At 72.7% G+C, this 57384-nt stretch carries 46 protein-coding genes; 19 read left to right on the top strand and 27 right to left on the bottom strand.

What is annotated here, in order from left to right; all coding sequences use genetic code 11:
* Positions 1 to 143 precede the first annotated feature (143 nt).
* Positions 144 to 1622 carry a HEAT repeat domain-containing protein gene (locus ACS04_RS16860; RefSeq protein WP_053080804.1) on the top strand — a complete coding sequence of 493 codons (1479 nt, stop codon included), beginning with the start codon at positions 144 to 146 and terminating at the stop codon, positions 1620 to 1622.
* Positions 1619 to 2953: a HEAT repeat domain-containing protein gene (locus tag ACS04_RS16855; RefSeq protein WP_048477444.1), complete on the top strand. Its 1335-nt coding sequence runs from the start codon at positions 1619 to 1621 to the stop codon at positions 2951 to 2953. Before ACS04_RS16860 ends, ACS04_RS16855 begins: the two co-directional genes overlap by 4 nt.
* Here the strand turns inward: ACS04_RS16855 and ACS04_RS16850 are convergent.
* Together ACS04_RS16850 and ACS04_RS16845 are read right to left on the bottom strand one after the other, a co-directional pair.
* Positions 2931 to 3176, bottom strand: coding sequence for a DUF397 domain-containing protein (locus tag ACS04_RS16850; protein WP_048477443.1), 246 nt, complete (start codon positions 3174 to 3176; stop codon positions 2931 to 2933). The two genes, ACS04_RS16855 and ACS04_RS16850, sit on opposite strands and share 23 nt — an antisense overlap.
* Entirely contained in the window at positions 3173 to 3958 is a 786-nt protein-coding gene (locus tag ACS04_RS16845) for a helix-turn-helix domain-containing protein (RefSeq protein WP_078864867.1), read from the bottom strand. Before ACS04_RS16845 ends, ACS04_RS16850 begins: the two co-directional genes overlap by 4 nt.
* A gap of 151 nt (positions 3959 to 4109) precedes the next feature.
* Between ACS04_RS16845 and ACS04_RS16840 the strand changes: the two genes are divergently transcribed.
* Both ACS04_RS16840 and hemB read left to right on the top strand, forming a co-directional pair.
* Complete coding sequence (locus ACS04_RS16840) at positions 4110 to 4532, top strand: ATP-binding protein (RefSeq protein WP_342449459.1); 423 nt, start codon at positions 4110 to 4112, stop codon at positions 4530 to 4532.
* Positions 4533 to 4574: 42 nt separating this feature from the next.
* Positions 4575 to 5576, top strand: a complete 1002-nt coding sequence (gene hemB / locus ACS04_RS16835) for a porphobilinogen synthase (RefSeq protein ID WP_030869723.1) — start codon at positions 4575 to 4577, stop codon at positions 5574 to 5576.
* A gap of 38 nt (positions 5577 to 5614) precedes the next feature.
* On the opposite strand, the gene ACS04_RS16830 is transcribed toward hemB, so the two are convergent.
* The 8 genes from ACS04_RS16830 to ACS04_RS16795 are packed head-to-tail and all read right to left on the bottom strand — an operon-like array spanning position 5615 to position 13019.
* Positions 5615 to 5926, bottom strand: coding sequence for a hypothetical protein (locus tag ACS04_RS16830; RefSeq protein ID WP_053080803.1), 312 nt, complete (start codon positions 5924 to 5926; stop codon positions 5615 to 5617).
* A complete protein-coding gene (locus ACS04_RS16825; RefSeq protein ID WP_048477440.1) occupies positions 5923 to 6507 on the bottom strand; it encodes a serine O-acetyltransferase in 585 nt (194 codons plus the stop codon). Before ACS04_RS16825 ends, ACS04_RS16830 begins: the two co-directional genes overlap by 4 nt.
* Positions 6504 to 7523 (bottom strand): isopenicillin N synthase family dioxygenase, encoded by a 1020-nt coding sequence (locus tag ACS04_RS16820; RefSeq protein WP_053080802.1) that lies wholly within the window; start codon positions 7521 to 7523, stop codon positions 6504 to 6506. The genes ACS04_RS16825 and ACS04_RS16820 overlap by 4 nt, the downstream gene beginning before the upstream one ends.
* A gap of 38 nt (positions 7524 to 7561) precedes the next feature.
* On the bottom strand, positions 7562 to 8290 hold the full coding sequence (locus ACS04_RS16815) for a class I SAM-dependent methyltransferase (protein WP_048477439.1): 729 nt from the start codon (positions 8288 to 8290) through the stop codon (positions 7562 to 7564).
* Positions 8274 to 9425 (bottom strand): pyridoxal-phosphate dependent enzyme, encoded by a 1152-nt coding sequence (locus ACS04_RS35300; protein ID WP_053080801.1) that lies wholly within the window; start codon positions 9423 to 9425, stop codon positions 8274 to 8276. Before ACS04_RS35300 ends, ACS04_RS16815 begins: the two co-directional genes overlap by 17 nt.
* On the bottom strand, positions 9422 to 10399 hold the full coding sequence (locus ACS04_RS16805; protein ID WP_048477438.1) for a formylglycine-generating enzyme family protein: 978 nt from the start codon (positions 10397 to 10399) through the stop codon (positions 9422 to 9424). Before ACS04_RS16805 ends, ACS04_RS35300 begins: the two co-directional genes overlap by 4 nt.
* Complete coding sequence (locus tag ACS04_RS16800; RefSeq protein WP_078864865.1) at positions 10396 to 11157, bottom strand: GTP cyclohydrolase II; 762 nt, start codon at positions 11155 to 11157, stop codon at positions 10396 to 10398. Before ACS04_RS16800 ends, ACS04_RS16805 begins: the two co-directional genes overlap by 4 nt.
* Complete coding sequence (locus ACS04_RS16795) at positions 11154 to 13019, bottom strand: WD40 repeat domain-containing protein (protein ID WP_048477437.1); 1866 nt, start codon at positions 13017 to 13019, stop codon at positions 11154 to 11156. Before ACS04_RS16795 ends, ACS04_RS16800 begins: the two co-directional genes overlap by 4 nt.
* A 406-nt stretch (positions 13020 to 13425) precedes the next feature.
* Here ACS04_RS16795 and ACS04_RS38190 point away from each other — a divergent pair, with 406 nt between their 5' ends.
* The 4 genes from ACS04_RS38190 to ACS04_RS16775 all read left to right on the top strand — a co-directional run bounded on the left by ACS04_RS38190 (position 13426) and on the right by ACS04_RS16775 (position 20097).
* Entirely contained in the window at positions 13426 to 16869 is a 3444-nt protein-coding gene (locus ACS04_RS38190) for a hypothetical protein (RefSeq protein WP_245236421.1), read from the top strand.
* Positions 16866 to 17417, top strand: coding sequence for an NADPH-dependent FMN reductase (locus ACS04_RS16785; protein WP_053080800.1), 552 nt, complete (start codon positions 16866 to 16868; stop codon positions 17415 to 17417). The genes ACS04_RS38190 and ACS04_RS16785 overlap by 4 nt, the downstream gene beginning before the upstream one ends.
* A 69-nt stretch (positions 17418 to 17486) precedes the next feature.
* Positions 17487 to 18827: an ATP-grasp domain-containing protein gene (locus ACS04_RS16780; RefSeq protein ID WP_048477435.1), complete on the top strand. Its 1341-nt coding sequence runs from the start codon at positions 17487 to 17489 to the stop codon at positions 18825 to 18827.
* Positions 18828 to 18897: 70 nt separating this feature from the next.
* A complete protein-coding gene (locus ACS04_RS16775) occupies positions 18898 to 20097 on the top strand; it encodes an MFS transporter (protein WP_078864861.1) in 1200 nt (399 codons plus the stop codon).
* A 78-nt stretch (positions 20098 to 20175) separates the two neighbouring features.
* On the opposite strand, the gene ACS04_RS16770 is transcribed toward ACS04_RS16775, so the two are convergent.
* Positions 20176 to 21357: an IS701 family transposase gene (locus tag ACS04_RS16770; RefSeq protein ID WP_063839278.1), complete on the bottom strand. Its 1182-nt coding sequence runs from the start codon at positions 21355 to 21357 to the stop codon at positions 20176 to 20178.
* 634 nt (positions 21358 to 21991) lie between these two features.
* Between ACS04_RS16770 and ACS04_RS16765 the strand changes: the two genes are divergently transcribed.
* On the top strand, positions 21992 to 24811 hold the full coding sequence (locus ACS04_RS16765; protein WP_245236419.1) for a BTAD domain-containing putative transcriptional regulator: 2820 nt from the start codon (positions 21992 to 21994) through the stop codon (positions 24809 to 24811).
* Positions 24812 to 24908: 97 nt separating this feature from the next.
* Here ACS04_RS16765 and ACS04_RS16760 read toward each other — a convergent pair whose 3' ends face one another.
* The 8 genes from ACS04_RS16760 to ACS04_RS16725 form a co-directional block, all read right to left on the bottom strand.
* The gene (locus ACS04_RS16760) at positions 24909 to 25100 is read right to left on the bottom strand and encodes a hypothetical protein (RefSeq protein ID WP_048477432.1); all 192 of its coding nucleotides are present in this window, start codon (positions 25098 to 25100) and stop codon (positions 24909 to 24911) included.
* A 212-nt stretch (positions 25101 to 25312) separates the two neighbouring features.
* Positions 25313 to 26926, bottom strand: coding sequence for an FAD-dependent monooxygenase (locus tag ACS04_RS16755; protein WP_048477431.1), 1614 nt, complete (start codon positions 26924 to 26926; stop codon positions 25313 to 25315).
* A 16-nt stretch (positions 26927 to 26942) separates the two neighbouring features.
* Positions 26943 to 27767, bottom strand: a complete 825-nt coding sequence (locus ACS04_RS16750; protein WP_048477430.1) for an arylamine N-acetyltransferase family protein — start codon at positions 27765 to 27767, stop codon at positions 26943 to 26945.
* Positions 27768 to 27839: 72 nt separating this feature from the next.
* On the bottom strand, positions 27840 to 28862 hold the full coding sequence (locus tag ACS04_RS16745; protein WP_048477429.1) for a 3-oxoacyl-ACP synthase III family protein: 1023 nt from the start codon (positions 28860 to 28862) through the stop codon (positions 27840 to 27842).
* A 131-nt stretch (positions 28863 to 28993) separates the two neighbouring features.
* On the bottom strand, positions 28994 to 30937 hold the full coding sequence (locus ACS04_RS16740; protein WP_048477428.1) for an anthranilate synthase family protein: 1944 nt from the start codon (positions 30935 to 30937) through the stop codon (positions 28994 to 28996).
* Positions 30934 to 31557 carry an isochorismatase family protein gene (locus ACS04_RS16735; RefSeq protein ID WP_048477427.1) on the bottom strand — a complete coding sequence of 208 codons (624 nt, stop codon included), beginning with the start codon at positions 31555 to 31557 and terminating at the stop codon, positions 30934 to 30936. Before ACS04_RS16735 ends, ACS04_RS16740 begins: the two co-directional genes overlap by 4 nt.
* Before the next feature lie 69 nt (positions 31558 to 31626).
* Entirely contained in the window at positions 31627 to 32397 is a 771-nt protein-coding gene (locus ACS04_RS16730) for a 2,3-dihydro-2,3-dihydroxybenzoate dehydrogenase (protein WP_048477426.1), read from the bottom strand.
* A gap of 19 nt (positions 32398 to 32416) precedes the next feature.
* Positions 32417 to 33589, bottom strand: a complete 1173-nt coding sequence (locus tag ACS04_RS16725) for a 3-deoxy-7-phosphoheptulonate synthase (protein WP_048477425.1) — start codon at positions 33587 to 33589, stop codon at positions 32417 to 32419.
* Between the two features lie 225 nt (positions 33590 to 33814).
* Here ACS04_RS16725 and ACS04_RS16720 point away from each other — a divergent pair, with 225 nt between their 5' ends.
* The 9 genes from ACS04_RS16720 to ACS04_RS16680 all read left to right on the top strand — a co-directional run bounded on the left by ACS04_RS16720 (position 33815) and on the right by ACS04_RS16680 (position 47136).
* Positions 33815 to 34795, top strand: coding sequence for an NADPH:quinone reductase (locus tag ACS04_RS16720; protein ID WP_048477424.1), 981 nt, complete (start codon positions 33815 to 33817; stop codon positions 34793 to 34795).
* A gap of 162 nt (positions 34796 to 34957) precedes the next feature.
* Entirely contained in the window at positions 34958 to 35500 is a 543-nt protein-coding gene (locus ACS04_RS16715) for an SRPBCC family protein (protein WP_048477423.1), read from the top strand.
* A 97-nt stretch (positions 35501 to 35597) separates the two neighbouring features.
* Positions 35598 to 37214: a class I adenylate-forming enzyme family protein gene (locus tag ACS04_RS16710; RefSeq protein WP_048477422.1), complete on the top strand. Its 1617-nt coding sequence runs from the start codon at positions 35598 to 35600 to the stop codon at positions 37212 to 37214.
* Between the two features lie 41 nt (positions 37215 to 37255).
* Positions 37256 to 39244: an FAD/NAD(P)-binding protein gene (locus ACS04_RS16705; RefSeq protein WP_048477421.1), complete on the top strand. Its 1989-nt coding sequence runs from the start codon at positions 37256 to 37258 to the stop codon at positions 39242 to 39244.
* On the top strand, positions 39241 to 40671 hold the full coding sequence (locus tag ACS04_RS16700) for a nitrosuccinate lyase (protein ID WP_048477420.1): 1431 nt from the start codon (positions 39241 to 39243) through the stop codon (positions 40669 to 40671). Before ACS04_RS16705 ends, ACS04_RS16700 begins: the two co-directional genes overlap by 4 nt.
* A 23-nt stretch (positions 40672 to 40694) precedes the next feature.
* Positions 40695 to 42101 carry an MFS transporter gene (locus ACS04_RS16695; RefSeq protein ID WP_048477419.1) on the top strand — a complete coding sequence of 469 codons (1407 nt, stop codon included), beginning with the start codon at positions 40695 to 40697 and terminating at the stop codon, positions 42099 to 42101.
* The gene (locus ACS04_RS16690; RefSeq protein ID WP_078864857.1) at positions 42094 to 44442 is read left to right on the top strand and encodes a molybdopterin oxidoreductase family protein; all 2349 of its coding nucleotides are present in this window, start codon (positions 42094 to 42096) and stop codon (positions 44440 to 44442) included. The genes ACS04_RS16695 and ACS04_RS16690 overlap by 8 nt, the downstream gene beginning before the upstream one ends.
* Entirely contained in the window at positions 44439 to 45887 is a 1449-nt protein-coding gene (locus tag ACS04_RS16685) for an FAD-dependent oxidoreductase (RefSeq protein WP_048477418.1), read from the top strand. The genes ACS04_RS16690 and ACS04_RS16685 overlap by 4 nt, the downstream gene beginning before the upstream one ends.
* Positions 45888 to 45924: 37 nt before the next feature.
* Entirely contained in the window at positions 45925 to 47136 is a 1212-nt protein-coding gene (locus tag ACS04_RS16680; protein ID WP_048477417.1) for an NAD(P)/FAD-dependent oxidoreductase, read from the top strand.
* A 200-nt stretch (positions 47137 to 47336) separates the two neighbouring features.
* Here the strand turns inward: ACS04_RS16680 and ACS04_RS16675 are convergent, their stop codons facing one another.
* The 8 genes from ACS04_RS16675 to ACS04_RS16640 form a co-directional block, all read right to left on the bottom strand.
* The gene (locus tag ACS04_RS16675; RefSeq protein WP_048477416.1) at positions 47337 to 48797 is read right to left on the bottom strand and encodes an MFS transporter; all 1461 of its coding nucleotides are present in this window, start codon (positions 48795 to 48797) and stop codon (positions 47337 to 47339) included.
* 96 nt (positions 48798 to 48893) lie between these two features.
* Positions 48894 to 50474 (bottom strand): class I adenylate-forming enzyme family protein, encoded by a 1581-nt coding sequence (locus ACS04_RS16670; RefSeq protein WP_048477415.1) that lies wholly within the window; start codon positions 50472 to 50474, stop codon positions 48894 to 48896.
* 209 nt (positions 50475 to 50683) lie between these two features.
* On the bottom strand, positions 50684 to 51331 hold the full coding sequence (locus ACS04_RS16665; protein ID WP_048477414.1) for an NAD(P)H-dependent oxidoreductase: 648 nt from the start codon (positions 51329 to 51331) through the stop codon (positions 50684 to 50686).
* A 31-nt stretch (positions 51332 to 51362) separates the two neighbouring features.
* Positions 51363 to 51758, bottom strand: coding sequence for a YybH family protein (locus ACS04_RS16660; protein ID WP_048477413.1), 396 nt, complete (start codon positions 51756 to 51758; stop codon positions 51363 to 51365).
* 141 nt (positions 51759 to 51899) lie between these two features.
* Entirely contained in the window at positions 51900 to 52703 is an 804-nt protein-coding gene (locus ACS04_RS16655; RefSeq protein WP_048477412.1) for an arylamine N-acetyltransferase family protein, read from the bottom strand.
* Positions 52700 to 53314 (bottom strand): NAD(P)H-dependent oxidoreductase, encoded by a 615-nt coding sequence (locus ACS04_RS16650; protein WP_048477411.1) that lies wholly within the window; start codon positions 53312 to 53314, stop codon positions 52700 to 52702. Before ACS04_RS16650 ends, ACS04_RS16655 begins: the two co-directional genes overlap by 4 nt.
* Before the next feature lie 109 nt (positions 53315 to 53423).
* Complete coding sequence (locus ACS04_RS16645; RefSeq protein WP_078864853.1) at positions 53424 to 54707, bottom strand: MFS transporter; 1284 nt, start codon at positions 54705 to 54707, stop codon at positions 53424 to 53426.
* A gap of 67 nt (positions 54708 to 54774) precedes the next feature.
* Positions 54775 to 55356: an NADPH-dependent FMN reductase gene (locus tag ACS04_RS16640; protein WP_048477410.1), complete on the bottom strand. Its 582-nt coding sequence runs from the start codon at positions 55354 to 55356 to the stop codon at positions 54775 to 54777.
* 396 nt (positions 55357 to 55752) lie between these two features.
* Here ACS04_RS16640 and ACS04_RS16635 point away from each other — a divergent pair, with 396 nt between their 5' ends.
* On the top strand, positions 55753 to 57282 hold the full coding sequence (locus ACS04_RS16635) for an FAD-binding oxidoreductase (protein ID WP_048477409.1): 1530 nt from the start codon (positions 55753 to 55755) through the stop codon (positions 57280 to 57282).
* Positions 57283 to 57384 lie beyond the last annotated feature (102 nt).

Genomic DNA, 57384 nt, shown 5'->3' with positions numbered 1-57384 from the left:
GGCGGCCGGACGCGGTCCGGAGCAACGGTGGAGGGGCCTGGGTGCACACGCACCCGGGCCCCTCGCGCTTCGTAATCCCGTTGTGCGGCCCGCCCGTGTACGGAAAGGATCACGGCCGGACGGCAGGGGATGCGGGGGAGCGGGTGACGGACGGGGACGCGCGGCTGGTGGCGGCGGTCCGGGCGGGGGACCTCCCGGAGGTCCACGCCCTGCTGGGGGCGGGGAGCGACCCCGACGCGGTCGGCGAGGACGGGCTGCCGGTGCTGTGCGCGGCGGTGGCCGCGGGCGAAGGGGAGATCGCCGGGGCCCTGCTGGGGGCCGGAGCCGATCCCGGCGCGGCGGATGCGGACGGCGTGCCGATCCTGTGCGCGGCGGTGGCGGCGTTCGCGTACAAGACCGTCGCGGCTCTGGTGGAGGCGGGGGCCGATCCGGACCTGGGGCTGCCGGACGGTACGACCCCGCTGCTGCGGGCGGTCGAGGGCGGCTCCCCGGCGGTGGTGTCGGCGCTGCTGTGGTCCAGGGACCTCCGGGCGCCGGGAGCGCGCCTGGCGCCGCCGGTGCGCGAGCGGCTGCTCGCCGCGGCCCGGGACTGGTACGAGACGGGAGCGGAGGCGGAGTTGCGCCGCCGCACCGGAGCCACGGGCCCGGCGCGGACGGCCACGGTCGATGACGAGTGGTGCGAGGTCGAGCAGGTCACGCTGGGCGGGCGGACCGTCCGCGCCGGACACGGAGCCGTCCTGACCACCCTGGAGTCGGCGTTCGGCCTCCCGGCCCCGCCGGCGGAGCTGGTGGCGCGCGCCGTCCGGCACCCCGACTCCGCGCACGCGGACTGGGCCGCGTCCCTGTTCGACCTCCGCAACCGCCCCGGGGAGGAGGCGCGGGACACGGTCACGGCCCTGCGCCACCACCCGTCACCGCACCACCGCCGGTTCGCCGCGGACTGGCTGGGGCCCCGCCCGTCCTTCACGGACACCGACGCGTACCCGCACCACGAGGACGACCGCGACCTCCTCGCCGCCTGGGCGGAGACCGAGACGGACGCCGTGGTGCTCGCCCAGCTGCTCTGGGCCCTCACCGAACACGCGGAGGAACACCCCCGGCTGGAGGCGGTCGGCCTCCGGTACGCCGACCACCCCGACCCCCGGGTGCGCCGCAAGGTGCCGGACTGCCTCGGCCGGCACGACGGGCCCCTGACGGCTCGGGTGGCGGGCGTACTGGGCGTCCTGACACGGGACCCGGACGACGAGGTCCGCTTCGGCGCCGCGTGCGCCCTGCTCGCGGCGGGCCGGGAGGGGCGGGAGGGCGACGAGGATCGGGACGGGCCGCGGGCCGTCGTGCGCCGACTGGCCCGCGATCCGCACAGTCCGGTGCGCGGCGGAGCCGCGGAGGTCCTGGCCGAATCCGGCGATCGCACGGCGGACGCCACGGAGGTCCTGCTGGCCCTCCTGGACACCGGCGACCGCATCCTGCGCCTGATCGGCGCCTACGGTCTGGCCCGGCGGGACCACCCGTACACGCCGCAGGCGTACGCGCGGGTGGAGGAACTCGGCCCCATCCACCAGCCCGACCACCGGTCGTTCGCGCTGGACGACTGGCACCGCCGCAACGGGGGGAAGCGATGACGGAGCGGGACGCCGCACTGGTGGCGGCGGTACGCGCGGGGGACGGCGAGCGGGTACGCGACCTGCTCGGCGCGGGCGCCGATCCCGCGGCTGCGGGGGAGGAGGGGCTGCCGGTGCTGTGCGCGGCGGTGGACGCGTTCGCGTACGAGGTCGCCGAGGCCCTGGTGGCGGGCGGCGCCGACCCGGATCGGGCACTGCCGGACGGTACGACCCCGCTGCTGCGGGCGGTCGAGGGCGGCTCCCCGGCGGTGGTGTCGGCGCTCTTGGACGCGCGCCCCGCCCCGCTGCCCGAGGCGGAGCGGGACCGGCTGATCGTCACCGCCAGGTGGTGGTACGAGCGGGGCGCGGAGGGCGAGCTGCGGCGGCTGACGGGGGCCGACGGCCCGGCGGACGTCCGGTGGGTGCGGGACGCCGAGGGCCACCGGGTCGAGGAGGTCGCCCTCGGCGGGCGGACCGTCCGGGCGGGGCACGGGGCCGTCCTGACCCAGCTGGAGTGGCATTGCCGGATCCTGGCCCCCGTCGGGGAACTGGTGGCCCGCGCGGTGCGGCACGGGGACCCCGAACATGCCGACTGGTGGGCGTCCCTCTCGGTCCTCTGCCGGCGCCAGAGCGCGTGGACGTGGCAGGAGGTGGTCGCCTTCCACCGGGACCCGGCGCCCCTGTGCCGGGCGTTCGTCGCCGACTTCCTGAGCCCGGGCTGGATGGTGTCCCCGGTCACCGGTCACGCCCGCTGGTACGAGGGGAAGCAGGCCGAGCTCCTGGGCGGCTGGGCGGACACGGAACGGGACGGCCGGGTGCTGGCACAGCTGCTCTGGCTCCTGGAAGCCGACGACCACCCCGCGGCGCGGGTAGCCGGGCTGCGCCACACCGGCCATCCGGACCCCGGCGTGCGGCGCCGGGTGCCGCGGCTCTTCGCCCGCCCCCTGGATCCCGAGGCGCTGCGGGTGGTGCTGGACCTCGGCCGGGACCTCGACGGCGGGGTGCGGGCGGCTGCCGCCGAGGCGCTGGGCGGGGAGGAGCTGTCGGAGGAGGACCGGCCGGTGCTGCTGGCCCTGCTCCGCGACGGTGATCCGGAGGTTCGGAGCTGTGCAGCCTTCGCCACGGCCCGGGGCGCCGACCGCTCGCCTCGGATCACCGAGGCGCTGTGGGAACTCCTCGACTCCGAAGAGCAGGAGCTACGGCTCAGCGCCGCCTACGGCTTGGCCCTGCGGGACGACCCGAGGACGGTGGAGGCGTACGCCCGGGTGGGCCCGCTGGGCCCGGAACTGGCGGCGGACCCCCGGGCGGACGGCTTGTGGCGGTGGAGGTTCAGGAACGAACCCAGCCGGTGAGCCCCGCCCAGGCGGCGGGGGCGAGGGCGAGGGTCGGGCCGTCGGCGACCTTGGAGTCACGGACGTGGACGGTGTCGGCGCAGGGGCAGGTGGCCACCTCGACGCAGGCGCCGCCTTCGCTGCCGCTGTAGGAGGACTTGTGCCAGGCGTAGGCCACTTCCAGGCAGTTGCCGCCCTCGCTGCCGCTATAGCTGGACTTGAACCACGTGAGTTGGATGCTCATGGATCTCCTAGCAGCTCGTCCAACAGGTCCCTGGTTTCCTCGGGGTTGAGGGCCTGCGTCCGCAGCATCGCATACTTCTGAGTCAGGATGCTGACCTCATCGAGGTCGGAGAGGACCAGACTGCCGCGGTGTGTTTCGAGGTACGCGATGTGCTGGTGTTCGGCGGTTTCCAAAAGGACGAACGGGCCGTCGAGCGATGGATGCGCGGTGCGGCCCAGGGACAGGACCTGGATGGTGACACCGGGGAGGCGGGCACAGTCCGCCAAATGACGGAGCTGCTCGTTGTGCACCTCACGGCCCCCGAGCGGGCACCGTAGAACTGGCTCCCAGATGACAAAGCTCGCCAGCATGGGCTGGGTGCGATGCAATGCGGTTTGGCGGTCGATGCGGGCCGTGGTCTGGTCGGCGATTTCGTCTGCCGTGAACAGCGGTATCCGGCTCTGGAAGACCGCTTTGGCGTAGGCGGGAGTCTGGAGAAGACCGGGGACTACCTGGTTCTCGTACGAGGAGATGGCTTGGGCCTTCTGCTCCAGATTGATCAGCGGCTCGGCCCAGGGCGGGATGACATCGATCTGCGGCATCTTGTGCGCGGCAACGGCCAGGATGCCGGGGAGTCCGAGCTCCCGGTCCATGACGTCCGCGACATCGGGCATCAGGGGCCTTCGGCCCTGTTCGATGGAGGCGATGCTTTCCTCCTGGAGTCCGACCTGCTTGCCGAGCTCCCTCTGCGTCAGCCCCTTGGCGACGCGAGCGGTGGCGACCTGCTCGCCGACCATCTTCATCGCCGTGCCGTTGGGCCGTGTCCTCTTCCGTGGTGGCATGACCGTGAACTCCCCGTCCCCGCACGCGAACTACCCGTACCAACCCGTACTGAACGACAGGTACGGGTTATCGCACTGCAAGAGGCTAGTCACGCAACGCGACGATCGTCCCGTGAACGTGGAAATCCATCCGGCCATGCTGCGTGAGCGGTACTTCCCCCGCAGCCGCCAATCCATCGGCTCCACCAGGGAGTTCGCGGCGGTGACACTTGATGCGTGGGGTGTCACACGCCGCCGGGACGACCTGTTGCTCTGCGTGAGCGAGCTCGCCACCAATGCCCTGCTGCACGGTGTGCCGCCCGGCCGGTACTACCGGCTTCGGCTGCTGCTCTTCGACGACCTCGTCCGGGTCGAGGTGGCCGACAGCGGGGGTGGTCTGCCTCAGGTGAAGGAGCGGGATCCCGGGGCCGAGGGCGGGCGGGGGCTGCTGCTCGTGGCGGCCCTCGCCGGGCGGTGGGGGGTCGGGCCGCGCCGGCCTGGAAAGGTGGTGTGGTGCGAGCTGCCCCTGACGGGCCACCTGCACGGCACCCCCTAGGCTGGAGGCGACTGCTGTCCAGGCTCGAAGAGGCGACTGAGTATGAGCGCGTACGGATCCTTCCCCGGCTCGCGGCCCCGCCGGCTGCGCACCACCCCGGCGATGCGGCGGATGGTCGCGGAGAACCGGCTGCACCCCTCCGACCTGATCCTGCCCGCCTTCGTCCGTGAGGGGATCTCCGAGCCGCTGGCGATCTCGGCGATGCCGGGGGTCGTCCAGCACACCCGTGACACGCTGCGGAAGGCCGCCGTCGAAGCCGTCGAGGCGGGTGTCGCGGGGATCATGCTCTTCGGCGTCCCGGCCGACGAGAACAAGGACGCGCTCGGCACGGCGGGCACCGAGCCCGACGGGATCCTCCAGGTCGCCATCCGCGACGTGAAGGCGGAGGTCGGCGACGACCTGGTCATCATGTCCGACCTGTGCCTGGACGAGTACACCGACCACGGGCACTGCGGCGTCCTCGATGAGCACGGCCGCGTCGACAACGACGCCACGCTGGAGCGGTACGCCGAGATGGCGCAGGTCCAGGCCGACGCGGGCGTCCACGTGGTGGGCCCGAGCGGCATGATGGACGGCCAGGTCGGCGTGATCCGCGACGCGCTCGACGAGACCGGGCACGAGGACGTCTCGATCCTCGCGTACACCGCGAAGTACACCTCGGCCTTCTACGGGCCGTTCCGCGAGGCCGTCGCCTCCTCCCTCCAGGGCGACCGCAAGACGTACCAGCAGGACCCGGCGAACGCGCGTGAGTCGCTGCGGGAGCTGGCGCTCGACCTGGAGGAGGGTGCGGACATGGTGATGGTCAAGCCGGCCGGCCCGTACCTGGACATCCTGTACCGGGTCGCGCAGGCGGTGGACGTACCCGTCGCCGCGTACCAGATCAGCGGCGAGTTCGCGATGATCGAGGCGGCGGCGGAGAAGGGCTGGATCGAGCGCGACCGGGCCATCCTGGAGACCCTGCTGGGCATCAAGCGGGCCGGCGCCGACACGATCCTGACGTACTGGGCGACGGAGGTCGCGGGCTGGCTGCGCGAGACGCGCTGACCTTCCGGGCCGGGGCTCCGCCGGAGCCCCGGCCCGTCCTAGCGGCGGTTGACCGACGCGAGCAGGGCCTGGGCCGAGGCCAGGCCCGCCGCGTCGCGGCCGTTTCCGGCGAGGCTGTACGTGATCTCGGCGAGCAGGAGCGAGAGCCTGCCGTCATTGACCCGGGCCAGTGGTTCGGAGCCCTCCCACACGGCGTCCCGTACGGCGTGCTCGGTGATGCAGCCGACGGGCTCGGCGGCCGTCAGCAGGCGCCGGGCGATGACGCGTTCCAGGTCGGTGGGCATCCAGTCGCCCGTGTCGAGGTCCTTGGCGAGTTCGAGGGTGCGCTCTCTGAGGGTGGCCGGCGTCATGCGGTGCTCCTTGAATGGTGGGCGGCTTCTCGGACGGGGTCGATGCGGACCGCCCTGCCGGGGGCGGGGAGATCGCGCAGGATGAGGGAGTGCGCGCGGATCCGGTTGCCGGAGGCGATGGTGACCGGGCCGAGTACGGAGGCGCCGACGCCGATCAGGACGTCGTCGCCGATGACGGGGTGGCGGCGTACGCCGGGCTCGGGGGCGCGGGACCAGCCGCGCGATCCGAGGGTCACCCCGTGGTAGAGCGTCACGTCGTCGCCGACGCGGGCGGTCTCGCCGATGACCACGCCGAAGCCGTGGTCGATGAAGGCCCGCCGGCCGATCCGCGCCCCGGGGTGGAGCTCCATGCCGGAGAGCAGGCGGCCGGCGAGCGTGAGCAGCCCGGCGGCGAAGCGGTGGTCGCGCAGGTGGAGGCGGTGCGCGAGCCGGTGGAGGGCCAGTCCGTGCCAGGGCGAGTGGAGCAGGGCGTCGCGCAGGCGCGGGCGGGAGGGGTCGCGGGCGACGACCGTGTCGAGGTCCTCGCGGATCTGCCGCAGGACGGGGACCGGCCGCGGGGTCGCGCGCTCGGCGCCCTTCACGGCCGGCCCGCCGCGGTGTGCTGGGTGTGACGGGTGTGCTGCGAGGGCCGGGTGGGCTTGGTGTGTCGGGTGTGCCTGGTGTGCTGGGAGTCGAGCCGGTTGATCCGGTACATGGTGCGCTGGAACAGGTCCTGGGCGGTCAGGGCCGGGTAGCGGTCGGGCTCGCCGTCGGTCGCGGCGCCGCGGAGCGTGGAGAGCACCGTCCACGGGGTGGGGTGGCAGAACTGCACGATGGAGAGCCGGCCGCCGCTCTGTCCGGGGGCCGCGACGACGCGGTGGACGGCGGCGCGGGCCAGGCCGCCGGTGAGCCGTTCCAGGACCATGCCGACGTTGAGGACCGTGTAGCCGTCCGGTGCCTCGACCGGGGTCCACTCGCCGTCGATGAGGACTTCGAGCCCGGCCGCGGTGGCCCGGGGCAGGGCGGTGATCAGGTCGAAGTCCTGGTGCTCCACCATCCAGACGTGGTCGGCGGAGGGGGCCTGCTCCATCGGCGGGTACCAGGTGGCCCGGTTGACGACGGGGCCGTCCTCCAGCATCTCCTCGAAGTAGCCGGGGGCCGCGCCGAGCGCCCCGGCCAGCCGGCGGACGACGTCGAGCTGGAAGGCGGCCATCCGCAGGTGGAGTTCGCCCAGGGCGGCGCCGATCCCGGGGACCAGGTGGTCGGGGAAGTACGGCTGCGGGTAGCGGGCGGGGTAGCGCTCGCGCAGCGGGTGGGCGGCGGGCAGCGGGGCGCCCCAGTGGAACAGCTCCTTCCAGTCGGGGGCGCGGCCCTTCTCGCCCTGCTCGACGAGGGGCGGGAGGTAACCGGACTGCCCGTTGGAGCCGGGTACCCGGCAGTCCGCCTTGGCCTCGGCGGGCAGCTCGAAGAACGCGCCGAGCATGGCGTACGCCTCGTCCAGCAGGGTCTCCGGCACCGTGTTGCGCACCAGGAAGAATCCGTCGCGCAGGGCGCTGAGGACGTGCTGGTCGTCGGCCGTGCCCGGGGTCCGGTCGCCGAGTGCGATCTCCTTGAGCATCTCCGGTCCCTCCTCTCTCTTCTCGCCTCGCGCGCCGCTCAGACCGCGACGAAGGACAGGGTCAGGTACTTGAGCTGGTGGCCCTCGTAGACGAAGTGGCGGTCGATCTCCAGGCGGCCGGTGAAGCGGAAGCCGTTCGCCTCGTAGAGCTCGGTGACGAGCTCCTCGGTGAGCCACCAGTTCAGCCGCCCGTCCGCGAGCGGGTGCGGGGTGATCTCCCCGTCCGGGCTGAGGAAGACGCTGACGACCCAGGCCCCGCCCGGGCGCAGCATCTCGCGGCCGTGCTGCACCCAGGGGGCCCAGTCCTCGCGGCGCTGGTGGTGCAGGCAGCCGTTGTCGACGAGCAGGTCGAGGCCCTCGGCCTGGAAGGCCAGGAAGTCGCCCTGGTGGAAGCGGATCGAGCCGTGCTTGACCTGGGGGGTGTCCCATACGTCGAGCAGGTCGAGGCCGGTGACCTCGGCCTCCAGCCATTCGGCGAGGGAGGCGGTCTGCAGGCCGCGGCCGCAGCCGATGTCCAGGACGCGGGCCGGGCCGGTGCCCGGCTGGTGCTGGTCCGTGGGGGCGGCGGCGATCGCGAAGTGCGTGACGCGGTCGTTGGTCTTCGTGCCCGACCAGGAGTCGCGGTTGTTCTTGTACCACTGCTTGAAGGAGTTGCGGACGACCTCGCGGTAGCCGCAGTAGTTGCGCTCGGCGTGCTCGGCGCTGCGGCCGCCGGCGGTCAGGACCGCGGGTGCACCGCGTCCCTTGATGTCATGATCCTGCGGCATGCTCCCACTCCTCGATCGTTCCGCGGCTTGCGACGACCGCGACTGCGTTGCGCCCTCTCGGGCCTTGGTCGACTTCCGCGGATGCGGCGAGCCATGCACCCGCGCCACTGCTCGATACGGCGATGGCGTGTTCCCGACGCAGGTGGCGCATGGCCTGGAGGGCCTGCGGATAGCTGACGTCGGTGAAACCGAAGTGGTCCTGCGGAAAGGCGGCGAGCACGGGCTGACGCAGACCGTGGCCCAGCCCGCCCGTTCCGTTCATCCGGCGGGCGCCGCCGGGGGCGCGCTCGTCCCCGTAGACGGCCTCGGCGGGGAAGACGGCCAGGGGGCGGCAGTGCGGCCAGGCGCCGGCGAGGGCCATGGCGGTGCCGGCCAGGCTGCCGCCGGTGCCGACGGCCGCGGCCAGGGCGACCGGTTCGACGCCGTGGCCGGAAAGCTGGCCGATGATCTCCGCGCCGGTGTGCTCGCGGTGCAGGGCGGCGCCCACGGCCGCGCAGTGCTGGAGCAGCAGCCGGCGGTCCTCGCGTTCGGCCACGCGGACCGCCTCGTCCATCGCGCCGAGGAAGCCGGTGCCCTCGGCGGCCGTGGTGGTGCGGGCCCCGGCCCGGCGCAGCTGGTCCAGGAGCCGCTCGGGGGCGCCGTACGGGACCACCAGGTGCAGGTCGAGACCCAGTTGTGCGCACAGCTCGGACAGGGCGACGGCGAGGCTGCCGCCCGAGTACTCGGCGAGCCGGAGCCGGGCGGAGCCCGCCGAGGCCACGGCCGCGCACACCAGGCCGTACGCGGTACGGGACTTGACGGAGCCGGAGGCGTTGGCGGCCTCCGTCTTGAGCCAGACCGTGCCGCGGCCCGCCCGGCTGGGCACCGGGACGAGCGGGGTGTCCCCGATGCCCGGGCGCAGCGCGGCGAGCCGGGGCAGCAGCCGGTGGGCCTCGGCCTCCAGCGGGGCGAAGGCGCGGGTGAGGTCGGCCAGGGTCGGGGCCCGGTCGGCCAGGACCCGTCTGATGTCGGCGAAAGCGGGTGCGGGAGGGGCCGGTTCGGGGCCGGCCGGGGCGGGGGCCGCCGGTGCGGGGGGCGCCGGGGCGGGGCGGGCCGTGAGGGCCGGGCCCCCGCCGGGGCGCAGGGCGGTGGTCATGAGGGCCGCTCGCCGGTGGCGAGGCGGAAGCCGACGGGGTAGAGCGGCCCGGGGAAGGCGCCGTGGCGGCGCCGGGTGCGGGTCAGGTCGCCGAAGCGGGAGAAGGAGCCGCCGCGGGCGATGCGGTAGCTGCCCATGGACTGCACCAGGTGGTCGGCGACGTAGGGGCCGTCCGGGTAGGGGGCGTACTCGTCGGCGGTGAACTCCTCGACGTTGCCGCCCATGTCGTGGACGCCGTACGGGGAGCGGCCGGCCGGGAACGCGCCGACCGGGGTGGTGGTGTGCACGCCGGACTCGCGGGTGTTGGCGGCCTCCGGGTCGAAGCCGCCGGGCCAGGGGTAGGGCAGGCCGTCGGGGCCCTTGGCGGCGTGCTCCCACTCGGCTTCGGTGGGCAGCCGCCACGGGTGCCCGGTGCGCTCGGTGAGCCAGGCGGCGTAGGCGTCGGCGTGCTCGGGGCGGATGCCGGCGACCGGGTGGTTGGAGCGGTCCCAGGGGTAGGCGCCCAGGTACCAGGTGGTGGGGCGCTCCTCCAGGCCGGTGTCGGCGAGGAAGGCGCGGTACTCGCCGTTGGTGACGGGGTACGTGGCGATCCAGAAGTCGGCGATGTCCACGGTGTGCTCGGGGCACTCCTTGAGGATCCAGGACTCCTCGACGCCCACGTGCGCCCAGGCGTTGGTGACGTACCCGGTCTCGTTCTCGGGGAGGCCGATGCGGATCCGGCCGCCGGGCACGTGGCGGGTGGCGGGGCCCGCCCCGGTGGTGGGGGAGGGGATGCGGGGGTCGCCGAGCAGGCCGAGGACGTGGCCGGCGGCGAGGCGCTCGGCGGTCGGCAGCCGCGGGTCCTCCACGGCGGCGGCGAGCTCCTGCACGGTGGTGCCGGGCAGCCGGTCCGGGTGCAGCCTGCCGGGGTCGGCGAGGCCGGCGTGCTCCTTGAAGTGCGGGGAGTCCGCGAGGTCTTCGAGTGAGAGGGTCATGCCGCGGCCTCCTGGAGCAGGGCGATGGTGTGGCCGGCGAGTTCGGCCTTGGCGGACAGGTAGCGGGAGTTCTCCGCGGTGACGTACACGCCGGTGGGGACCACCTCGGTGATCTCGATGCCGTACGTGCGCAGCTCCCGCACCTTGTCGGGGTTGTTGGTGAGCAGGCGGATCCGGGTCAGGCCGAGGGCGTGGAGCATCGCGGCGGCGGACGCGTAGTCGCGCTCGTCGTCGCCGCGGCCGATCATGCGGTTCGCGGCGAAGGTGTCGTGGTCCTGGGACTGGAGGACGTAGGTGTCGAGCTTGTTGTAGAGCCCGATGCCGCGGCCTTCCTGGCGCAGGTAGAGGACGGCGCCGCCGTGGTCGGCGATGGCCCGCAGGGCCTCGTCGAGCTGGGGGCCGCAGTCGCAGCGGGCCGAGCCGAGTACGTCGCCGGTCAGGCATTCGCTGTGCAGGCGCACCAGCGGCGGCGCGGTGTCGGTGGGGGAGGCGGGTACGAGGACGGCGAAGTGCTCGCCGGGGTCGGGCAGGTGGTGGAAGGTGACCAGGTCGGCGCTGCGGCCCTGGACGCGGGAGAGCGTGACGGGCACGCGGGCCCGGACCACCGCCGGGATCGGCCCGGGAACGGACGTGGCGACGGAGGCGGGCGCGGGCTCGGAGGCGGGCGCGGACGCGAGCGCGGCTTCCGGGACGGCTCGCGCGTCCGTCACGGCCCGCGCGTCCGTGACGGCGTGCGGTGTCTGGGCCGAGGTCGTCATGCGGCCACCTGCTTCCGGTCGGCGCTCTGCGCGATGTCGTCGATGTGGAGGGTGTGCTGGATGTGGGCGCCGTACTCGTCGACGGCGACGAAGACGATCCGGCCGTCCCAGCCGGCCACGGCCACGCGCCCGTCGGCGAGCTGGAACATGCAGGACAGGCCCTGGGCGAACCCGGCGAGGACGCGGCCGGAGGCGAGGGTGCCCGCCGAGTCGGCCCAGTCGACCTGCCAGCAGTAGAGGTTGAAGTCGTAGGAGCCGGCGAGGACGGTGGGCCCGGCGGTGTCGCCCAGCAGCGAGACGCACTTGACGGACTCGTCGGAGCCGAGCAGCGTCTGCGGCGCGCCGGTGCTCCAGCCGCCGTCCCCGGTACGGGCTACCCGGCCCACCTTGACGGTGTGGTCGCGGGAGGCGCTGGCGACGACGGAGCCCTCGGGGCCGTGCAGGCCGGCGACCGCGTTGACGAGGTTGCCGTGCTCCCACAGCTTGGTGCGCCCGCGTGCGCCGCCCGCCTCGACGGTCCGGTCGGTGGCGGCGGACAGGAATCCGCCGCCGGGGATCGGGGCCAGGGACTTCACCGAGCCGCCGTGGGCCTCGATGCGCTCCTCCAGCCGCAGCGTGGCGGGGTCGACGAAGAGGAACTCGCCGTTGTAGGTGCCCGCGATCAGCCGGCCCCCGTCGACGGTGAGGGAGGGGATGGGTGCGCCGAGGCACTCGCTGGAGGCGCGGGTGCCGTCCCAGCGGATGACGTGGCCGGAGTAGGTGCCGGCGTAGATCGTGTCGCCGTCGGTGGTGAGGGACAGGATCGGGCCGTCGGTGAGCTCGATCGGGGTGGCCCGGCTCTGGGCGCCGTTCTCGATGCGGACGGCGAAGACGGTGCCGGAGTCCCCGCCGATGAGCAGCTCGTCGCCGCGCGCGGCCAGGGCGTTGGGGCCGTGGGTGGCGCGCTCGGGGCCGGACAGTTCGGCCGCGGTGGCCATGTCGTACAGGTGCGGGGCGTTGCGGAAGGAGCCCGCGGCGACCAGACCCCGGGCGGCGGCGACGGAGCGTGGCCACACGCGGAGGTCGGCGACGGTGTGCAGGCGCTCGCCGGAGCGGTCGAACCAGTGCAGGGAGCCGTCGTAGGCGCCGACGACGAACGCGGAGTCGTCCTCGGCCCAGTCGACGGCGCGGGCGGCGGAGCTGGAGACCTCGACGGTCAGCACGTGCTCCAGCTCGCGGGTCAGCAGGTCGACGCGGCCGTCGTCGCGGGCCACGGCGAGGAGGTCGCCGGCCCGGGACCAGGCGCAGCCCTCGATGGAGGAGTCGTAGTGGCGCTTGCGTGCGGCGCCGGAGCCGGAGGCGGGGTCGCTGACGGCGACCAGGCCGTCCTCGCCGACCGTGGCGGCCAGTCCCTCGGCGCTGACGGAGACCATCATGCAGTGCGCCTCGTGGGAGCCGACCTCGGCGAGGAAGGTGCCGTCGAGGACGGACCACAGGGTGGCGCGGCCGTCCTCGGAGACGCAGATGAGGCGCTCGCCGTCGGGCAGCCAGGCGACCGAGTTGATGTCGTCGGTGTGCCGGGCCAGGACGTTGACCAGGGTGGCCGGGCCCTCCTGGGGGACGCGCCAGATGCCGACCGTCTTGTCGGCGGAGGCCGTCGCGAGCAGGGTCGGGTCGGCGGGGTTCCAGGCCGAGGAGTTGACGAGGCGGCGGTGGCGCAGCGTCGCGGTCTCGGTGGGGCGGGCGGGATCGGCGGTGTTCCAGACGATCACGGTGCCGTCGTAGGACGAGGTGGCGAGGCGGGAACCGTCCGGGCTGAAGGCCACGTGGGTGATCGGGGCCGAATGTCCGGTCCCCGATTTCGGGATGGAGATGGTGCGCACGCTGTCTCTGTCCTTTGCTTCGGAGCCGGGAAGGTCGGTTTTCAGGGTGGGGGTGGATGGGGGTGTCCAGTTTCCTGGCATTCACGCTAAGGGCCGCCGGAAAAAGCCGTGAAATACCGTCCGGCAATGTGGGAAGTTTCCCGACCTGATGGATTCCCATCCTTTTGCTTGACATGTTGTCGCACGTCAGAGTGGGTCTGGGCGGAATCGGTCCGGGAGTGAAACAGGAACGGGACGGGAATGGAACGGGAAGAGGTGATGGAGTGAGCGGGATTATGCGGTTGCCGCTTGCTCTCCGCTCCCCGCCCCTTGATGCTTCGGTGAGAAGAGGACTCAAGGGGCTGAGCTCATGCATGTTGTTCTGTTGGAGACGGCATACGTCAGAGGCTTTGACGTCGTGGCAGAGATGGCCGACGACGGTATCGAGGTCACCTTCGTCACCGAGCGCCTGGACGCCTACCGCGCCAATGCCGGGTTCGAGCTGATCGAACGCGCGGCGCGAGTGGTGGAGGTGGCGGACCTGTCCGGCGGCCACGACCTGGCCGCCCGGCTGCGGGGACGGCTCGGCCCCCACCCGGTCGACGGCGTCATCTGCCGCGACGAGAACCTCCTGCACGCCGCGGCGCGGTTCGCCCGCGACTTGGGCCTGCCCCACGAGTCACTGGAGGCGGCCCGGCTGCTCGGCGACAAGTCGGCCGTACGGGAACGGCTCGGGAAGGCCGGCATCGGCAGCCTGCGCTGGCGCCGGGCGGTCACCGAGGAGGAGGGGCTGGCTGCGGTCGACGAGATCGGGCTGCCGTGCGTGGTCAAGCCGACGTCCGGCCGGTACTCGGTCGGGGTCACCGTGGCGTGGACCCGGGAGCAGGCCGCCGCCGGGCTGGCCGAGGTACTGGGAAGCCCGTACGGGAACGGCGCCGAGAACGGCGACGGCAACGCGACGGCGCGCGCGGCCGGGACCGGCGGCGACGCGAACGGTGACGGCGGCGGTGACGGCGGCGGGCGCCCCGCCGCGCTCGTCGAGGAGTACGCGGTCGGGCGCCACGTCAGCGCCGAACTGATCGTCCAGGACGGGCGCGTGGTCCTGTACGGATTCGCAGAGCGGGTCCCGGCGGCGCCCGGGACCACCGCCGAGCTGGGCGGGCACTTCCCGGCCCGCTTCCCGGGCATGGGCGCCGCACGCCGGTTCGTGTTGGACGCCGTCGAGGCGCTGGGCGTCCGGGCGAGCGCGCTCCACGTGGAACTGCTCGTCACGCCGACCGGCCCGGAACTGATCGAGGTGAACGGCCGGATCGCCGGGCACGTCGTGACCCGGCAGATGTCGCTGGCGCTGGACCGCTCGGTCGCCCGCGACCTGGTCGCGCTCGCCACCGGCACGCCCGTCGAGGACGCGGCCCCGCCCGTGGCCACCGTGGCCCTGCGCGCCCTGTGGAGCCGTACCGAAGGGATCGTGCGCGGCACGGTTCCCGGGCCCCGTGAGCTGCCCGCCGGGGTCGTCGACTGCGAGGTGACCGCCGGACCCGGGGACCGGGTGCCGGCGCTGGGCACCAACCACGACCGGTTCGGGTACCTGATGGTGCGCGGCGCCGACGCCGCGACGGCCGTGCGGACCGCCGCGGAGGCCGCGGACCTGGTCGAGGAGGCGCTGCGCATCGAGCCGGTCGCCGCCGTGCGCCCGGAGCCCGGGCGGGAGCGCCCGGAGCCCGGCCCGGCCGGCGGCGAGCACGTGGTGCTGCTGCTGGACGGGGACGACCCGGTCGAGCGGATCGTGAGCGCGGCCGGCGCGGTGAGCGCGCGGCTTACCGTGCTGCGGCGCGACGAGCTCACCTCGGACGAGGTGCGCGCGCGGTTCCTGGCGGCGCACGAGAGCGAGCCGGTGGCGGCGGTGCTGTCCTGGTCGGGCGCGTACGAACGCGAGGCGCGCGAACTGCGCGCGCTGGCCGCCGGCGCCGCCCGGCAGGGCGAGCCGGGGAGCGAGGAGCTCGGTGAGCTCGACGGGCTGCTGGAGGAGCTCGCGTTCGTCAGCGACCCCGTGCACACCGTGCTGGCCCTCGCGGCCGCCGGGGGCCGGGTGGACGTGCTCGCCGTGATCGACGAGAGCGGCGACCAGGCCGCGGAGGAGGGCAGCACCGAGCGCCGCCTGACCGCGGGCCCGGTGCCCGCGCGGCTGCTGGCCCGCACCGTGGAAGCCGTGCGCGACGCCGGGATCGAGGGGCCCGCCCGGGTCGTCTTCGGGGCGCGCGACACCCGCCCGCTGGTCCTGCCCGGCTTCGACCGGCAGGTCCTCGACCTTTACGACGCCGCCCACCGGCGGAGCCTGGTGACGGCCGCCGCCGAGAGCGCCCTGGGCCGGCCGGTGGCCGCGGCCCTGCCCGACGCGGGACGGGTCGCCGTCCAGCGCCACGTCCTGTCCGGGCCGGGCCGCTTCCGCGTGGTCGCCGCGACCGGTGCCGAGGAGCTGTACGACTGGCCCGAGACGGCCTTCGTACGGAGCCCGCTCGACCGCGAGGGCGTCCACACCGGGCCGGTCGTCCGCCTGGAGTACACCGTGGCCGCGCCGGACGCGGTCCGCGCGGAGCAGGCGGTGGCCCGGATCGAGCGTGCGCTGCTGTGGAAGACCGAGCCGGCCGAGCGTACGCACGTGCTGCTGCTGGACCGGATCGGGCCCGGGGTGTGGACCCGCGACGACGGCTCGCCGCTGCTGGACCCGGACCGCTACCGGGTCAGCGTGCTGAGCTCGTCCGCCGGCAACACCACCGGCAGCGCGGCCGACTTCGCCGCCCGCACCGACGTGTTCGACCCGGACGGGGTACGCGCCCTGGCGGGCGCGGTGCACGCGCTGTACCCGGTGGACCGGGTCGCCACCATCTCCGAGCGCCTGCTGGAGCCGGCCGCCGAGCTGCGCGCCCGCCTCGGCACGCCGGGCAGCGATCCGGCGACCGCGCGCAAGTTCGTGGACAAGGCGGTGATGAAGCGCATCGCCCGGCGGGCGGGCATCCGCACCGCCGACGGGCACCTGGTCCACACCCCCGAGGACGTCACCGGCCTGTTCGCCCGGCACGGCCGGGTCGTGGTCAAGCCGCGCGACGGTTCGGGCTCGTACGGGGTGTCGGTGCTGAGCGACGCCCGGCAGGTCGAGCGGTGGGTGCGCGAGGAGTTCACCCCCGGCACCCACCTGTGCGAGGGGTTCGTGGCGGGCGACATGTGCCACATCGACGCCGTCGTCCACGACGGCGAGGTGATCTGGGACGTGTCCCGGTACGTGAGCGACACCCTGGCCGTCTCCCGGGTGGAGCCGCTCTCCTCCATCACGGTCGCCGACCCCGCCGTGCGCTCGGCCGCCCGAGAACTGCTCGGCCGGGTCGTCGACGCCTGGCAGGTCACGGCCGGGGTGCTCCACCTGGAGGCCTTCCTGGACGAGTCCGGGTCCTTCACCTTCTGCGAGGTGGCGGGCCGCCCGGGCGGCGCCGGGATCCGCCAGGCCTTCCTGGCCACGACCGGCGTCGACCTCTTCCACGCCAAGATCCTCACCGACGTGGGGCTGGACCCCAGGGCCGGCCGGGTCGCGCCCGTGGGCGCGTACGCGGGCTGGACCGTGCACTTCACGGTCGGCGGGATGCTGCTGGACTTCGACGACTCGGCGGTCGCGCAGGAGGCGTACTACCGCAATGTGCCGTACCGGATCGGTGACGTGGTCCCGCCGCAGCCGTTCTCGGGGACGGGCGCCTGTACGTACGTCTTCACCCACGACTCGCACGAGGAGGTCCGCCGGCTGGTCGCCAGTGCCGAGCACGAGGTGCGCCTGGTGATCGGGCTGGAGCCGAATCCCGGATCCGCGGGGGCCGGGCGGTGATACTCGGCATCCTCGGCAGCGCCTCCGCGGACTCGGTCTCGCGCCGGGTCCTGGAGGTGGCCGCCCAGCGGATCAGGGCGGCCGGGGCGGCGTACGAACTCCTGGACCTGAGCGTGGAGTTCCCCGGACGCCACCGGATCGAGGACTACGACGACCCGCCCCCGTACAGCCAGACGGCGGCCCTGCGCGCCCGCGTCGCCGGGGCGAGCGGCGCCGTCTTCGCCACGCCGGTCTACCACGGCTCGTACAGCGGGCTCCTCAAGAACGCCCTGGACCACCTCACCGGCGACTCGCTGGCCGACCGCCCCGTCGGGCTGATCGCCGCGGGCGGCGGTCCGCGCGGCGCGGGCACCGCCTGCGACCAGATGCGGGCGGTGGTCAGGGCGCTCGGCGGCTGGGCCGTGCCCACCCACGTGGCCTCCGCCCGCGGCGACTTCACGCCGGGGGTCCCGCTGGAGGAGCTGCACATACGGATGGACCGGATGGTGGGCGAACTGCTCTCGTTCCGCTCCGCCCGCAGCCTCCCGGCGGCCCTCGCCGGCCGATGAGCCGGGAGATCCCGCCCCGATGAACCCCCGATCCAGCGAAGGCAAGCCCGTCACCTGAAAGGACGCGCCATGACCCCCCGCCCCGCCCGCCCGTCCGCCGGCCCCGAGGACCAGCCGCACCTGCTGCTGATCTCGGGGATCGGCGGCCATCCGCCCGCCGCGGCGCTCGACTCGCTCGCGCGGATCGGCCCGGCGGTCTCCGTCGTCCACATCGCGGCATGGGGCGACCCGGAACCGGTGCGCGCCGACTGGGCCGCCCGCGGACTGCGCGGCGAGTTCCTCACCGCCACCGACCTCGACGACGCCGTGACCGTGGGGCTCGCCCTCCACGGGCGGTACCCGCTGTCGGGCGTGGTCACCTACTCGGAGCTGCTGCTCAGGCCCCAGGCCGAGCTGGCCGAACGTCTCGGGCTGCCGGGCAACGCGCCCGAGGCGGTGGGCATCGCCCAGTCCAAGTCCCGCCAGCGGCGGGTCTTCGCCGAACACGGGGTGCCCTCACCGCGGTTCGCGGAGATCCGAGCGGAGGCCGATCTGGCGGAGGCGGCCCGGAGCATCGGCCTCCCGGCCGTCTTCAAGCCCTCGCTCGGCGCCGGCAGCCAGAGCGTGCGGCTGGTCCGCACGTACGGGGAACTCGTCGAGGCGTACCGCGACGGCCGGGCCACCGTCTCGGCCTTCCTCCAGAGCGAGGACGTCTTCCTGCTGGAGGAGCGCCTCGAACTGGAGGCGGACGGAGACAGCGGCTGGGCCGCCTACTGCAGCGTCGAATCGCTCCTCGCGGCCGGGGAGCGCCACCACCTGGCCGTCTCCGACCGGATCCGGCTGCGCCACGGCTACGCGGAGGAGGGCGCGTCGATGCCGTCGAGGCTCGGCGCGGCCGACCGGGCGGCCGTCGTGGACTGCGCGGACCGGGCGATCCGGGCCATCGGGCTGACGACGGGGGCCGTGCACACGGAGATCGCGCTGACCCCGCGGGGACCGCAAGTCATCGAGGTCAACGCCCGCGCGGGCGGTCCGATGCCGGTCATGTTCGAGGTCGGCGCACGGTACGACTACGCCGAGCAGATCGGGCGCAGCGCACTGGGCCTGGCGCCGGACGCCGTGCCCGAGTTCACGCGGACGGCGCTGATGAGGATGGTGCCGATCCCGGCCGGTGAGTGGCTGGTGACCGCGCAGACCCCGGTGGCGGAGCTCATGGCGGCCTTCCCGGAACTGGTCTACGTCAAGCCCCGGTTCGGGGTCGGCCAGTCGGCGAGCCGGGACCGGACCCTGCACCTGGCGACGTTCATGCTCGGCGCGCCGACGCCCGCCGGGGCCCTGGAGCTCGCCGGCCGGATCGAACGGGCCCTCGGCATCGAACTCGAAGAGGCGGCCGGCGCACCCGCCGAGCCCGCCGCGACCCCGGCCGCGTAGCCGTGGACGTACACCCCCTGCCCCGCCCGACTCCGCAATCCCGCCTACTCATGACGTGGGGATCGCTCCGATGAAGAAACGCATCTACGCCACTGGACTATCCGACGCCGTCGGACTCGGGATGTACCTGTCCCTGTCCGTCCTCTTCTTCCACAAGGCCGTGGAGCTGCCCAACGCCGAGATCGGGCTCGTCCTCGGCATCGCCGGCATCACCTCGCTGCTGGGGGCCATGCCCATCGCGCGGGCCGCCGAGCGCTTCGGCACCCGTACCGTGCTCACCGCCCTGTTCCTGGTCCGGGCCGCCGCCTTCCTGGCGCTGGCCGTGTCCTCCTCCTTCGTCGCCGCCCTGCTCGCCTCGGCGGTCGCGGGGGTGCTGAGCCGGGGCATCAGTCCGCTGATCGAATCCGGCCTCATCGCCCGGGCGAGCAACGAGGAGGCGGTCGGGGCGCTCGCCCGGCTCCGGTCGCTGCGCAACGCCGGCATGGCGGCCGGCGCGCTGCCCTCCGGGGCGGCCATCGCGATCGACGAGGCCTGGGCCTACCGGGCGGTGATGGTGCTCTCCGCCGTCCTGTTCATCGGCTGCGCCGCCGTCTGCCGGACCCTCGCCGACGGCGGACGCCCGGCCGGGGCCGCCCGGGGCGGCCCCTCACGCGGCAGTGTCCTGCGCGACCGGGCCTTCCTGCGCATCACCGTCCTGTACGGGGCCCTGACCATGTCGGCGCTGGTCCTGGGGCTCGGGGTCCCGCTGTGGGTGGTCCAGCAGACGCAGGCTCCCGCCTGGACCGTGACCGTGGTCCAGGTCCTCAACACCGCCGCCGTCGTCGCCCTCCAGGTCCGGATCAGCAGGGGGTCGGACGACTTCCGCACGGCCCGCAGGATGATGCGGCGGGGCGGGCTGCTGTCGGCTCTGGCAGCGGGGGTCGTACCGCTGACGGCGTTCGGCGACGCGACCACGAACCTGGCCCTGGTGGTCGCAGCCGCGCTGCTCTTCTCCCTCGGGGAGCTGTACATCATGTCCGGCGCCACCGGCGCCGCCCTGCTGCACATCCCCGAGGGCCGCAAGACCGGCTACCTCGCCGCCTTCAACCTCGGCTTCGCCGTCACCACCGTCGTGGGACCCCCCCTCATCACCACCTCCATCGGCTGGGGCGGCTGGGCCTGGCTCGGCTGGGCGCTCTACTTCACCACCGTCGGCCTGGTCGCGATGCGCCTCCCGCAGCCGGCCCCGGCCGCCGGGAAAGCGCCGCAGACCGCGGGAAGCCCCGCGTGAGGCGGGCCGAGGGAGCATGGGAGCGGGCCCCGAACATTCCCCTGTGCTCGGCGTACCGTCATCCTCGGACGACACGCCTCAGCCCATCTGCCGCGGCGGCCGGTTCCGCGACGGAGTGTCGGACGACCCCTCCGCCCGAGTGCGGCCAGCGGCGTGGTCGGCGCCGATCGCGACGCTGTGGGCGGCCGAGGCGAGCGTGAGGTGACGGTGCCAGCCCTTGAAGGAGCGGCCGGCGAAATCGCGCAGACCGGCCCGCTCACCGGTGACGGCGCTGTCGAAGGCCGTCCGCCGGCTGAGCTTGGCCAGCCGCATCAGCCCGTCGAGCGAGGTGGTGGTGAGGTCCGTGAGCCACAACTCGCTGGGCGGGCCGTTGCGGTTGGTCCACTCGCCCATCAGCAGCCACTGCTGCGGCCCGGCGGGCGAGCGGCGCGGCTGCGGCAGCTCGACGCGGATGCCGGCGGCCAGGGTGCTGCGGACGACGGGCGTCCCCGACGAGGGGTCCAGCCATTCGACGGGCCGGCGCAGCCCGCGTACGTGCTGGAGCATGTCGGCCAGCGGTATCGGTCCGGCGCCGTACCCGGGCATGGCCGTGTCGGCGACCCGCAGCTGGTCCATGGCCCGCATCCGGGCCATGACGGGAACCCCCGCGGCGTGGAAGCGGCTCAGCACGGCGCTGCTGACGAAGTCGCGGGAGGGCAGCACCACCGGACGGCGCTCCACGTCGCCCCAGGCGAGGACGTCGAGGGCGGAGGCCGTGGCGCACTCGCCCGGCGACTCCTCCTCCACCCAGTCGGGGATGTCGGCCCGGCGGCGCTTCTCCTCGTCCTGGAGCCAGGAAGGGGACAGGTACAGGCGCCAGTTGACCGGCGCGCTCATCGCCTCCGAGGCCATCCACAGGCCGAAGGAGTGCTGGCCGTGCACGGAGTGCCCCAGTTCGGGGACGAACCGGCGGTCTATGCCCGCCGACTGCTCGCCCGCCTTCTGGATCGGCATGGACTGGATGACCCAGGCCTTGGGCTGGACCAGCTGCTCCACGTGCCGGGCGAGCGCCGCGCGCATCGGGGCCCAGTTCCAGGTGGATTCGCTGATGAAGTGGTGCAGCGACTGCTCGGTGCCGGCTCCGCCGACGACTCCCGCCATGTTGCGGATCGACTTGCGCCCTTCCGCGTAGAGCAGTCCGCGCAGGTACTGCTCACCGCGGGCGCGCTGGTCGCTGCGGCGCAGCGACATGAACAGCTGCGGTGCGAGCTCCGAGATCATCGCTTCGACGATCTGCGCTCTGTGGTCGGCCGTCGTGGTCGACGGTATGGCGGGTGGGGAGTGGGGGTCCTGTGCCGGAGGGGCGGCTACAGGTGCTTGGTAGGCGCTGTGCGCGGCGGCAGGCCGGGTGCCGGAATGGTTCGCCGCGCGCCGCACGGTCCGCCGGCTGGCGCCGAGGCCGAAAGTCTTCATCGCTGCTCCTGAGTCCGAGTCAGGACGCAACTGTGCGAGGAGCCGTTCCCGCTTCGTTCCCTCTTCGCTACCGCTTCCCACCGGAAGCTCCTAGGATCCTGGGGAAGGCTCTTCAGCAGGGGGCATTGAGGGGGATGGGCAAGGAGCCATGGCTAATTCAGTGGAAAGCCAGGTGCGTTTCAACATTCTTGGACCGCTAGAGGGGTGGATGGCGGGAGATCGGTTAAAGCTCGGCGGTCAAATTTACGAACGAGTTCTTGCCACTCTGCTGCTGGAACCGGGAAATATTGTCCCGGTTGTCCGTCTTGTGGAGGCGGTATGGGATGAGGAACCTCCGGTAACCGCTTCCCATCAGGTACGCAAGGCCGTCGCCGACCTGCGTCGCCGCATCCCGGGGGGCGGGAAGCTGATCGTCACCGACGGTCCCGGCTACCGCGTACAGGTGGGGGACGAACAGCTCGACCTGCTCGAATTCAACGGACACATGCAGCAGGCCCGGCGCGCCGTCGCCGTGGGCCAGCCCCAGGAGGCGGCCGACCAGCTGCGCGCCGCACTGACCCTGTGGCGCGGCCCGGTGATGTCGGGCGCCGGCGGCTCGGTGGTCGAGGCCGCGGGGGCGGTACTGGAGGAGCGCCGGCTGGGGGCGGCCGAGCAGCTCTTCGAACTGCGCCTGGCCCTGGGGGAGGCCGGCGAACTCATCGGCGACCTGCGCACGCTCATCGCACAGCACCCGCTGCGGGAGTCGCTGCGCGGTCATCTGATCCTGGCGCTGTACCGCTCCGGCCGGCAGGCCGAGGCGCTCGCCGAGTACGCCAAGGTCCGCGAGCTGCTCGTCGAGGAACTGGGCATAGACCCCAGCGCGCAGCTCACCAAGCTGTACGAGGACATCCTGCGCGCCTCCCCGGAGCTCGCCGGCCCGGCCGCCCGGCCGGTGTCCGTGGCGGGTCCGCCCGCACCGCAGCCGCCGGAGGCGGCCGCTCCGGACGCCCGACGGTCCGCGCCGTCCGGCGCCGGGAGCGACCGCTTCCCGACCCTCGCCTCCCTGCACGGCGCCCCCTGCACCCTGCCGCCCGGCATTCCCGACTTCACCGGTCGTGAGCGCGAGCTGGCCGAGGTGCTGGAGGCGTGCCGCCAGGACGCGGGGGAAGGACCCCGGGTCGTCGCGATCGACGGCATGGGCGGCTGCGGCAAGACCTCGCTGGCGGTGCGCACCGCGTACCAGCTGGCCGAGGAGTACCCGGACGGCCAGCTCTACGCCGACCTGCGCGGCTTCACCCCCGGTGAGAAGCCGCAGCGGCCGGCGGCCACCCTGGGCGGTCTGCTGCGCACCCTCGGCGTGCCCGCCGACAGCATCCCCGACGACGAGGCGGGCCTGATCGGCCTGTGGCGGGCCACCCTGACGGGCCGGCGCCTGCTGCTCCTGTTCGACAACGCCCTCGACGCCGGCCAGGTGCTGCCCCTGCTCCCGTCCGCGACCGAGTGCCTGGTGCTGGTCACCAGCCGGGCCCGGCTGCTCGACCTGGACGGCGCGGACTGGATCTCGCTGGGCGTGATGGAGCCCGGGGAGAGCCGGGTGATGCTCGGCGAGATCCTCGGCGACAGCCGGGTGGCCAGGGAGCCGGAGGCCGCCGCCGAACTCGCCGACCTGTGCGGCCACCTCCCGCTGGCCCTGCGCCTGGCGGTGGCCCGGCTGCGCAACCGTCCGCGCTGGACCGTGCGCTACCTGGTCGAGCGGCTGGAGGACGAGACCCGGAGGCTGGACGAGCTGAGCGCGGGCGAGCGCAGCGTGGCCGCCACGCTCAGCCTGTCGTACAAGGCACTGGAACCCGAGCTCCAGGCCGCGTTCTGCCTGCTGGGCCTGCACCCGGGAGCGGAGGTCGACGTCTATTCGGCGGCGGCCCTGCTGGAGACCGGGGTCCGGGACGCGGAGGACATGCTGGAGGACCTCCTCGACATGCACCTGCTGGTGCAGAACGAACCGGGGAGGTACGCCTTCCACGACCTGGTGCGCACGTACGCCCTCTCCCTCGGCGAGGGCAGGGGCGGGCGCGAGGCCCGGGAGGCCGACGGCAGGCTGCTCGGCTACTACACGGCGGCGACCGAGGCCGCGTGCACCCTGCTGTTCCCCAGCCGGCGCAGGATGGACGTGGACGCTCCCGGTACCGCGTACGCGCTGCCGCCGATGCGCCGTGAGGACCGGACGCTGGAGTGGTTCGACCGGGAGTCCTCGGGCATCCAGACCCTCCTGGCCCGGGGCGGCCACGAGGAGAGCCCGCGCCTGGTGTTCGCCCTGGCCCGCAACGCGTCCTTCCACCTGAACCTCCGCGGACGGTTCGCGGAGTTCGAGGCGGTGTGCCGGGCGGGGCTCATCGCGACGCGCAGCATGGGCGACCCGCTGCTGATCTGCCGGGCCCTCAACAACCTGGGGGTGGCGTGCTGGAGACTCGGCCGCTTCACCGAGGCGGTGGAGGCCGGGGAGGAGGCGCTGGACTGGGCGCGCAAGGCCGGGGGCCTGGACGACGAGGCGGTCTCCCTCGGGCTGCTCGGGCTCGCGCACTACGCGATGGGGAACCTGGCCAGCGCGTACGACTACACGACGCAGGCGGTACGGGCCTTCCAGACGAGGGACGTCAAGCGTCTGGCGCAGCAGCAGGCGGAGGACCTCAACACGCTCGGCACGGTGTGCCTGGCGCTCGGCCGCCACGACGAGGCGGCGGACGCCCTCCACCGCGCGATCGAGATCTCCCGGATGCACCCGCACTCGGGCGGGGAGGTCACCGCGTGGACGAGCATGGCCCTGGCCCAGATCGGCAAGGGCGAGTTCGAGGCCGCCCACGACAGCGTGACGCGGGCGTGGGCGCTGAGCGCCACCGCCGTGGAAGAACACCTGGTCCTGACCCTCGCGGTCTGGTCGGACGTGAGCGACCGGCTCGGGGACACCCGCCGGGCGCAGGAGCAGGAGGACCGGGCCCTGGAGCTGATCAGTCACAGGACCTCGCCGCAGCGGCGCTCCCGGGTGGACAACATCCTGGCGCTCCGGCACGCCCGCAACGGCCGCCACGAAGAGGCCCTGCGCCTGCACGAGCGGGCGCTCGCCTGCGCCGAGGTGATGGAGTACCGCGTCGAGATGGCCCACGCGCTGGAGGGGATGGCGGCCGCGGCCGGGCATCTGGGCCTGCCGGCCGCCGCCCAGTACCGGGAGCGGGCCGAGATGCTCTTCGAGACGATGGGAATGCCGCCCGAGGGCCGGCGCACCCTCTGACGGAGCGCGGGCCCCCGGCCCGGCGCCGCGGTGGCACGGCACAGCAGTGGGCCCCGTCCGGATTCCCGGACGGGGCCCACTGCTTGTACGGGGTGGTTCAGACGCCCGTGGGGGTCGCCGGCGGCGTGGTCGGGGGCGTGGACGGGGCGACGCCCGGACCCTTGTTGTCGGCCAGTACGGAGTGGCTCTTGGTGCCGTTGGCCTGGTGGTCCTGCTCGACTGCCGTACCCAGGCCCAGGGCGAGGGCGACCGCGAAGATACCGACCAGACCAGCGAGCTTGCCGCGCATTTCGAACCCCTTGTTTGTTTGGAAATCCCGTGTCGCTTTCGACGTGACAGAGATTCGCAACGGGGCTTCCTGCTCCAGTCCCTCTCCGTTCCCGCTTGAGCGGGAGGTGGTATGGGAACGGAACGGGAACGGCCAGTCTAACGAGTAAACCGGGGGGCTATCCGGTATTTGATTGGCCGGATGTCGACGTTCGGATATCGGTGGATTGGAGCTCAGGAAAAGGAGAGTCGGAGTTCCGCTTCGAGCCTTCCCAGATCCCGTGCATGGCCGTGAGCGGCGATATGACCGTCCGGCCGGATCAAGTAGTAGCCCGCGGCTCCGCATCCGGCCTGAGCGGCGGCGTCGCGGCGCCGTACGGTCACTTGCCGCACCAGTGGCCATTGCGCCACGATGTGGCCCAATTCCTCTTCCCAGCCCCTGTTCCCGTCCGGCACGACCGCCAGATTCCAGCCGTGCGGATCCGCGGCCGGTCCGGAGATCCCGTACGCGAGTGCCAGACGGCGCGGGAAGACCGCTCCGACCTCCAGCACGCCGGGCAGGGAACGCCGTACGCGGCAGCCCGTCCAGCCCGAGGGCTGCTGGGTGTCGCGGGTCGGCGGGTAGGAGAGCCTGCGGCCGGCCATCACCGGGGCGTAGAACTCCGAGACGATCCCGGTCCGGTCGAGGAGCCGGAAGGCCGCGTCGCGCGCCGCCACGCTGGCCTTGGACTTGAACAGCCAGGCCCGGGTCTGGAAGTCGGTGTCGCGCACGAGCTGCCGGGTGACCTCCGCGCGCTCCTCGCCGTAGGAGGAGAGCAGGGAGGAGGGGGACTCGCCCCGGATCACCGAGGCCAGCTTCCAGGCGAGGTTGTGCGCGTCCTGGAGGCCGTTGTTCATGCCCTGCCCGCCGGCCGGGCTGTGCACGTGGGCGGCGTCGCCGGCCAGGAAGACCCGGCCGCGCTGGAATGCGCTCGCCCGCCGGGCGTGCACCCGGAACACGGCCTTCCAAACCGCCTCCTTGATCCGTACGCCGCGCGGACCGCGCTCGTCGATGACCGCCTGCATCATGGCGGCGTCGACCTCGCCGCCGCCCTGGGGCATGACCGACAGGAAGCGGAAGATGCCGCCCGGGATGGGCACGATCACCAGGGCGCCGTTCGCGGACTGGTAGAAGTGGCACTCGTCCGGAGGGAGATACCCATCGATGCGGGCATCGATGAGTGCGAAGGCCATCTCGTAAGTGGACCCCTCGAATCCGACGCCGAGCTGGCCGCGGACGGAGCTGCCGGCACCGTCGGCGCCGACGACGAACGGCACCCGCAGCCGCTGCAGCCCCTCAGGGGTCTCCAGCACCGCCGTCACGCCGTCGGTGGCCTCGATCCGGCCGGAGTAGTCCAGACCGTCCAGGGCCAGCAGCCGCACCCCGCGCTCGATCTTGCCGCCCAGTTCCTCCAGCCGCTCGGTGAGGAGCCGCTCGGTGACGTGCTGGGGCAGGGTGCGGCACGCCAGGTCGTCGGGGAATCCGAAGGAGGCCAGCGGGCGCCGTTCGGAGAAATAGCTCAGCGTGTTGATCCGTACGGACTCCTCGTCGACCACGCCGCCCAGACCGGTGTCCTCGAGGATGTCGAGGGCGCGCGGCCAGACGGACAGGGCCTTGGGGGTCAGCATGGGTTCGACGGCACGGTCGATCACGCGGACCCTGATGCCGCGCCGCAGCAGTTCGACGGCGGTCAGCAGTCCGGTGGGGCCGGCCCCGACCACCAGGACGTCCAGGTCGGACGCCCCGGCGGCGGAAACCGCTTCGCCCTCTCTCGTGGGCCGGCTCTCGCCGGCTATCAGGTCAGCCATGGCCTCTGGGACTCTCTCAGTCGGTGCGGACGCCGGTGGTGACGGAGTTCTCCGGCTCGGTGGGCAGACGGTCGAGGCTGATGCCGAAGTGCGTCTTGTACGCGGCGATGACCTCGGCGTCGTCCTGGAGGACGGTCTTCGAGCGCTGGTCGCCGTCGACGACGTTCAGGTGGCGGCCCTTGAGGGTCACCAGACCGTTCTCGGTGCGGATGGAGCAGAACAGGGCCTGCATGAACGAGGAGTCGGGCGCCGTGCGGTACCACCACAGCGACGGGGCGTAGTCCTCGATGCGGACCGGGGTCTCGACCACCTGGTACAGCGGGCGGCCGCCGAGCCACAGGTCCACGGTGCCGGGCTTGTCCTCGACGTCCTTGAGCTGGTACTCGCCGTGCGGGTCGCTCTGGACCTCGCGGCTGTTCCAGTCGAGCGGGAAACGGCTGTTGCGGCCGAAGCCGGTGTCGACGAGGTACGCGTCGTCGCCGATGGTCACCTTGAGGGCGAGGTGGCCGAGGAAGGGGCCCACGCCCTCCGGGCGGTGCACGCGGCCCGGCAGGATGTCGACCTGGTAGCCGAGGGCCTCCAGCACGAAGCCGAGGGCCGGGTTGACCTCGTAGCAGCCGCCGCCGCGGCTGTCGATCGCGACCTTGTCCACGGACCGCTTGTCCATGTGGATCTCGCGGCCTTCGAGGTGGTAGTCGAGGTTCTCGAACGGGACCGACAGCACGGCGCGTTCGGCCAGGTGCCGCAGCCCGGCGAGGTCGGGCTGCGCCGGGCGGGTGGCGCCGATCCGGGTGAGGTAGGCGTCGACCCGGGCGTCGTCGATCGGGGTTGCGTCCAGCATGGGATCTCCTTGAAGGGTGTCGCTCTCCGGCGGGGCGGGCAGCGCAGGGAGGGGAGGGTGTGCGGGAGGTGACTACCAGCGGATCAGCGACAGACCGAGGGCCATGCCCCCGCCGAAGCCCGCGAGCAGGACCAGGTCCCCCTCGTTCAGCCGGCCCGAGCGGGCCGCGCGGTCGAGGGTGATCGGGACGGAGGCGGAGCCGGTGTTGCCGTACCTCTCGTACGTGGTCCAGGTGCGGTCGATGCCGACTCCGATTTCCTCGGAGAGGTTTTCCAGCATGCGTCCGTTGGCCTGGTGGGGAACGAAGTGCGCGATATCGGCCGGGGTGAGACCCCGTTCCGAAAGGAACGCCGCGATGGCGGGCGGGACGTTTTCGGCGACGAAGTCGCGTACGCCGCGGCCGTTCATGGTGAAGTACTGGAGCCCCTCGGCGAGGATTTCCGGCGTCGCCGGAATACGGCTGCCGCCGCCGGGGACCTCGATCAGGTGCCGGTCGGCCGCGTAGCTGGCCAGCCGGTTGGCGAGGACGCCGCGGTCCTCCCCGGCCACCGGGCCGAGGACGACGGCGCCGGCGCCGTCACCGAACAGGATCGTGGTGCGCCGGTCCTCGCGGTTGAGGATCCGGGAGTAGACGTCGGCCCCGATGACCAGGGCGTAGCCCTCGCCGGAGGAGGCCGCGAGCATGCCCTGGGCCGTGGTGAGGGCGAACAGGAAGCCCGTGCATACACCGTTGACGTCGAAGGCGGCGGTGCCCTGGTCCGCGCCGAGCTCGTCGGCGACCACGGAGGCGGTCGGCGGCTGCGGCTGGTCGGGGGTGGAGGTCGCGACGACGATGAGGGACAGCTGGCGGGCGCGGATGCCGGCACTCTCCAGGGCGGCCCGACCCGCGATCACCGCGAGATCGGATGTCGCCTCATCGGGCTTGGCCCAACGGCGTTCGCGTATTCCCGTCTTGCCGAGTATCCATTCGTGATCGACTCCGGCCGGCGCTCCGACCTCTTCGTTGGAAACGACATGAGCCGGTACGTACGACCCCGTACCGAGCACGCCCACCGAAAAAGCATTGCGCGCACCGTGATTTCCCGTCGTGATCATTTCTACGACTCCTCAACACTGCGTGAAACTCATGGTTCCGTCCCGGGGAAATGCCGACAACGGCGTCCGTGGGACCTTGTCAGGTACGGGGCCGCGGGGCGGTCCGGGAGGCCGGACCGCCCCGCGCCGCGTCAGGCGGCGAGCATCCCCGCGGTCAGCGAGGCCAGGAGGTCCCCGGTGATGCGCGGTCCGTTCTGGGTCAGCACCGACTCGGCGTGGAACTGCATCGAGGCGAAGTGCGGGCCGCGCAGGGCGTGCACCTCCCCGGTCTCCGGATCGCGGCTGATGTCCAGGAGCCCGACGCCCGGGACGACGGCGGTGTCGACCAGGGAGCGGGCGGCGAAGGTGTTGTAGAAACCGACCCGTTCGGGCCGGCCGAAGAAGTCGATCTCCTTCTGTACGCCCTGGTTGGGCTCGCTGCGCCGGACCAGGTCGAAGCCGAGCGTGGTGGACAGCACCTGGTGGCTGAGGCAGACGGCCAGGAAGGGCCGCCGTTCGTCCAGCAGGGTCCGTACCGCCGTGCGCAGGTGGGCGATCTTGGGGTGGGAGGCGTCCCGGGGGTCGCCGGGGCCGGGGCCCATGACCACCAGGTCGTGCCCGTCGAAGGAGTACGGCTCGTCGTAGCGGCGGATCGTCACGTCGAGGCCGATGGAGTCCAGCTGGCGGGCGATCATCGCCGTGAACGTGTCCTCGGCGTCGACCACCAGCACCCGCCGGCCGGCCAGCGCCGGATCGACGGAGGCCCGGCCCTGGTCCTGCCCGAGCCAGTAGCCGGCGATCGTGCGGTTGCGGTCCTCCAGGGCCGCGCGGACGGTGGGGTGCCCGGCGAACCGGGCGGCGGTACCCTGCGACTCCAGGGCCGCGAGCAGACCGGCGGCCTTGGCGGCGGTCTCGGCCACCTCCGACCACGGGTCGGAGTGGCGCACGAGGGTGGCTCCGACCCCGATGCGCACCTCGCCGCCGGAGCCGATGTCGGCCGTGCGGATCAGGATGGAGGAGTCCAGCGCGTCCCCGCCCTGCTCGTCGCGGCCGATCAGCGCCAGTACGCCGCTGTAGTAACCGCGGCCCTGCGGCTCGTACTTGGCGATCACCTGGGCCGCGCTCTCCAGCGGGCTGCCGGTGACGGTCGGGGCGAACAGGGTCTCGCGCAGGATCTCCTCGGGGGGCCGGGTGCTGCGGCCCTCGATGAAGTACTCGGTGTGGGCGAGGCGGGCCATCTCCTTGAGGTACGGGCCGTCGACGCGGGCACCGCCCTCGCAGATCCGGGCCATCATCTTGAGTTCCTCGTCCACCACCATGTAGAGCTCGTCGACCTCCTTGGTGTCGGCGAGGAAGTCCATCACCTCCGGCAGCGAGGGCCCGGCCGCCGGATAGCGGTACGTGCCGCTGATCGGGTTCATGACGGCGGTGCCCCCGCGGAGGCTGACGTGCCGCTCGGGACTGGCGCCGACGAGGGTGCGCTCGCCGGTGTGCACGACGAAGGTCCAGTACGCGCCGGTCTCCCGTTGCAGCAGCCGCCGGAAGAGCGTCAGCGCGTGCCCGGTGGAGTAGGCGCGGATGCCGGTGGTCCAGGAGCGCTTGAGGACGAAGTTGGCGCCGGCGCCCTCGCCGATCTCGTCGGAGATCACCCGGCGCACGGTGTCCGCGTACTCCTCGTCGGAGACGTCGAACGCCCCTCCGTCGAGGTCGATCGGCAGGTCGGGGATCCGGGTGAGGGCCTCGACCAGCGAGATCCGCTCCTGCCCGGTGACGGTCATCGCGACCAGCGGGGTGTCCTCGTCGGGGGCGGCGAAGCCCCGCTCGGAGATCTGCCGGTACGGGATGAGCGCGAGCACCTCGTGCCGGGCGCCGTCGGACCCGTCCGGGCCGGCCGGGACCTCCGCCCCGGCCGGCCCGTGCGCTGCGTCCGCCGCGTCCGCGGCACCTGACGCACGGAGCTGCGCCAGGGAGTCGACGGTGGCGCTCTCGCCGATGATCACGTCGAGGATGCCGGGGCCGGTGGCCTCGGGGCGGTAGAGAAGGGCGAAGGGTGGTGGATTGGGGCCCAGGACGCGGGCCAGCAGGGGAGAGGTCATCCCGCGATCTCCTTGGCGGTGGTGACGACCGCGCACCGCTTGGACGCGTAGTCGATGGCCAGCCGGTGTTCCAGCTCGCTGAAGTCGCCGGTCGCGTCCGCGACCAGGAAGGTCTGGATGTCGTGGCTGAAGGACTCGATGGCCGTGGTCAGCACGCCGACGTGCGCGTAGACGCCGCAGATGACGAGCTGGTCCCGGCCGGCGGCGCGCATGCGCTCCAGCAGGTCGGTGTTGAAGAAGGCGCTGTAGCGCCACTTGGTGCAGACCCAGTCCCCGGGCTCGGGTGCGAGCGCGGGGACCACCTCGCGGTCCTCGGGCGTCGTACGCATCCCCGGACCCCAGATGTCGGCGAGCAGCCCGCGCTGCTCGGGGGTCATGCCGCCGGGCTGGGCGGTGTAGGCGACGGGGGCGCCGTGGGCCTTGAAGTGCTCGCGCAGCAGTACGGCGTTGTCGGTCAGCTCGCCGCGCAGCGCTTCGGGGAAGGGCGCGAGGAAGTAGCGCTGCATGTCGTGGACGAGCAGGACGGCCCGGTCAGGGTCGAAGGTCCACTGCGGTATGGAGGGGGGAAGGTCTCCCGCGGTCGGGAGGGGATAGGGCTCGATGGTCGGTATGCCGGCCATGACTGTCCTCTCGGATGTCTGTTCCTCAAAAGGGGTGCGCAGGTGTGGGCGGGGCGGTCGGTGGCGCCCTCACGCGCCGAGCGTGGCCCCGCCGTCCACGGTCAGGACGTGCAGGGTGATGTGCGCCGCCCGGTCGGACAGCAGGAAGATCACGGATTCGGCGATGTCGTTGGTCCGGGCGAGCTTGCCCAGCGGGATGCCGACCTTGAAGGACTCGGGGCTGCCCGCGATGGTCCTCGCGGGGCCCTGCTCGTCCTCCCACATCGAGGCGAGCATCGCCGTGTCGGTGGAGCCGGGGGCGACGATGTTGCAGCGGATGTTGTGCTTGGCCACTTCCAGTCCGAGCGTCTTGGTGAGCATGGTCGCGGCGGCCTTGGAGGCCCCGTACGCGCCCATGGCGGTGCGCGGGGTGCCGGACGCGTTCGAGGCGACGGTGACGATGGCCCCGCGGTTGCGGGGGATCATCCGGTTGACGGCGGCGCGCGACAGCCGGAAGACGCCGCTGACGTTGACCTCGAAGGTCTGGAGCCAGTCCTCGTCGCTGAAGTCGCGCACCTCGCCCAGGCGCAGGATCCCCGCCGTGTTGACGAGGAAGTCCAGCGGGCCCAGTTCGGACTCGACGGCGTCGACGACGGCTTCGACCTGCTCGGTGACGGTGACGTCGGCCGGGTGGGCGTGGACGTCCAGCCCGTCGGCGACCAGCTTCTCCACCGACTCCAGGAGCCGTTCGGCGTCCCGGTCGACGGCGGCCACCGTCGCGCCCTCTTCGGCGAGCCGGCGGGCTACGGCAAAGCCGATGCCTCCTGCGGCTCCTGTGACGAGGGCGACCTTGTTATCCATGTCCAATCTCCCTGCTGGTTCAGGCTCGCCATTGCGTCACCACGGCGTACGCCTGGTTCGGGTTGAGGCGGGGGTCGCACAGGCTCGTGTACCTGTCGCCGACCGTGTGCAGCTGGTCATCGCCGGTCGCGCACTCGGTGACGTCGTCGGGGGTGGTCTCCAGGTGGAGTCCGCCCGCGACGCCGCCGCCCTGGGCCACGGCCGCCTGGAAGCCCTGGATCTCCTTGACGACGGTGTCGACGAGGCGGGTCTTGTGACCGGCGGGGGTGGAGAAGGTGTTGCCGTGCATGGGGTCGGTCAGCCAGACCACCGGGTGGCCGGCCTGCCGTACCGCGTCGACGAGCGCGGGCAGGCGCTCGGCGACCAGGTCGGCGCCCATGCGGGCGATCAGGGTGAGGCGGCCGGGCTCGCGCCAGGGGTCGAGGCGCCGGCAGAGCTCGATGAGCTCCTCCGGCTCCATCGACGGTCCCACCTTGCAGGCGACCGGGTTGACGACCCCGGCCAGCATGTCGACGTGGGGTCCGTCGATCTGGCGCGTGCGCTCGCCGATCCACGGGAAGTGGGTCGAGGTCAGCAGCGGGCTGCCCTCCTCGTCCCAGCGCATCATGGGCAGTTCGTAGTCGAGGAGAAGGGCCTCGTGGCTGGTCCACACCGGCGGGCAGATGCCGGAGCGGCGCGCCGGGTCGGTCCAGCCGAGGTGGGCCATGGCCTGCGCGGCGGAGCGGTACCCGGACAGCAGGCGGAAGGGGTCGGGCAGGCGCTCGGCCAGGCCGGCCCCGGGGCCGTTGACCATGTGCCCGCGGTATACGGGCAGTTCGACGCCGTCCACGACCTCGGTCGGGCGCGAGCGCGGCTTGGCGAACTGGCCGGCGAGCCGGCCGATCCGCACCACCGGCTTGTGCGTGACCATTTTCAGCGTGCCGGCGAGCATGTCGAGGAGGGCGGACTTGCGGGCGATGTAGCCGGCGTCGCACTCCGCCGGGTCCTCGGCGCAGTCGCCCGCCTGGACGATGAAGGCCTCGCCCGCCGCCACCCGCGCGAGGTGGGAGCGCAGGCGGCGGACGTCTCCGGCATTGACCAGCGCGGGACGCTGGGAAAGATCGTCCTTTACTTTGGCCAGGTCGGGGGAATCGGCCCAGTCGGGCTGTTGTAGGGCTGATGCTTTTCTGACGGTGAGTGATGCGGTAACCACAGGAAACTCCCAGGAAATGGGCCCAAGTCTTGCGCATGGGCAGAACTGAGGGGTGGCGGATTATCGATGCTGCTGGGGAATTGGTGCGGCACCCACCGGCCGATAGTCACTCCGTCAGGTGGGGCGGCCGCACCTGACGGAGCCGCGTCCGGATGCATAAGTCACACTTGATTGAAAAGCGGCAGCGGGTTTCCTGTGGCGGCCGCTGCGAACAGAATCCGAACCATGCATGCCGCCTATATCGAACAGTTGGGTCCCGCAGAGCTCATCCGCTTCGGTGAGCTGCCCGCTCCGCAGCCGGGGCCGTCCGACGTGCTCGTCGAGGTCGACGTGGTCTCCGTCAACCACGTCGACACCTTCGTCCGCTCGGGTGCCTGGCGCACCCCCCTCGACTTCCCCTTCGTGATCGGCCGGGACCTCGTCGGGACCGTGCTGTCCGCCGGCGCCGCGGTCGCGCACCGCTTCGCGCCGGGCGACCGGGTCTGGTGCAACAGCCTCGGGCACGACGGCCGCCAGGGCGCCGCCGCCGAGCAGGCCGTCGTCCCGGCCGAGCGGCTCTACCCGCTGCCCGAGGGGGTGGACCCGGTCGACGCGGTGGCCCTCGCACACCCCGCCGTCACGGCCTACCTCGCCCTCTTCGACCAGGGCGGCATCGCCGCCGGCGACACCGTGCTGGTGCTGGGCGCCGCGGGCAACGTGGGCAGCGCCCTGGTCACGATGGCCGCCCACGCCGGAGCCCGGGTGATCGCCACCTCCTCGCCGCGCGACTTCGACTACGTACGGGAACTCGGCGCGGCCGAGGTCATCGACTACAACGACCCCGACGTGTCGGCCCGCGTCCGCGAGCTCAGCCCGGACGGGGTGGACATCCACGTCGACACCTCGGCCCGCAACGACCTGGAGACCGCGGTGGACCTGCTCGCGAGCCGCGGCCGGATCGTGCTGCTCTCGGGCATGCGCACCCGGCCCGTGCTGCCGGTGGGACCGCTCTACCTCAAGGACTGTTCGGTGCGCGGCTTCGCGATCTCGCACGCCACCGCGGGCCGGCTGGCCGCCGCCGCGGCCCACGTCAACAAGCTGACGGCGGCCGGGCTGCTGCGGCCGCGCGGCACCGAGGTGCTGCCGCTGGCGGCGGCGGCCGAGGCGCACCGCCTGCTGGACGAGGGCAAGGTGACGGGAAAGCTGGTACTGCGCGCCCGGTCCTGACACAGAAATCTGCGGAATAACTGCGAGCGGCGCCGCGGGAACATTATCGCGGCGCCGCTCCGGCATGCTTTTATTTTCCATGTGCAATACACGGGCAAAAGACCTGATGGACCCGCGACAAGGGCCTTGAGCGGAGATTGGCGGAGCAGCAGTATTTCGGCCATGACGAACTCCATCATCGACTCGACCCCGCTTTTCGAGGTTCGCGCGGACATTCCCGTCGCGGCCACTGCGCAGGAAATCTACGACGTCGTCAGCGACCTGACCCGGAGCGCCGAGTGGAGCCCGGAATGCATGGGCGGCGAGTGGATTTCCGGTGAACCCTCCACCGTCGGAGCGATTTTCCGCGGCGAGAACCTGCGCGCCGAGGACGTCGTCGGCTGGGCCCCGCTGGTGCGCGGTACCTGGTACACCGAGGCCCGCGTCACGGCGGCCGAGCCCGGCCGCACCTTCCGCTGGATGATGCTGACCCACGCCCAGGAGGACCAGGAGTCCGTCTGGGGCTTCGACATCGAGCCGGCCCAGGAGGGTTCGGTCCTCGTGCACCACTTCCGCATGGGCAAGGCCACCGCAGGCATCCACAAGATCGTCGCCGATCTGGACGAGGTCCAGCGCAAGCAGTTCATCACCGACTGGACCGAGAAGCTCGTCGGTGACCTCGACGCCACCCTCGCCCGCATCCGCGACGTCGTCGAAGGCCGCTGAGCCCGCGTTGTCGCACCCGGACGCCGGCACCGGCTTCCCTCCCGGTGCCGGCCCACTCCCCGTACGCCATCGAAGACACTCTTGAGAGAACGAGGCCATGCTTCTCCAGCGCATAGGAAACAAGGGCATCCGGCTGGGTACGCTCTTCGACCGAGCGGCCGCCCGCACCCCCGCGGGCCTCGTGGTCATGGACCACGACCTGGACATCGCCCCGCAGCTCGGGCGCCGTCCCACCTTCACCGAACTCGCGGACCTGGTCGACGACTTCGCCTCGCGGCTGTGGTCGGTCGGCGTACGGCCCAACCACCACGTCGTCGTGCACAAGGCCGACGGCTTCGACATCTCGCTGCTGGCCTGTGCGATCGCCCGCATCGGCGCGATACCGGCCCTGCTGTCCCCGAAGCTGGACGGCGAGACGGTCGCCACGCTGGTGCGCCGCATCGACCGGCCCTTCCTGATCACCGACCAGGAAAAGCTCGACGCCAACCTGCCGGCCGAGATCTTCGACATCACGGCCGGGGTGCTGCTGACCTCGGGCTCCTACGAGAGGACCGTCGAGCTCGCCTCCCTCGCCGGCGTCCCCCGCGTCCCGGCGATCCCGATGCCGCCCCAGCACCCCACCCTGATCACGCACACCTCGGGCACCACCGGCACCCCGAAGCTCGCCGTCCACACCGGCCACACCTTCGAGGCCCGCTACCGCCCGCAGGCGACGGTCTTCTCCGCCGTGCCCAAGCGCGAACCGGTCGCGGTCCACGTGTCGTTCGTCCACTCCCGGATGTTCACGGCCATGCCGATCTCGATCCTCCAGGGCCACACCCTGATCGTCCTCAAGGAGGACGACCCGGAGACCGTCGGCGACATCTTCGCCCAGGTCCCGCCCGGCTTCATCGAAGCCCACCCCAACACGTTCCTGCGCTGGGAGGCGCTGGCCGACGACCCCCGCGGGCCCCTCGCCAACGTCAAGTACTTCAGCTCGACCTTCGACGCGATCCACCCGCGCACGGTCAGCATCCTGCTCAAGGCGAGCAAGCGGAAGAACGCGCTCTTCGCCCAGGCCTACGGCCAGAGCGAGGTCGGCCCGATCGCGGCCCGCACCTACACCCGCAAGGGCGGCGCCGACTTCGACGGCCGCTGCGTCGGCTCTCCCTTCCCCGGCATGACCGGCGTCCGCGTCGTCAGCCGTGACGGCAACCCCGTCACCAAGGACAACCCGGGCTTCATCGAGATCAAGTCCGACGGCCGCATCATCACCTACCACTCCGAGCACGAGCGCTGGGAGAAGCAGGTCAACGACGGCTGGTGGCGGATGGGCGACCTCGGCTACCGCACCAAGTGGGGCTGCCTGCACCTGCTCGACCGCGAGGTCGACGAGATCCCGGGCATCGGCTCGACCCTGGAGATCGAGGACAAGCTCTTCACCCGGCTGCACGAGCTCATCGAGGTCATCATCATCCCCGGCCCCGACGGGGTCCCGGTCCCGGTCGTCTGCACCCGCGACGACAAGCCGCTCGACCTGATCGCGTGGAAGTCGGCGGTCATCGGCCTGCCGAAGCTCGCCGCCCCGGTCCAGTGGCGTCTGGAGGACGTCCCGCAGACCTCCACCACCAAGATCAAGCGCCTCGAACTCGCCCGACTCGTCGCAGGCGGGGCGGAAGCCGCACCCGAGGCCGGCGCCGACACCGCAACCGAGGTTCCGGCCGAAGCCGCCTGAGCGGACCCCATCCCGTATCCCCACAGCATCGGAGATTTCGCATGAGCAGCTCGTCCGTTGAGATAGCCGTCGTCGGCGCCGGCCCCCGCGGCCTGTCCGTCGTCGAGCGCCTGGTCGCCAACGAGCGGGAGAACCCCGTTCACGACTCGGTCGCCATCCACGTCGTGGACCCGGCCGCGCCCGGCGCCGGCCAGGTCTGGCGCTCCGGCCAGTCACGCCACCTGCTGATGAACACCGTCGCCTGCCAGATCACCGTCTACACGGACGAGAGCTGCAAGATCGACGGCCCGATCGAGCCCGGCCCGACCCTGTACGAGTGGGCCAAGTCCCTCTCCGTCCTCGGCCAGTTCGGCGACTACGACGAGGGCACCCTCGCCGAGGCCGCGGCCATGGGTCCGGACACCTACCCGACCCGCGCCTTCTACGGCAACTACCTCAGCGAGTGCTTCCAGCGCGTCATCGTCGGCGCCCCCAAGCACGTCAGCGTCCACGTCCACCGCTCCCGCGCGGTGGCCATCGCCGACACCCTCGGCATCTCCGGCGGCCCGCAGGGCGTGCGCCTCCAGGACGGCACCCGCCTCAACGACCTCGACGCCATCATCCTGGCCCAGGGTCACGTCCCCGCCCGGCTGACCCCGCGCGAGGCGCGCACCGCATCCCTGGCGCGCATCCACTACCTGACCTACCTGACGCCGGGCAACCCCGCCGACAAGGACCTCGCGGCGATCAAGCCCGGCCAGACGGTCCTCGTCCGCGGCCTGGGGCTGAACTTCTTCGACTACATGGCGCTGTTCAGCCACGGCCGCGGCGGCTCCTTCGTCCGCGACGAGGACGGCAAGCTCACCTACCGGCCGTCCGGGCAGGAGCCCCGGCTGTACGCCTTCTCCCGGCGCGGCATCCCGTACCACGCCCGCGGCGACAACGAGAAGGGCGCGTACGGCCGCTACTTCCCCAAGCTGCTGACCCCGGACTACGTGCGCGCCCTGCGCCAGCGCTCCGCGGAAGGCGGCAAGGTCACCTTCAAGGAAGACCTGTGGCCCTTCATCTCCCTGGAGGTCGAGAGCGTCTACTACGGCGCCCTGCTCGCCGCCAACGGCCGGCCCGAGGAGCGCGAGGCCTTCACCGAGCGCTACCTGGAGACCGAGGACGCCGAGGGCCGCTCCTGGCTGCTCGCCGAGTACGACATCCCCGAAGAGCAGCACTGGAGCTGGGAGAAGCTCTCCATCCCCTACGGGGACCGGGAGTTCGCCGACCGCGACGACTTCCAGAGCTGGCTGGTGGAGTACCTCGCGGCCGACGTCGCCGCCGCCCGCCAGGGCAACATCAGCGGCCCGGTCAAGTCCGCCCTGGACGTCCTGCGCGACCTGCGCAACGAGGTCCGGCTCGCCGTCGACCACGGCGGCCTCGACGGGGACTCGCACCGCGACGACCTGGAGGGCTGGTACACCCCGCTCAACGGCTTCCTCTCCATCGGCCCGCCGGCCACCCGCATCGAGGAGATGATCGCCCTCATCGAGGCCGGGGTCCTCACGATCACCGGACCCGGTACCCAGGTCCGCATCGACACCGACACCCAGACGTACGTGGCCGCGTCCACGTCTGTACCGGGCCCGCAGATCAAGGCACAGGTGCTCATCGAGTCCCGGCTGCCCGAGCCCGACCTGCGGCGCACCTCCGACCCGCTGCTCCAGCACCTGCTGGACACCGACCAGGCGAAGCCGTACGTCATCTCCGGCGAGCAGGGCGGCTACCAGACCGGTGGCCTCGCGGTCACCGAGCGCCCGTACCGGCTCATCGACGCCCGGGGCACCGCCCACGCGCGCCGCTTCGCCTACGGGGTGCCGACCGAGTCGGTCCACTGGGTCACGGCGGCCGGCATCCGGCCCGGCGTGGACTCGGTGACCCTCGGCGACTCCGACGCCATCGCCCGCGCCGTCCTGGCCCTGCCGCCGGTCGCGAGCCTGCCGGCCGGGATCCGCGCGGTGGCCGACCAGCCGGCCGACGACACCCTGCCCGGCGTGATCGTATGACCGGCGAGGGCCCTCTCGTGGACGCCGGCCTGCTGTCCCCGGTGCGGGCCGGCACCGAGGTCGAGACGGCCGTCGGCGACCGGGCGTGGCTCCAGGCCATGCTCGACGCCGAGGCCGCCCTGGCCCGGGCCCAGGCGAGCCTCGGCACCCTCCCGGAGGAAGCCGCGGCCGTCATCACCGAAGCGGCACGGGCCGACCGGTTCGACCTGAGGGCCCTCGCGCTCGCCTCGCGGGAGACCGCGAACCCGGTGGTGGGACTCGTCCAGGCCCTCACCGCGGAAGTCCGCGGCATCGACCCGAAAGCCGCGGACTTCGTCCACCGGGGCTCCACCAGCCAGGACATCTTCGACACCGGCGCCATGCTGGTGGCCGCCAGGGCCCTGCGCCTGATCCGGGCGGACCTCGCCCGGACCGCGCAGGCCCTGGCGGGCCTCGCCCGCACCCACCGCGACACCCTGATGCCGGGCCGCACCCTGGCCCTGCACGCCGTACCCACGACCTTCGGACTCAAGGCCGCCGGCTGGCGCGCCCTCGTCCTCGACGCCGACGCCCGCCTGGCCCGCGTCCTGGACGAAGGCCTGCCGGTCTCCCTCGGCGGGGCCGCCGGCACCCTCGCCGGCTACCTCGAATACGCCGACATCGACCGCCCCGACGTGGCGGCCGACACCGAACACCCCTACCTCGACCGGCTCGTCGACGCCTTCGCCGCCGAGACCGGACTCGCCCGCCCCGTGCTGCCCTGGCACGCACTGCGCACCCCACTCGCCGATCTCGCCGCCGCACTGGCCTTCACCGCAGGAGCCCTCGGCAAGATCGCGGTCGACGTGCAGGCGCTGACCCGGACCGAGGTGGGCGAAGTCGCCGAACCGACCGCCGCCGGCCGCGGCAGCTCCTCGGCCATGCCGCACAAGCGCAACCCGGTACTCGCCACGCTGATCCGCGCGGCGGCCCTCCAGGTCCCGGTGATCGCCGCCGGACTGACCCAGTGCCTGGTCACCGAGGACGAACGCGCCGCGGGCGTCTGGCACGCCGAGTGGCAACTGCTGCGCGAATGCCTGCGCCTGGCCGGCGGAGCCGCCCACACCGCGGTCGAACTGGCCGAGGGGCTGGAGGTCCGGCCCGCCCGGATGCGGGAGAACCTCGACCTCACCGGCGGCCAGGTGGTCTCCGAGCGCATCGCGGCCCGCCTCGCCCCGCACCTGGGCAAGGCCGCCGCCAAGCAGCTGCTGACCGAGGCCTCGACCGCCGCCGCCGCGAGCGGGCGGCCCCTGGCCGCCGTACTCACCTCGATGCCCGGCCACGGCCTCGGCGCGGACCACATCGCACAGCTGTGCGACCCGGCCGGGTACGGCGGCGCCGCGGGCGCACTCGTCGACCGCGCACTGGCCGACGTACCGCAGTCCCCACCCCCGGGATCAACCGTCTGACAGACAAAGGGAGAAACCAGGTCATGAGTGCCACACGATCAGCCAAGGGGCGCTGGATCGAGGACTGGGACGCCGAGAACGAGCAGTTCTGGGAGCAGGGCGGCAAGCGCATCGCCCGGCGCAACCTCTACCTGTCCGTCATCTCCGAGCACATCGGCTTCTCCGTCTGGAGCATGTGGTCGGTCCTGGTGCTCTTCATGACGCCCGCGATCGGGCTCGGCTTCGCGCCCGACGAGAAGTTCCTCCTCGTCGTCACCCCCACGCTCGTCGGCGCCCTCCTGCGCCCGTCGTACAGCTACGCCGTCACCCGCTTCGGCGGCCGCAACTGGACCGTGTTCGCCTCGGCGATCCTGCTGGTCCCCGCCGGGCTCACCGTGTTCTTCATCCAGCGCCCCGGCACCCCGCTGTGGGTGTTCCTGCTGATCAGCGCCCTCGGCGGGGTCGGCGGCGGCAACTTCGCCTCCTCGATGACCAACATCACCGGCTTCTTCCCGCGCCGCCACCAGGGCTGGGCGCTGGGCCTCAACGCCGGCGGCGGCAACCTCGGCGTCGCCGCCGTGCAGCTGCTGGGCCTGCTCGTCATCTCCACCGCGGGCGACACCCACCCGGCGTACATCGCCGCCACCTACCTGCCGCTCATCGTGCTCGTCTCCCTCTTCTGCGGGCTGAAGATGGACAACATCGCGACCGTACGGACCGACCCGGGCGCGCAGCGCGAGGCCCTCGCCCAGCGCGACACCTGGCTGATCTCGCTCCTCTACATCGGCACCTTCGGCTCGTTCATCGGCTACGGCTTCGCCTTCGGCCTGGTCCTGCAGACCCAGTTCGGCTCCACCCCGCTCCAGGCGGCCTCGTACACCTTCCTCGGCCCGCTGCTCGGCTCCTTCTCCCGCCCCTTCGGCGGCTGGCTCGCCGACCGCTTCGGCGGCGCCCGCGTCACCCTCCTCACCTTCGGCGGCATGGGCCTGGGCACCGGCGTACTGCTCCTCGCCTCCGCCCGCGACTCCCTGACGATCTTCATCGCCGGATTCACCGCCCTGTTCGTCCTCAGCGGCATCGGCAACGGCTCCACCTACAAGCTGATCCCCGCGGTCTTCAGCCGCCAGGCCGAGGCCCGCATCGTCCGCGGCGAGGACGCCGGCCTGGCCTTCGCCTCCGCCCGCCGCCTGTCGGGCGCCGCCATCGGCATCTCCGGCGCCATCGGCGCGCTCGGCGGAGTCGCCATCAACCTCGCCTTCCGCGGCGCCTACAGCGGCGGCGCGAGCAACGGCACCCCCGCCTTCCTCGCCTTCCTCGGCTACTACGCCTTCTGCGCCGCCATCGTCCTCACGGTGTACGTACGCCGCGAGCGCGCGGCCGCGGCCGCCCCGGCGGCGCGCGAGCAGCAGGCGGTGGCCGCGGCCGCCCGCCCGGAGAACGTCCATGTCTGACCGGACACCACCCGGGGACACCGCGGGGAACGGCGCCCGCGCCACCGGCGCCACCGGCGCCGCGACCGTGCGGACCCACTGCCCGTACTGCGCCCTGCAATGCGGCACCCTGCTGAGCCGCGAGGACCGGCCCGGCGGAGCCGAGGTCCGGCCCGACCCGGACTTCCCCGTCAACGGCGGGGGCCTGTGCCAGAAGGGCTGGACCGCCCCCGCCCTGCTCACCACCCCCGACCGGATCCGGACCCCGATGGTCCGCGACTCCGGCGGGACCCTGCGCCCCACCGACTGGGACACCGCCCTCGACACCGTGGCCGCCGGCCTCGCCCGGATCCGCGCCGAACACGGCGCCGACGCCGTCGGTGTGTTCGGCGGCGGCGGGCTCACCAACGAAAAGGCCTACCTGCTCGGCAAGTTCGCCCGCCTCGCCCTCGGCACCAGCCAGATCGACTACAACGGCCGCTTCTGCATGTCCTCGGCGGCCGCCGCCGGGAACGCCGCGTTCGGCCTGGACCGCGGACTGCCCTTCCCCGTCACCGACCTCGGCGCCGCCGAGGTGATCCTGCTCGCCGGGGCCAACCCCGGCGAGACGATGCCCCCGCTGATGCGCCACCTCGGCGCCGCCCGGCTGATCGTCATCGACCCGCGCCGCACCCCCACCGCCGCCCGCGCGGCCCTGCACCTCCAGCCACGCCCCGGCACCGACCTGGCCCTCGCCCTCGGCCTCATGCACGTCCTAGTCGTCGAGGGCCACACCGACCGCACCTACGTCGACCAGCGCACGCGCGGCTTCGACGCCGCATGGAAGCGCGCCGCCTCCTGGTGGCCCGAGCGCGTCGAGAAGGTCACCGGCGTACCCGTCAGCGACATGCGCGAAGCCGTCCGGATGCTCGCCGACGCCCGGCGCGCGTACGTCCTGACCGGGCGCGGCGCCGAACAGCACAGCAAGGGCACCGACACCGTCGCCGCCTTCATCAACCTCGCCCTCGCCCTGGGCCTGCCCGGCCGGGAGGGCAGCGGATACGGCTGCCTCACCGGCCAGGGCAACGGCCAGGGCGGCCGCGAGCACGGCCAGAAGGCCGACCAGCTGCCCGGCTACCGGATGATCACCGACCCGGCGGCCCGCGCGCACGTGGCCGGCGTCTGGGGCGTCGACCCCGAGGCCATCCCGGGCCCCGGCCGCAGCGCCTACGAACTCCTCAGCGCCCTCGGCACCGACACCGGCCCGCGCGCCCTGCTCGTCTTCGGCGCCAATCCGGTGGTCTCCGCCCCGCGCGCCGACCGCGTCGCCGCCCGCATGGCCTCCCTGGACCTGCTCGTCGTCGCCGACTTCGTGCCCTCCGAGACCGCGCGCATGGCCGACGTGGTGCTGCCCGTCACCCAGTGGGCCGAGGAGGAGGGCACCATGACCAACCTCGAAGGCCGCGTCCTGCGCAGGCGCCGGCTGCTCGACCCGCCGCCCGGCGCCCGCTCCGACCTCGCCGTCCTGCACGCCCTCGCCACCCGCCTCGGCGATCTCCCCGAGCGCTACCCGGTCGAACCCAGGGCCGTGTTCGAGGAGTTGGGCCGCGCCTCGCGCGGCGGCGGCGCCGACTACTCGGGGATCAGCTACGACCGCCTCGACGCGGGCGAGGCCCTGCACTGGCCCTGCCCCCGGACCCCCGAGGGCGAAGCCGCCCACCCCGGCACCCCCCGGCTCTTCCTCGACCGCTTCGCGCACCCCGACGGCCGGGCCCGCTTCGCCGAGGTGGAGCACCGCCCGCCCGCCGAAGAGGCGCACGCCGAGCACCCCCTGTACGCCACCACCGGCCGGGTCCTGGCCCAGTACCAGTCCGGGGCGCAGACCCGCCGGGTGCCGCAGCTGGCCGCGGCCGCCCCCGAGGCGCACGTCGAGGTGCACCCCGACACGGCCGCCCGGGCCGGCCTGACCGACGGCGGCCACGCCCGGGTCAGCTCGGCGCGCGGCGCCACGCTCGCCCGGGTCCGCCTGGACCCGACCCTGCGCGCCGACACCGTCTTCCTGCCGTTCCACTTCCCGGGCGCCGGACGGGCCAACCTGCTCACCAACGACGCCCTCGACCCGCGCAGCCGCATGCCCGAATTCAAGGTGTGCGCGGTCCGCATCGAACCGGCGGAGCTCGAATTCCCCGAGTCGGACGCCGAGGACGACGGCGCCGAAGACGGCGTCGAAGGCGGCATCAAAGGCGGCACCGAGGCCGACTTCGGGATCGATTCCGAGGGCCGCTTCGCGCAGGAGTTCGCGGACGAGGCCGCCGGCTGCGTGCCCGCCCCCGTACCCGGCCCCGGCCGGGGCCCCGCACTCCGCCAGGACGCCCGCCCATGACCACGTACTCCACCGCCCCGATCCTCGTCATCGGCAACGGCCCCGCCGCCCACCAGGTCCTCGACCGGCTGCGCCACTTCGGCTGCGAGGACCCCGTCACCGTCCTCGGCGCGGAGGACACCCCCGCCTACCACCGGGCGCTGCTCACCTCGGCCCTCGACGGCAGCCTGCCGACCGAGGCCATGGAGCTGCCCCCGCCGCCCGGCGACACCACCATCCGCACCGGCGTCTGCGCCGTCCGCATCGACCGGGTCCGGCGCCGCGTGCACACCGCGGACGGGGACGTCTTCCCGTACGCCCGGCTGATCCTGGCCACCGGCGCCACCCCGATCCTGCCCGCCCTGCCCGGCCTGCGCACCCCCGACGGCAGCCCGGCCGCCGGCGTCGCCGTCCTGCGCACCCTCGCCGACTGCACCCGGCTCACCGCCCCGGCCGCCCGGGAGGCCCGGACCCCCGTGACGATCCTGGGCGCCGGATCCCTCGGCGTCGAAGCCGCGTTCGCGCTCGCCCTCAAGAACCGCCCCGTCACCCTCGTCCACCCCCGCCCCTGGCCGATGGACCACCTCCTCGACGCAGCCGCGGGAGCCCTCGTACGCGACCGGCTCACCGCCGCCGGCGTCGAACTCGTCGCGGGCAGCCCCGCCACCGCCTACACCCCCGCGAGCGCCGGGGCCCCCGGCACCCTCCACCTCGCCGACGGGACCACCCTGCCCGCCGACACCCTGCTGCTGTGCACCGGCGTCCTGCCCGAGACGGGCCTGGCCCGCGCCGCCGGACTGGCCGTGCGCACCGGCGTCCTCGTCGACGACGGCATGCGCACCGACGACCCGCTGATCCACGCCGTCGGCGACTGCGCCGAGCACCGCGGCAACCGCGGCGGATCCCTGGCCTCCGGCTGGGCCCAGGCCGAGGCCCTGGCCCGGTACCTGGCCCACGGTGCCCGCGGCGTGGCCCCCGCCCGCCGCGTCCTGCGGCCCCGGATCGCGGGCCCCGGCCTGGTGGTCCTCGGCATGCCGGGGGCCGCCCCCTGCGACGAGACGATCACGCTCAACGATCCGGCGAACGGCCGCTACGCGCGCCTGGAGCTGACCGGCGAGCACATCACCGCCGGGGTCCTGCTCGGCTTCGACCGGGCCATCGCCACCACGACCGAGCTGTACGTCCACGACGCGCCCGTCCCCCGCGACCGGCTCAGCTTCCTCATGGGCCGCCCCCCGCGCCTGCCCGGGGCCGGCTCCGAGGAGATCACGCCCGAGACCGTCGTCTGCCTGTGCAACAACGTCACCCATCAGGACCTCACCCGGGCCTGGCACGCCGGGGCCCAGGGGCTCGCCGAGCTCGCGAGCGCCACCCGCGCGACCACCGGCTGCGGCGGCTGCGCCCGCCAGGTGGAGTCCCTCTGTGCCTCCCTGGCCTCCACCACCGCTGCCACGACCGGCAGCTGACCCGGCGCGGAGGCCCTCACCCCGCAAAGGAACCCGTATGACCACCCGAACCCTCGTCGTCATCGGACACGGAATGACCGGCCACCGGCTCGTCGAGGAGCTCCGCTCCCGGGACCCGGACGGGACCTGGCGGGTGGTGGTCCTCGGAGAGGAGAGACACCCCGCTTACGACCGGGTCCGGCTGTCGTCCGCCCTCGACGACAAGACCCCGGCCGAGCTGAGCCTCGTCAAGCCGGCCCTGCTCGAAGACGCCCTGGTGGAGTTGCACACCTCCACCAGGGCCGTCGGCATTGACCGGGCGCAGCGCACCGTCGCCCTGGAGGACGGCGGGAGCATCCCCTACGACGCACTGGTCCTGGCCACCGGATCGGTGCCCTTCGTCCCGCCCGTACCCGGCCGCGAACTGCCCGGCGTCTGCGTCTACCGCACCCTCGACGACCTCGACGCCATCCGCGGGGCCGCCGGCCGCACCACCACCGGCGTGGTGATCGGCGGCGGCCTCCTCGGCCTGGAGGCCGCCAACGGGCTGCGGCTGCTGGGGCTTTCCCCGCACGTGGTGGAGATGGCCCCGCGGCTGATGCCCGTCCAGGTCGACGAGGGCGGCGGCCGCGTCCTCGACCGGCTCGTCACCGGGCTCGGCGTCACCACCCACCTGGGCGTGGCGACCAGCCGGATCGAGGCGGGCGAGGACGGCCGGGTGGCCCGCCTGGTCTTCGCGGACGGCACGGCCATCGAGACGGGCCTCGTGGTCTTCTCCGCCGGGGTGCGGCCCCAGGACTCCCTGGCCGGGCCCGCGGAGCTGCCGCGCGGCGAGCGCGGCGGCTTCCTCGTCGACGACCACTGCCGCACCGAGGACCCGCACGTCTGGGCGATCGGCGAGTGCGCCGCCGTCGAGGGCCGCTGCTACGGGCTGGTGGCCCCGGGCTACCGGATGGCGGAGGCCGTCGTCTCCCAGCTGCTGGGACAGGGCCCGTCCCGTTTCCCGGGCGCCGACATGTCCACGAAGCTCAAGCTGATGGGCGTGGACGTCGCCTCCTTCGGTGACGCCCACGCACAGACGCCGGGCGCGCTGGAGTTCGTACGGGAGTCGGCGGGCGGGGAGGTGTACGCCAAGCTCGTCCTGGACTCGCAGGGCGACAGCCTCCTCGGCGGGATCCTCGCCGGCGACGCGGCCGCCTACCCGCGGCTGCGGTCCTTGCTGGGCCGTGAACTGCCCGACTCAGCCGAGGCCCTGCTCGCCTCCGTCTGATCCGCGTCCCGCCCCGCGCCGCCGGGGGCGTCCCGACTCCGGGACACCCCCGGCGGCCTTGTGCTTCCCGTACCCGCCCCGCGCCGGGGACCCGGCACCCGCACCGGCACCCGCACCAGCGCCCGCACCCGGTGCACGGCGAAGGCCCCCACCCTGCCGGGTGGGGGCCTTCGCCGTGCGGTGCGTGTCGTGCTGCCGGATCAGACTCCGGCGGTCTGTGACTCGCGCTCGGCGGCGGGCGCGGTCTGCGCCTTCTGCTCGGGCTTCTTGAGGCCCAGGGCGATCAGGCCGGTGATGACGATGCCGGCCGCGGCGATGAAGACCGCCTTCTGGATGCCGTCGGTGGTGGCGGAGCGCAGCGCCTCGCCCGTCTGGCCCTCCAGGCCGGAGTTGGCGATGGCGACCAGGACGGCGAGGCCGACGGCGCCACCGATCTGCTGGGTGGTGGAGGCGACACCGGAGGCGATGCCCTGATCCTCGGGGGCGACGCCGATGGCGGCGGCACCGAACATCAGGGTGTAGCCGGCGCCCTGGCCGAGGCCCATGATGATCAGGCCGGGGACGAGGGCCCAGTACGAGGCGTCCGTGGCCATGGTGATGCCGACGATCGCGGTGCCGATGACACCGATGACCATGGCGCCGACCATGATGGCGCGGATGCCGTGCTTGGTGGCGAGGCCACCGGCCGTCTGGGCGCCGATGGCGATGGCGACCATCGGGACGAGGAAGGCGACGCCGGTCTCCAGCGGGCTGTACCCGTGGACGCCCTGGAAGTAGACGGTGAGGAAGTACAGCAGGGTGCCGAAGGTGGCCATGTAGAAGAAGGTCACGCCGACCGCGGTGGTGAGGTTGCGGTTCTTGAAGAGCGTCAGCGGCAGCAGCGGGTCCGAGGACTTCTTCTCGATGACGAAGAAGGCGACGAGCAGGACCACGCCGATGGCGAGGGCGCCGAGGACCTCGCCGGAGGCCCAGCCGGACTCGGGACCCTGGACCAGGGCGAAGACGATCGCGGTGATGCCGACCGTGGAGGTCAGGGCGCCCAGCAGGTCGAAGCTGCGGGCGGTGTTGCGGGCGGCGTCCGGCTTGATCAGCGGGAAGGCGAGCAGGGCGGCGATGCCGGCCAGCGGGACGTTGACGTAGAAGACCGACTCCCAGCCGAGGGACTGGGTGAGCACGCCGCCGAGCAGCGAGCCGACGATCATGCCGCTACCGCCGGCGGTGCCCCAGACGGCGAAGGCGCGGTTGCGCTCCTTGCCCTCCGCGAAGCTGGTGGAGACGAGGGTGAGGGTCGCCGGGAAGAGGAAGGCGCCGCCGATGCCCTGGACCGCACGGGCGGCGATCAGCACCTCGGGGGTGCCGGCGAGGCCGCCGAGCAGGGAGGAGCCGGCGTAGAGGGCGAGGCCCAGGACGAACAGGCGGCGCGGGCCGAACAGGTCGCAGGCGCGGCCGCCGAGGAGCAGGAACCCGCCGAAGGCGACGGCGTAGGCGCTGACGACCCACTGCAGGGTCTGGGCGGAGAAGCCGAGCCCGCTGCCGATGTCGGGCAGGGCCACGTAGACGATGTTGTAGTCGATGGAGATGATCAGCTGGGCGAAGGCGAGCAGCGCCAGGGTGAGGCCGAGGTGCTTGCGCCGGCCTTCCTGGTTCTGGGTGGTTGACATGGTGTACAGCTCCCGGGGTCGGGTCGGGGGTCGATGGGTCGTACCTGGTGCGGTGCGGTGGACTGCGGTGCGGTGGAGTGCGGTGGGAGCGCCTGCTCAGGAGGCCAGTTCGTGGGTCACCTGGTCGGCCAGCCGGCGGGCCAGCTCAAGGCGCTTGATCTTGGCGGTGGCCGTGCGCGGCAGTTCGCCGAGCTTCATCTGGATGGGGTCGGCCATCGTGGACTGGTCGGCGATGGCGCGCTTCCAGCGGGCCAGGTCCAGGGGGGCGTCGTCCTTGGTGCAGACGACCGGCACGGGCTCCTTCTCGGGGCCCGGCACGATGATGAGCTCGGTGAGCTCGGGCAGCCGGTGCAGGACGGTGTCCTCGACCTCCAGGGTCGAGTGGATCGTCGGGATCTGGTCGACCTCGCGGTCCAGCAGGTGCAGGCAGCCCCACTTGGTGCGGTAGCCGATGTCGCCGCCGCGCCACCAGTCGCCGTCGAGCTGCTTCTCGAAGCGCTCGGCCTCGCCGTAGTAGGTCAGGGCGCGGCCCGAGGTCTGGACGTCGATGTAGCCGGGGTTGTCGCGGGTGACGGGCTTGCCGTTGCGGGACACCAGGCGGTACTTGGTGATGCCCGGCGTGGAGTAGCCCTGGCAGCGGCCGTCGGCCTGCATGACGGTCTTGCGGGTGTACGGGCGGCCGACCAGCGGGCCGCACTCGCTCTGGCCGTAGACCTGGAGGAAGACGGGGCTCTTGCGCTCCGAGGCCCGCAGGAACTTGTCCATCGTGCCCGGGTGGATGGCGTCGAAGGTCGAGTTGTAGAAGCGGACCGTCTTGAAGGGCTTGCGCGGGTCGTCGAGGATCGACTCGCACTCCAGGAAGGAGTTCGGGTGCGTCTCGAAGACTCCCGGGCGGTACTTGACCATCGCGTCGGCGACCTTCGCCGGCTCGGCGTCGTCCAGGAAGACCATCGGCTTGTTGTTCAGCATCATGGACGCGATGCCCGGGTACATCCGCGAGTGGACGTAGGAGACGTGCATCAGGATCGGCTCGCGCTGGCGCAGCAGGCTGACGGGGATGTTCTGCCAGCGGTAGCGGGCGCCGATCGAACGGGCGGAGTGCACCACGAGCTTGGGGATGCCGGTCGTGCCCGAGGTGTGGGTCATGATGGCGTGCGAGTCGGGGTGCAGCGTCACCGCCGTGCGCTCGGGGGCGCCGGCCAGGTCGGAGAGCGAGATCGCGCCCTCGACCGGATCGGTGACCGAGATGACCCGCGCGGTGAGCTCGGCGAGCGGCGAGGCGGCCAGCGAGCCGTTCAGCTTCGCGGCGTCCGTCAGCAGCGTCGGTGAAGGCAGCCGCTGCAACAGCGCGTTGATGGTCTCTCCGTCGAGGTGGGCGGAGAGCATCACCGGGACGGCGCCGATGCGGGCCGACGCGCACGCGAAGAGGGTGATGTCGAAGTTGTTGGTCTTGTGGATGACGACGTGCTCGCTGGGCCGGATACCACTGGCCCACAGGCGGGTTGCCATCTCGGCGATCAGGTCGGCGAACTGGGCGACCGTCAGGACCTGGCCGACCTCGGGGAGGGCGTCCATGGTGCGGTCGAGCGTGATGGTGTTGGCGCCGAACTGGGCGGCAGCCTCCTCGGCCACGAGGCCGAGGTAGAGCGGCGTCTTGTTCTTGGGAATCCGGAGCATGTGTTCAAGTTCTCACCAAGAATGCCCGGGCCCAATAGGGGTTGTTTGACTGTGTCAGCTCGACGGATTCGAGCCATCGAAATGGCGAGAATTCACTGTGGTGCGCGCGGAAAAAGGCCCGTAGCGGATGCTCCCGCTACGGGCCTTTCCGGTGCCGGTGCGTTGCTGTTCCTGCTGTTCCCGCTGTTCTCGCCAGTGGCGGAGGTGTGTTAGTTCCCCAGCCCCTGCTTGAGCGCCGCGGCGACCTGGAGGGTGCGGACGGTCTGGTAGCCGACCGCCTTGAGGTTGTCCTCGGTCACGTTCTGGGCGAGCAGTCCGGGGACGGCCTGGAGCCCGGAGGTGGCGCTCACGCCGTACGGGTTGCCGTTGCTCGGCGCCACCATGATCGGGTCGGTGACGCCCGGGGGAACGATGATCGCACCCCAGTGGTAGAAGACGTTCGACAGCGACAGGACGGTCGACTCCTGGCCGCCGTGCTGGGTGCCCGTGGACGTGAACGAGGACATGGCCTTGTTCTTCAGCCCGCCGCGTGCGTGCAGTTCGAAGGTCTGGTCGATGAAGTGCTTGAGCGGGCCGGCCATGGCGCCGTAGCGGCCCGGGGTGCCCCAGATGACCGCGTCGGCCCAGTCGAGATCGTCCTGCGTGGCGATCTCGACCTCGCGGCTGCTGCCGCCGACGTGCTCCTGGAACGCCTCGGTCCACTCCGCGAAGTTGGGCGCGATGGTGGCTTCCTGGATCTCGGCGACCCGGCGCAGACGCACCTGCGCGCCGGCCTTCTCGGCCGCTTCGGCGGCGGCCACGGCGAGCTTGTGGATGTTTCCGGTGGCCGAGTAGTAGACGATCGCGACGTTGGTCATCGGCTCTTCAATCTCTCTTGTCTTGTGGGATTCAGGGCTTCGCGCTTTCGCGGTCGATTCCCGGCGGGTTGTCTATGGCGTAACGCCAGGAACCGTCCGCGCCGCGGCGCACCACATCCGTGGCCGTTCCTTCGTGGAGAACGGAAGTTCCGTCCGGCTTGACGCCCTTGATCAGATAGTCACACAGAAGCAGCGCCAAGTCGTCATATTCATAGCAGTGGCGCACCGTCAATTTCATCGGAATGCCGAGGGACATGAAGCTGCGCGTCGCCTCGCGCCGGCCCTCGCCCGTGACGACCTCGCCGGGGGTGAGCACGCGTACCGCCCCGGGCTCGAAGAGGCGGTCGATCGCCTCCATGTCGCGGGCGTTGAAGGCGCGCAGGAACGCATTGGGCAAATCGGCCGGTGCCGTGACGGTTGTGGTCATGGTGACTCCTGGGAGGGGGGAAAGGAGGTACCTGGCGGAGGCGGTGGAGGAGGAACCCACACCGTGGGGGGAGGGGGAGGATCCGGCGGTGCGGGTGGGGGGCGCGGGCAGCGGCCGGGGATGCGGGGTGGGGACCCGCGGCTACTCGACGGCGATGCCGGGCGTGCCCTGCGGGCGCACCGGCTCGACCGGCAGGCGGTCCAGCGTCATGCCGAAGTGCTTGTGGTAGGCCTCGAACACCTCGGTGTCGTCGGCGAGGTGCTCCACGGTGAACTCGCCGTGGACGCGCTTGGTCAGCGTGTGGCCCTTCAGCGTGATCCGGCCCTCGACCGTCGGCAGCGAACAGAACACGTCCTGCATGAACGGCGAGTCCGGACAGGTGCGGAACCACCACAGCGAAGGCCGGAACTCGCCCAGCTCACGCGCCCGGCCGTCCACCCGGTACATCGGCTCGCCGTCCAGGAACAGGTCGAACTCGCCCTGCTGCTCAGGCCCGAAGGCGAAGGCGCCCTGCGGGTCGTACTGCACCTCCGGGGTCCCCAGCAGCAGCGGCCGGCGCGCGTTGCGCCGGAAGCCCACGTCCACCAGGTACGCGGATCCGTCGACGGTCACGCGCAGCATCAGGTGGCCCAGCGGAGCGCCGAGCCCGCCCGGGCGGTGGACCCGCGCCGACAGGATCTCCACCTGGAAGCCGAGCGCCTCCAGCAGCAGCCCGAAGGCCGGGTTCACCTCGTAGCAGGCGCCGCCGCGGCCCTGGTGCACGATCTTCTCGACGGCCCGCTCGTCCAGGTGGATCTCCTGGCCGAGGTGGTAGTCGAGGTTCTCGAACGGCACGGTCAGCACGTGCCGTTCGGTCAGCTCGGACAGCGACGCCAGGTCGGCCTTCGCGGGACGCGAGGCGCCGATCCGGGCCAGGTACGCCGTGGCGAGCCCGTTGTCGATCACCGGGCGTCCAGGGTCTTGAGCACGGAGGCGACCTCGAGCGTGCGACGCGCCTGGAAGGCCGCGGCCTCCAGGTTCTCCTCCGGGACCTGGCCCGGGTTGGCGCCGACCACCGCGGAGGCGCCGTACGGGTTGCCGTTCTTCGGCTTGTACAGCACCGGGTCGGTCGAACCGGTGGAGACGATGAGCGAGCCCCAGTGGGTGATCGCGTTGTGCAGGGCGAGGATCGCGGAGACCTGGCCGCCGTGGGCCGCCGAGCCGGACGCGAAGGCCGAGACCGCCTTGTTCAGCAGCTTGCCCTCGATCGACAGCTTCGACGTGGAGTTGATGAAGTGCATCAGCTGCGGGGCGGCGAGACCGAAGTGCACCGGGGTGCCGATGAGGATGCCGTCCGCCCACTCCAGGTCCGCGAGGGTCACCACGGGGATGTCCTTGGTGGCGTTCTGGAAGTCGGAGGCGCCGTCGCGGCTCGCCGCCTCGCCGTTCGGGGCGATCTCGGCGACCCGCAGCAGGCGGACCTGTGCGCCCTCCTTCTCGGCCGCGGTGGCGGCGGCCTCGGCGAGCTTGTGGGTGGAGCCGGTGGACGAGTAGTAGATGACAGCGATGTTCGTCATGACGAGATGCACTCCCTTTCGACCGCCCCCGCTCGTTTCCGGTTTTCGACTGCCGGGGCCTTGAGTTGATCCTGCTTGGGCGCCGGGCGCCCCATCGAGAGCGCCGGCTCTAGTCCGTCACGTACGAGGCCCTGCGCCGGCGGCGGCCGGTCACGACCAGCAGCACCACACAGCCGCCCAGCAGCGCGGACATGAACAGCCCGACACCCCTGACCTCGCCGAACGCCAGCGGGATCTGAGCGCCCACCCCGCCGCCGATGTTGAGCGTGAACCCGTACAGGGCCGTCGCCATGACCCCGTGGGCCACGCCCGAGATCGAGCCGATCTCCTGCACCACGGCAGGGCCGATCGCCGCCAGGCCGAGCATGAAGACGAACATCGCCCCGGCCAGCCCGGCCGCCGTCCCGCCGAACACACCGGCGCCGCAGATGCCCAGCGCCGCCACGGCGAACGCCCCGGCCCCGCGCTTGCGGGCCGGTATCCGGCCCAGCAGCGGGGCCACCAGCACGCCCAGCACCAAGGCGGGGATGGCGGTGGCGCGCAGCGTCAGCATCGCCTGGCCGTCACCGACGAGCGAGGGCGGCCCGTAGAGCTGCACGCTCGTGTAGACGGCGGTCAGGGTGCTGGAGCACGTGAGCCCGACGACGTACAGGGGCAGCAGCCGCAGCCACATCCGGCGGACGGCGCCGCGGTCCGCCCGCGCGGCGGGCTCCCCGGAGGCACCGGCGGCCCCGGCCCGCGCCGGATCCTCCGGCGCCAGCACCCGGCGCAGGATCTGCGCCCCCACCAGCAGCAGCGGCGCCGTCACCCAGAAGGTGCCCCGCCAGCCGACGACGGCGGCCAGCAGCTGGGATTCCACCTGACCGGCGACGATGGTCCCCGCCATGCAGGCGGAGACGATCGTCAGCGCGGTCGGCAGCTTCGAAGCCGGCATGTGCGCGTTCAGGTACGCGTACACCAGCGGGACGTACACCCCGGCGAACACCCCCTGCCCGGCCCGCAGCGCCAGCCCCGCGCCGAAGGAATCCGCCAGCGGCACGCAGGCGGTCGCCACCGCCAGCGCGCTCACCCCGGCCACCAGCACCGTACGGGTGCCGAACCGCCGGGCCAGCGGCCCGGTGAACAGCGATATGAGCGCGTACGTCGCCGCGTACGCGGACGTGGCCCAGGTGGCCGACGCCTGGTCCACCCCCCAGGCCCGCCCGATGTCGGGCAGCAGCGGGATCGCCACGTACAGCTGTCCCACCACCAGCATGCCGAGCAGGGAGATGCCCGTGATCACGCGCCAGACCGACTGCCCCGCCTCGGGCGAGGCGGGGCAGTCGGGGGCGCCGTCGCCCGCCGGGGCCCGGGGCGGGGCGGTGGGCCGGGGAGAGGTCGTGCGCAGACTCATCGTTCCTCCTGGGCTGCGGTGCACCCCGGGAGGGTGGGCCGGGCCGAGCGTCGTGGCGGGTCGGCGATCAGCTGCCGTACGGCTGCTGGGCCTTCTTGTCCTTCAGCGCGGTGCCCCACCACTCCAGGGAGTCCAGGAGGGTCTTGGCCGCGGCTTCCGCCTCGGTCGGGTCGATGAGGTTGCCCTGCTCGTCGAACTGGCCCCAGGGACCGTGGAAACCGACGGTGTCGCGGACCGTCACCGAGTGGGTCTCGGCGAAGATCTGGCGCAGGTGCTCGACGGCGCGCATGCCGCCGGCGAGACCGCCGTAGCCGACGAAACCGACCGGCTTGGCGTGCCACTCGGTGGTGTGCCAGTCGATCAGCGACTTGAGCGAGGCGGGGTAGGAGTGGTTGTACTCCGGGGTGACGACGACGAAGGCGTCGGCGGCGGCCAGCCGCGGGGAGACCGCGGACAGCTGGGCCTGGACCTCCAGGTCCGGCGACTGCGACAGCCGGTTGGGCAGGTCGTGCTCGATCAGGTCGATCACGTCGACGTCCAGGCTCTGCCGCTCACGGGCGACACCGGTGAACCAGTTCGCGATGACCGGGCCGAACCGGCCGTCACGGACACTTGCGACGATGACTGCGACGCGGAGCGGCTCAGACATTGAAAAATACCTCCGGATGAGTGCGAGCTAGCGGTGCCCACTTTTTGCGCCGCGCGCCGCGCGGACAACGCCGCAGCCACGAGTACGTCAACTCCCCGGCCCCGCCGCCCCCGCGGATGTCATCCCTCCCCGCGGCCCCGGTCGTCGGTCGGGGCGTCACGGTAGGCGGTGTGCCCCGGCCGACTCGCCGGCCGCGGGCCGAGTCCGTCAGCTCGGCGCCGGCCCCCGCCGGGTACTGACGCGTACTGGCGAGTACTGACGAGTACCGGCGAGTAGTGGCGAGTACTGACGGATTCCGGATCGCCGTGGCCGGAACCGTGCGTTCCTGACCGAGGCTGCACGCACTCGACCGAAAGCCTCGTCCTGCGTGCCAGGACTGAACGGAGTGTGGTTCACGTGCTCAGCAGACGCTCGCTCATACGCGCCGGTGCCAGCGTCGGGGCGGCCGCCGCACTGACCGCCGGAACCGGTGGCCTGATGCTGGCGCAGGCGGCCGGCGCCACCCCGTGGAAGACCCTGCAGAGCAGGCTGTCCGGCCGGCTGGTGCTGCCCGGCGACGCCACGTACGAGACGGCCAAGCAGCTCCAGCTCGCCCAGTTCGACGCGATCCACCCGCAGGCCATCGCCTACTGCACCAGCGAGTCCGACGTGGCCGCGTGCATCCGCTTCGCCCAGGACTACGGCCTCGCCCCGGCGGTGCGCAGCGGCGGCCACAGCCAGGCCGGCTACTCCACCACCCCCGGCCTGGTCATCGACCTCTCGAAGCTCAACCACGTCCGCCCCGGCGACACCGTCCACCTCGGCCCGGGCAGCCAGGGCGTCGACGTCCTCAACTCCCTCTCCCCGTACAACATCCAGGTCGCGGCCGGTACGTGTCCCACCGTCGCGGTCGGCGGCTGGCTCCAGGGCGGCGGCCTCGGCTACGCCACCCGCAAGTTCGGCATGGGCGCCGACCGGCTGGTCTCGGCCCGGGTCGTCCTGGCCAACGGGTGCACGGTGCGCGCCTCGGAGAACGAGAACCCGGACCTGTACTGGGCGCTGCGCGGCGGTGGCGGCGGCAACTTCGGCGTCGTCACCGACTTCGAGGTGCAGCCGGTCCAGATCCCCTCGCTCACCACGTACAACCTCAACTTCGCCTGGTCGGACGCCGTCCAGGTGATCCTGGCCTGGCAGGACTGGATCGCCACCGCGCCCCGGGAGCTGTCCGCGGAGCTGCTGTTCCTGCTCTCCACAGACGCACCGCAGGGCACCGAGCCGTACGTCGTCCTCACCGGCGGCTACGCCGGTCCGCAGGCCGACGCCAACCGGGTCCTGGACCAGCTGGTCGCGGCCGTCGGCCGGCCCACGACCTCCCGTACGGTCGTCGAAGCGCCGTACCGCGAGGCGATGATGAACGTCTTCGGCTGCGGGACGAAGACCGTCGACCAGTGCCACCGGATCGGCTACTCGCCCGAGGCGCAGCTGACGCGTGACAACTACTCGCTGGGCCGCAACAACTTCTTCGCCCGCGGCTGGACCCGCGCCAACGCCGAGGCGGCCCTGGCGGCCTTCACGGCCGACTTCCGCCCGGGCCAGTTCCGCTTCCTGGGGCTGTTCGCCTACGCGGGCAAGGTCAACGACGTCGCCCCGACGGCCACGGCCTTCGTGCACCGCGACTCGCTGTTCAACGCCGGGTACTCGGTGGGTCTGACCAGCCCGAACCTCACGCAGGAGGACAAGGACCGGGGCCAGGCCTGGGTGGACGGGGGCTTCAACACGGTGGAGCCGTACGCGGCCTCGCTGCACCAGTCGTACCAGAACTACATGGACCCGGCACTGACCAACTGGCGCGACGCCTACTACGGCCGGAACTACACCCGCCTGCGCTCGGTCAAGCGCGCCTACGACCCGAACCGCTTCTTCCGGTTCGCGCAGGGCATCGACTGAACGAGGGTCGGCCGGGCCGGCGCCCTGCGGGGCGCCCCCGCCGGGTCAGCGCAGCGGCCAGACGCGCGCGGACCCGGCGGGGAGCGGAGACCGCCAGATCCG

The organism is Streptomyces roseus (assembly GCF_001044425.1).
GTDB classification, from domain to species: domain Bacteria; phylum Actinomycetota; class Actinomycetes; order Streptomycetales; family Streptomycetaceae; genus Streptomyces; species Streptomyces roseus.
This window is presented reverse-complemented; position numbering and strand designations above follow the sequence as displayed.

What these genes read in the sequence shown, in the direction of transcription:
- ACS04_RS16855 (WP_048477444.1), top strand. Translation starts at nt 1,619, where the DNA reads ATGACGGAGCGGGACGCCGCACTGGTGGCGGCGGTACGCGCGGGGGAC.
- ACS04_RS16850 (WP_048477443.1), bottom strand. Translation starts at nt 3,176, where the DNA reads ATGAGCATCCAACTCACGTGGTTCAAGTCCAGCTATAGCGGCAGCGAG.
- ACS04_RS16845 (WP_078864867.1), bottom strand. Translation starts at nt 3,958, where the DNA reads ATGAAGATGGTCGGCGAGCAGGTCGCCACCGCTCGCGTCGCCAAGGGG.
- hemB (WP_030869723.1), top strand. Translation starts at nt 4,575, where the DNA reads ATGAGCGCGTACGGATCCTTCCCCGGCTCGCGGCCCCGCCGGCTGCGC.
- ACS04_RS16830 (WP_053080803.1), bottom strand. Translation starts at nt 5,926, where the DNA reads ATGACGCCGGCCACCCTCAGAGAGCGCACCCTCGAACTCGCCAAGGAC.
- ACS04_RS16820 (WP_053080802.1), bottom strand. Translation starts at nt 7,523, where the DNA reads ATGCTCAAGGAGATCGCACTCGGCGACCGGACCCCGGGCACGGCCGAC.
- ACS04_RS16815 (WP_048477439.1), bottom strand. Translation starts at nt 8,290, where the DNA reads ATGCCGCAGGATCATGACATCAAGGGACGCGGTGCACCCGCGGTCCTG.
- ACS04_RS35300 (WP_053080801.1), bottom strand. Translation starts at nt 9,425, where the DNA reads ATGACCACCGCCCTGCGCCCCGGCGGGGGCCCGGCCCTCACGGCCCGC.
- ACS04_RS16805 (WP_048477438.1), bottom strand. Translation starts at nt 10,399, where the DNA reads ATGACCCTCTCACTCGAAGACCTCGCGGACTCCCCGCACTTCAAGGAG.
- ACS04_RS16800 (WP_078864865.1), bottom strand. Translation starts at nt 11,157, where the DNA reads ATGACGACCTCGGCCCAGACACCGCACGCCGTCACGGACGCGCGGGCC.
- ACS04_RS38190 (WP_245236421.1), top strand. Translation starts at nt 13,426, where the DNA reads ATGGCCGACGACGGTATCGAGGTCACCTTCGTCACCGAGCGCCTGGAC.
- ACS04_RS16780 (WP_048477435.1), top strand. Translation starts at nt 17,487, where the DNA reads ATGACCCCCCGCCCCGCCCGCCCGTCCGCCGGCCCCGAGGACCAGCCG.
- ACS04_RS16775 (WP_078864861.1), top strand. Translation starts at nt 18,898, where the DNA reads ATGAAGAAACGCATCTACGCCACTGGACTATCCGACGCCGTCGGACTC.
- ACS04_RS16770 (WP_063839278.1), bottom strand. Translation starts at nt 21,357, where the DNA reads ATGATCTCGGAGCTCGCACCGCAGCTGTTCATGTCGCTGCGCCGCAGC.
- ACS04_RS16760 (WP_048477432.1), bottom strand. Translation starts at nt 25,100, where the DNA reads ATGCGCGGCAAGCTCGCTGGTCTGGTCGGTATCTTCGCGGTCGCCCTC.
- ACS04_RS16755 (WP_048477431.1), bottom strand. Translation starts at nt 26,926, where the DNA reads ATGGCTGACCTGATAGCCGGCGAGAGCCGGCCCACGAGAGAGGGCGAA.
- ACS04_RS16750 (WP_048477430.1), bottom strand. Translation starts at nt 27,767, where the DNA reads ATGCTGGACGCAACCCCGATCGACGACGCCCGGGTCGACGCCTACCTC.
- ACS04_RS16745 (WP_048477429.1), bottom strand. Translation starts at nt 28,862, where the DNA reads ATGATCACGACGGGAAATCACGGTGCGCGCAATGCTTTTTCGGTGGGC.
- ACS04_RS16740 (WP_048477428.1), bottom strand. Translation starts at nt 30,937, where the DNA reads ATGACCTCTCCCCTGCTGGCCCGCGTCCTGGGCCCCAATCCACCACCC.
- ACS04_RS16735 (WP_048477427.1), bottom strand. Translation starts at nt 31,557, where the DNA reads ATGGCCGGCATACCGACCATCGAGCCCTATCCCCTCCCGACCGCGGGA.
- ACS04_RS16730 (WP_048477426.1), bottom strand. Translation starts at nt 32,397, where the DNA reads ATGGATAACAAGGTCGCCCTCGTCACAGGAGCCGCAGGAGGCATCGGC.
- ACS04_RS16720 (WP_048477424.1), top strand. Translation starts at nt 33,815, where the DNA reads ATGCATGCCGCCTATATCGAACAGTTGGGTCCCGCAGAGCTCATCCGC.
- ACS04_RS16715 (WP_048477423.1), top strand. Translation starts at nt 34,958, where the DNA reads ATGACGAACTCCATCATCGACTCGACCCCGCTTTTCGAGGTTCGCGCG.
- ACS04_RS16710 (WP_048477422.1), top strand. Translation starts at nt 35,598, where the DNA reads ATGCTTCTCCAGCGCATAGGAAACAAGGGCATCCGGCTGGGTACGCTC.
- ACS04_RS16705 (WP_048477421.1), top strand. Translation starts at nt 37,256, where the DNA reads ATGAGCAGCTCGTCCGTTGAGATAGCCGTCGTCGGCGCCGGCCCCCGC.
- ACS04_RS16700 (WP_048477420.1), top strand. Translation starts at nt 39,241, where the DNA reads ATGACCGGCGAGGGCCCTCTCGTGGACGCCGGCCTGCTGTCCCCGGTG.
- ACS04_RS16695 (WP_048477419.1), top strand. Translation starts at nt 40,695, where the DNA reads ATGAGTGCCACACGATCAGCCAAGGGGCGCTGGATCGAGGACTGGGAC.
- ACS04_RS16690 (WP_078864857.1), top strand. Translation starts at nt 42,094, where the DNA reads ATGTCTGACCGGACACCACCCGGGGACACCGCGGGGAACGGCGCCCGC.
- ACS04_RS16685 (WP_048477418.1), top strand. Translation starts at nt 44,439, where the DNA reads ATGACCACGTACTCCACCGCCCCGATCCTCGTCATCGGCAACGGCCCC.
- ACS04_RS16680 (WP_048477417.1), top strand. Translation starts at nt 45,925, where the DNA reads ATGACCACCCGAACCCTCGTCGTCATCGGACACGGAATGACCGGCCAC.
- ACS04_RS16675 (WP_048477416.1), bottom strand. Translation starts at nt 48,797, where the DNA reads ATGTCAACCACCCAGAACCAGGAAGGCCGGCGCAAGCACCTCGGCCTC.
- ACS04_RS16670 (WP_048477415.1), bottom strand. Translation starts at nt 50,474, where the DNA reads ATGCTCCGGATTCCCAAGAACAAGACGCCGCTCTACCTCGGCCTCGTG.
- ACS04_RS16665 (WP_048477414.1), bottom strand. Translation starts at nt 51,331, where the DNA reads ATGACCAACGTCGCGATCGTCTACTACTCGGCCACCGGAAACATCCAC.
- ACS04_RS16660 (WP_048477413.1), bottom strand. Translation starts at nt 51,758, where the DNA reads ATGACCACAACCGTCACGGCACCGGCCGATTTGCCCAATGCGTTCCTG.
- ACS04_RS16650 (WP_048477411.1), bottom strand. Translation starts at nt 53,314, where the DNA reads ATGACGAACATCGCTGTCATCTACTACTCGTCCACCGGCTCCACCCAC.
- ACS04_RS16645 (WP_078864853.1), bottom strand. Translation starts at nt 54,707, where the DNA reads ATGAGTCTGCGCACGACCTCTCCCCGGCCCACCGCCCCGCCCCGGGCC.
- ACS04_RS16640 (WP_048477410.1), bottom strand. Translation starts at nt 55,356, where the DNA reads ATGTCTGAGCCGCTCCGCGTCGCAGTCATCGTCGCAAGTGTCCGTGAC.